The following is a 57,671-nucleotide window of genomic DNA, read 5'->3' as shown; positions in this document are numbered from 1 at the left end:
CCGATTTAGCCACCTCTGCTGCTACCGCTTGTAAATCAGCTTCTGTACGGGCAATTAAAGCCAGGTTTGCCCCTTCTGCCGCCAACGCCAATGCCACTGCTTTTCCAATTCCTTTGCCTGCACCTGTTACCAGGGCAATCTTTCCTTTTAACGATTCCATATTATGCTGTTTTTCTTTCACTAATCCACTATCCCCGCTGCAAAGCCGGTAATATCCAAACCATCATATACACCACTGCTCATAAACAACACACTGGCATTAGTATAGGTTTGCTGTTGCAGCCATTGCCACAACAAATCTTTATCTGTAAACACTTGTAGTCCTTCTTTAGCAAAGCCTGCTTTTACTATATCTGCGGGTAAGTCCGGCATCCGCTTCAACTCTAATGCATGCTTGCTGTAAAACACCACAGCATGATCAGCTTTATCCATGGCACCTTTATATTCCTGCATAAACTGTTCGTTTAAACTGCTATAGGTGTGCAGCTCTAACACAGCATATAAAGCACGGGTAGGATATTGTTGTTTTACGGCTTCAATAGTAGCTTTTACCTTGCTTGGGGCATGGGCAAAATCGCGGTATACATTCACCGTTTTGCCTGCTGCCATTAACTCTAAACGCTTGGCAGCCCCTTTAAAATTGCTGATGGCTTTTACAAAATCAGCAGCCTGCATGCCCAGTTCTTTACAAGCATACCAGGCAGCATTCAGGTTCATGAGGTTATGGTTGCCAAACACCTGCATATCACCTTCCACTCCTTCCAGCTGAATGCGTGTTTTACCATTTTCTATGGTATGTGCAGGCACGCCATAAGGCTGATAACGAATATCAGTACGGTGATGGCTGTTAACCAATTCTTTCAGCACCGGATCTGTTTCGTTATAAATTAAAATGCCATCTTTTTCTATTTTATCAATAAAAATGCGGAATTGCTCCAGGTAAATATCAAACGTAGGAAACACATTAATATGATCCCAGGCAATGCCTGTAAGTATAGCTACATGTGGGAACAGGAAATGAAACTTGGGTCGTTTTTCCAGCGCACTGGCAGGGTATTCATCTCCTTCGCACACAATAACAGGTGCGTCAGTAATGTTTACACTTTGTGCAAAGCCATCCAACTTAGCCCCTACCAGGTAATCAAAAGCCTGGTGTTGCTGTTGCAGCACGTGCATGATCATACTGGTTGTGGTAGTTTTTCCATGACTGCCCCCCACAATTACCCGTTTTTTCTGCTTGCTTTCCTGGTATATATATTCGGGAAAAGAATAGATTTTTAACCCCAGTTCACGTGCTTTTACCAGTTCGGGGTTGTCTGCCTTGGCATGCATACCCAAAATAACTGCATCTAAATCAGCAGTTATCATGTCTTCCTGCCACCCTATTTTAAGGGGCAACAATCCTGCTTTTTCCAAATTGGATTTTGCTGGTTCGAAGATCTCATCGTCTGTACCCGTTACCTGGTACCCTTTTTGTCTTAATGCTATGGCTAGTTGGTGCATTACGCTGCCACCGATAGATATGAAATGAACGCGCACTGGTGATATTATTTATGCGAAAAAAAATCGATGTCAGGCCATAAAAGTCGCGAAACCTGTATCTTTGGATGAAGGTAATACACAAACGAATTATTTACTCAATTGTTGAATAAAATGAAGAAAGTACTCCTTGCTATTGTATTGATTGGTTGCGTTGCAACTTTGATGACCTCCTGCTCTGGTTCACGCAAAGGAATGGGATGTCCAAGTCACAACCCTCGTTATTTCCGTTCTTAATACATCGCTGTATTGTATGAACTGGATTCAACTAACGACAACTGAACAACTGGATAGCATTAAAGAAAAATCAGGCCAGGTTCCCCAGGTTATTTTTAAACACAGTACCCGCTGCAGCATTAGCAGCATGGCGCTGGGAAGATTAGAAAGAGCAACGGTTCCTGAGCATGCAGATTTTTACTACCTCGACCTGATAGCCCACCGCGATATTTCTAATAAGATCGTGGAAATTTTTCAAGTTCACCATGAATCCCCCCAGGTACTGGTTATTAAAGATGGCCAATGTACCTACGACGAAAGTCATATGGGGATTACGATGGACGAAATTGCCGCACAGGTTAACTAGTATCAATCTTTATAACTTATTAATACTGAAAGGTCCGCCATAAAATACGGACCTTTTGGTATTTTTCATCCGTACCCGCAGCCCCCAACTCCTAGCTGGCTGATAATCAGCACATTCCCGTTTCACCTTCTCCATTTTCCGCGATTCGTAAGCTTCATTTTAGCTCCCTTTCCGGCATACAAGCCTTCAATTAATTATCTTTGCATAAATTTTATTTTATTATGAGCCGTAAAGGAAAGGTTTTGGTTGCTATGAGTGGCGGTATCGATAGTACCGTTACGGCTCTCATGCTACATCATGAGGGTTACGAAGTGGTGGGCATAACCATGAAAACATGGGATTATGCTACCAGTGGTGGTGGTCATAAGGAAACTGGCTGTTGCAATATTGATAGCTTTAACGACGCACGACAGGCAGCCGTACAACACGGTTTTCCACATTTTATATTAGATATAAGAGATGAGTTTGGCGATTTTGTTATCGAAAACTTTGTAGAAGAATACCTGGCCGGACGCACACCTAATCCATGCGTTATGTGTAACACACATATCAAGTGGAAAGCATTGCTAAAAAGAGCTAATGCGCTGGATTGTGAATTTATAGCCACCGGGCATTATGCCAATGTGCTTCAAGCCGAAAACGGCCGCTATACCCTTAGCAAAGGCCTGGATGAAACCAAAGATCAGAGCTATGTGCTGTGGGGACTGGACCAGGAGCTGTTAAGCCGTACTATTATGCCATTGGGTAAATATCGTAAAACAGAGATACGCCAGATGGCGCTGGATTATGGCTATCCCGAACTGGCTAAGAAAAGCGAAAGCTATGAAATATGCTTTGTGCCTGATAATGACTATAGAGGCTTTTTAAAACGCCGTGTAGACGGGCTGGAAGATAAAGTAGCCGGCGGCTGGTTTGTTGATAAAGAGGGTAAGCGTTTAGGGCAACATAAAGGGTATCCTTTTTACACCATTGGTCAGCGTAAAGGGTTGGATATTGCCTTGGGCCGTCCTGTATATGTAACCGCCATTAATCCTGATAACAACACTGTTGTATTAGGTGATGAAGAAGAACTGGAAAGAAGTGAAATGCAGGTAGGTCGTATTAACTGGATCAAGTATGAAGGCATTACCGATGGTATGGAAGCCATTACTAAAATACGCTATAAAGACAAGGGCGCTTTAAGCAACCTGTATACCAGTGACAATGGTTTGCGCATTCGCTTTTACGAAAACGTAAAAAGTATTGCACCAGGCCAGAGCGCTGTGTTTTATGAAGGAGATGAAGTAATAGGCGGTGGTATTATACAAGGTGGTATGGGCTCACCCTTTTTGCTGTAACACACCCTGCATAGCAATATATTCAGAAGGGCGTGTACCCACTATTTTACGAAAAGTATTACTAAATGTAGGCACACTGTTATAACCCACCATATAGGCGGTTTCATTAACAGTGTGCTTTTCTTCTAATAGCAGCTGCAAGGCTTTCATCATACGCTGCAAAGTAAAAAACTGCACAAAGGTCATATTCAGTTCCTGCACAAACACCCGCGCCAGCGTTCTTTCGCTATATCCAAACCGTTTAGCTATATCCGGGAACAAAATATCTTCATCCATATGCGCATACAGGTAGCGCACCACTTCCAGCAACCGCTCTGTTTTAGGATAAGGCAGGGAAAAAGGCAAGCTGTATTGACTTATTTCCGGCAGTATATACTTCAACGATAACACAAAATGGTAAGCCGCTTTTTGTTCTGCGGTAACCTGCCCATTCCATCTATCTGTAAAAAATAACATCTCCAGCAACAGGTCGTTCACCGGGTAAATGCCTATGTGACGGTAGAATTCATTTTCGCCTTTTTCAACCGGAAAATACAGGTTGCGCATCATCACATGTTCGGCATTGGCCCGGATGCTGTGGATCCTACCGGGCGGAATCCACATATAATGCCGGGCGGGTAAAAAATAATTTTGCTCGTCTGTTGTAACATGCACAATCCCACCTTCTGTATATAAGAACTGGCCTTTCAGGTGGTTATGACGGGCAACATGGTTCTCACCACTGTCCGTTTTGCCCATATAATCATGATTACAGTAAACGTTTAGCGGAAATGCGTCTACCGCCACCAGGTGACTATCGTGAAAACTACTGGATTGCATGGCAGAATTGAATAAATATTTGACTTACAAAGATAATTACGCCTTAGCGAAATGTGTGAACTTTGTCAATGGAAAGACGCACAAAACCAACGCATACCCCAGTTCCTCCCTTTCCACAACAACGGATGCCGCCATTATAAACTTATTTATGAAAACGATACAACAGCCGTTAAAACGGCTACTTTCCCTCATGGGCCTGCTACTGCTTTGGGTATACGGCAAGCCACAGGACACAACAGAACACCACACAAACACGGTCACTATTTCATTGAACCAGGCGGTAACCATGGCCCGTGCAGGCAATAAAAGCCTGCAACGCGCCGCTCAGCAGCAACATATGACCTATGACAGGATTGGCATAGAAAAAGACAACCAAACGCCTGAAAGAAGTGCAGGCATTGAAAGGATAGCGGAGCATTTCAATAACATATCCGAACGCATTAATGCCCAAATGAAATACTACCAGCTTTTTTATACAATAGGAACTTTACAGGCAACACCTGCCATGTCTTCCTTAAAACCAGAATAACAAACACATTTATGAAAAAGAATAACACATTATTTCATCATATACTCACCGTATTGGCCACACTGCTGGTAATAGCAGGTATAGGCACAGGCATTTACTTCTTTGTATTTTACCACAATCACGAACAAACGAATGATGCACAGGTAGATCAATATGTAACACCGGTCATGAGCCGGATTACAGGCTATGTACAGGAAGTAAAGTATGAAGAGAACCAGTTTGTACACAAAGGAGATACACTGGTAATAATAGATGATCGCGAATTTAAAACCCGCTTATCACTGGCACAGGCCGATCTGGAAGCTGCTGAACAAACCGTAGATGTGCTGCATAAAGGCGCACAGGCCATCAGCACCAACACCAGTATTAAAAAAGCACAGATAGATGCAGCGAAGGCTGAACTTTGGAAACATACCCAGGATTATAAAAGATATGAGAACTTATTAAAAGAAGAAGCGGTTACCGAACAACAGTACGAGCAGGTAAAAGCTTCGTATGAAGCAGCACAGGCCCATTATAATGAGCTAGTGAGCGGTTTGCAGGCTGCCAGCCTGGGAACAGAAGAAGCCACTTCGCGCGTAATACCTGCCGCCTCTTCTGTAAAAGCCAAACAGGCAGCGGTTGACAATGCTGCATTGTTTGTATCCTATACAGCAATAACAGCCCCTTATGATGGATATACCGGTCGTAAAACCATACAGCCCGGACAATTGGTAAAAGAAGGGCAAACGCTGGTATCAGTAGTAAGCCAGGAAAAATGGATTACAGCCAACTTTAAAGAAACACAGGTTCAAAAACTATCTATCGGTCAACCGGTAAGCATGAAGGCAGATGCTACGGGCGATGTTATCATTCATGGAAAAATTCAATCGTTATCTCCTGCTTCCGGCGCCCGTTTTTCATTACTGCCACCAGATAATGCCACAGGCAACTTCGTAAAGATTGAGCAACGGATTCCCGTGCGTATTGAATTAATTGATAATGATAGCATTACCCGCTTTTTACGGGCAGGGATGAATATTGTTGTAACCGCTAAAAAAGAATAACAGACTTTATCATTTATTATGCAAACCAATACCATTTTTAAAACATGGGCTCCTAACTGGCTGATAAAAGGTGTACTAATATACTGTATGCTGCCTTCGATGATGTTGCTGGGGTTGTATAATTCCAACGCCACTTATACAGCCAGCTACCTGGATATTGACCCGGAAGACATGCAATTTATCATAAGCCTTACCTATGGAACCTTGCTGGCAACGGTGCTGATTGAAGGGCGTTTTTTCAAATACTTCCCCACCCGTAATTACTTCCTTTTTATCAATGCCGCCAGTGCCTTAGTATTAATACTTTCGGCCTACACCAGCAATTACTATCAGTTTACTTTACTACGTATTGTGGAAGGGCTTTGTATGGCATTACCGGGTGTATCGTTACGCATGTTGCTGCTTTCGCGGTTTCCATCTAAAAGCGCAACCATTGTCGTATACAGCATATTCTACGGACTGCTGCTTTGCTCTTCCACTTTTACCATTCACCTGATGGTTTGGATGATGGACCATTACGATTGGCTGCACATGGCTTATGGTGCTGCGTTTTTCCAGGTAGTGGGTATGGGATTGATGCTGTTAGTATTTAACACCAACCGCTATGGCCGGAAGATTCCTCTATATCAGGTTGACTGGATTAGTTACCTGCTGGTGTTACCAGGTGTACTATGCGGCTCGTTTGTGCTGGTATATGGTGAAAAGAAATACTGGTTTGACTCTGCACAAATTGCCGTGTACGCTATTGTAGCCGTTGTGTTTATGGGCCTGTTTGTGTTAAGGCAATTGCGTATTAAACGCCCGGCATTCAATATGTCCGTGTTTTTAAACCGGCAGGTGACTACCGGCATGGTATTGTTTATATTCTTTTATATATGCCGGGCTACATTGAATATGTGTTATGCTACCATGGGCGAAGTATGGAAATGGGAACCAATGCACATGTACAGTACATTAATGTAGCAGGTTTGATTACAGGAATTATTATAGCTGGCATACTATTGAAGCAAGGGATATTGAACCACTACATCATTATAGCAGGCTTTTTATGTATGGCTGTATATCATTTCTGGTTTACCTTTTTGTTTGTACCCGATGCTTCGCTGAAACAAATAGCTATACCTTATTGCTCACAGGGTGTAGGCGTAGGACTGGTGTTTGTGCCGCTGGTGTTATATACCACATCTGCCATACCTTCTACTCTATCCTTATCAGCAGGTTTTGCCGGTGTATCAGGCCGCTTCTGGGGCACCAATATTGGGTTTTGTTTATTACAGAACGCCAAAGTGTTTCTGCAACGAAATCACTACAGCAAACTACAGCAATTTGTAACACCCGAAAGCACCGAAACACAAAGCAGGCTGGCATCATTAACAGCCAGTTTCACCGCCAAAGGCTATACACCCGAAGCCGCTGCACAGCTCGCTTACCAGCAAATCAATGCTTCGGTAAGCAGGCAAAGCATGCTACTATCCAATATGGAAATTTATACCGCTATTGGCTGGGCATTAGTTATAGTAGTGCTGTTGCTGGTGTTAAGCAAGCCGTTGCTATTCTCTTTTCATAAAATGAAAGAAAGCACCTTACAATTGTTACCTAAAACGTTGTGGTAATAAACTGCTATGATTTTACGAATAAAGCGGCATACATAGTATCCGCTCTTTCTGTAAAGCCCTGATATAAACCGGAAGCAACTACCTGCATGCCGGTTTGCTCCTGTATGTAGGCCAGCTGCTCTTCATTTTCTTTTTTAAACACCGAACAGGTAATGTACAGGAAGTAACCATTCCTAGCTACCGCTGTAGCTGAGGTAGCAATAATCTGCTTTTGCAGAATGGCATATTGCTGTATTTGTGCAGGGGTAAAAAAAGTCAATTGCTCGGGCGTTCTGCCCCAGGTACCGGAGCCACTGCAAGGAGCATCGCAAATAATCACATCAAACTTTCCGGCAAACATATCTGAGCGCGGAATACCTGCTTTACTGGTAAGATCTGCCACAAACGACTGATAATTTCTGATACCAGCTTCCACAAAGCGCTGTTTGAGGTTGTGAATAATGGAAGCTCTTACATCCGATACAGTTAAACGGATATCAGGTAGCATATCATAAGCCAGTATCGACTTGCCACCGCTTGCTGCACAGCAGTCCCACACCTGGTTTGTACCCGGTTTGTGTATATGTGTAAACAATGAACCTATTCTTTGTGAAGACAAATCCTGCACTACCACCTGCTGATTAATTTGCAGCAACTGATCGGCCTTACTTCCAGGCGCTAAGGCTATGCAGTTTTGTTCAGGCCTGGAATAGACAATATTGTTGTTTTCCAATACCTGTAATACTTGCTTCTCCTGTCTGGGACGGATACGCAAAAACACTAAAGGTTGTTGTAAATGGCTTTGTGTAAAAGCTGCAGTGTCCATATCCGGGCTACATTCATCCAGCCAGGGAAATATACTTCCTGGTTGAAAAGCAATACCTTCCTGCTGTATAAAGGCTATACGTTGGGCAACTTCTTTAGAATGTGCTGTTACCCAGTCTTCTGAAAATAGCCCTGTCCAACCTTCTAAAGTATCACTGCATAGGTATAGAGATATCCTTATTCTTTCTTCGGCAGATAAATGCTGTAAAGCATTGCCTGAGCGAAAATAGCAATAACAAAGGTGGGTAATATGCCGGCGGTCTTTAGAACCATATTTCTTATCGGCGGCAAAAAACTGTTTGAGATAATGCTGTAAAGGCATGGCACCGTTGTACCCCGTAAGAGCGGTTACAGCATATTGTATATAACGATGGGCATATTGCACGCGGCAAATATACCCATCAATATCTTTATTCAGGCAGTGAGCCTATTTAATATATGTGCATACAAAGCTTGCAGAACCATTATAAGCGCTACCTATACCTGTGCCGCTACGGGTAACAGTTCCGGTAACCGGCATATCGTTCACGTTATAGGTAGTATTGATATAGTCGTTTGTAAAAGTGCTGTTCTCCGTACGTTGCACATACTCTGAGTAATAGTTAGGAGAAGACAGGCTTGGTAACGGTACTACAAATGCTTCTACTCCCAGTTTCAGCATCGTTTTATGTGTGCTGTAGGTGTAAGTAAGTGTAGAAGAGGATACATAGGTACTGCTGCCATCCCATGCCGCAATTACCTGCTTGGTTAAGTTGCCGCTACCGTCATAAGTATAGGTTTCGCGGGAATACTTTTGCAACATTCCGGCAAGGCCCCAATAGGTTTCTTTTTGAGAAACATAGCCGTTTACATCATATGTGTATACAATACTATCATTTAACACGAAGCCAGAAGCGTATTGAAAGCTGGTAACATAAGCTAACTGCTCTGTTCCACTTTTATAAAACACCTTATGCACAATAGAATCGTAACCGGAAGCTGTAGGGAAATTAGATTCGGTAGCAGCAATTAATTTACCACTGGAATTCCTGTCAAAACGATACTTTAGGGATATATCTGTGCCATTCGCGACACCGCTTACAGCGTAACTGGTAATTTTCTTATTACTATCCCAGGTGATATTCGTAGTATTTGACTCTTTACTGCCACCAGAAAGGGTGAAATCCTGCTGCAGCTTTACCAGGTACAGAGGAGCGGGTGTTGTATCAACCGGGGGAATAGTAATAACGGTGTCGATCTCGTTTGTTTCATCGGCCGGCAATGGTCCTAGTTCTTTCTGACATGAAAAAAATGTTACTGCCAGCATTCCTAAACAACCCATTGCCAAACGTTTCATAAGTAACCTTTAAGGATATAAAAAAGTTGATATGCAGCAAACATATCAACTTTTCAAGTCTCCTTCCGCCCCTCATTCAAGGGGCGATATATGTATAATATTTTACTTACAGTTCCAGCAGGCTCTTCACCGGATCTTTTCCTATCAGCAACAGCTCAGGATTTTCCAGTAATTCTTTCACCCTTACCAGGAAGCTTACGCTTTCACGACCGTCGATAATACGGTGATCGTAGCTTAACGCAATGTACATCATCGGCCGAATCACCACCTGGCCGTTGATAGCCATGGGGCGTTCCTGAATTTTGTGCATGCCTAATATAGCGCTCTGTGGCAGGTTGATAATAGGCGTACTTAATAAGCTACCGAATACACCACCGTTGGTGATAGTAAAGGTACCGCCCTGTAATTCATCCATGGTAAGCTTGTTGTCACGTGCTTTACCGGCCAGTTCTATTACTTTTTTCTCAATATCGGCCATGCTCAGGCTTTCTACGTTGCGAATAACCGGTACGGTTAAGCCACGTGGAGTGCTTACAGCAATGCTGATATCGGCATAGTCATGATAAGTTAACTGATCGCCATCGATGTATCCGTTCACAGCAGGCCATTCGCTTAAAGCGATAGCGCATGCTTTAGAGAAGAAGCTCATAAAGCCCAGGTTTACACCATGTGCTTCTTTAAACTTGTCTTTGTATTGTTTACGCACATCCATGATCCTGGTCATGTCCACTTCGTTAAAAGTGGTAAGCATAGCAGTGGTGTTTTTGCTTTCTACCAGACGACGGCTGATAGTTTTGCGCAGGTTGCTCATTTTCTCTACGCGCTTGTTGCGTGAGCCCAGCTCCTGACCACCAAATGCTTTTTTACCCGGATTATTTAATGCTTCCAACACATCCTGTTTTACAATTTTACCACCATAACCAGATGGGGTAATGTTAGCAGGGTTTACTTTTTTATCGGCAATAATAGCAGAAGCTACTGGTGTAGCTTTGATATCACCAGCCACTGTGGCTGCAGGCGCTTGTGCAGGAGTTGCTTCGGCTTTAGCAGCAGGTTTTGCTTCTGCTGGCTTGCTTCCGCCAACAGGTACAGCTACATCTGTATTGATTTTGGCAATAACATCACCAATTTTAATAACATCGCCTTCATTACCTACGGGCTGTAACTGGCCTGCTTCTTCAGCATTCAGTTCAAAAGTGGCTTTTTCGCTTTCCAGTTCTGCAATTACTTCATCGCGTAAAACCAGATCACCTGCTTTCTTCACCCATTTTAATATAGTTACCTCGCTGATAGATTCACCAACGGTAGGAACTTTCATTTCAATAATACCTTTGCCTACTGCTTTAGCTTCTGCTACCGGAGCAGGGGCCGCGGCTGGAGTTGCTGCGGGTGCAGCAGCTGGCTTGTCGGCTGCTTTAGCTGCGCCACCGGCAGGCTTGGCAGCAGTTTCATCAATATTGGCAAGTACACCACCAATTTCAATGGTATCGCCTTCTTTGGCAACTGTTTTTAAAACACCTGCCTGTTCTGCATTTACTTCAAATGTTGCTTTTTCGCTTTCCAGTTCTGCTATTACTTCATCGCGCTCAACGTATTCGCCATCCTTTTTAGTCCACTTCAACAGCGTAACCTCACTAATGGATTCGCCTACTGTTGGTACTTTAATTTCGATCATAACATTCTATTATGTTAGTATATTCTTCTGCCGGTAAGATAATTAAATATTGAATGCAGTGTCTATTATATCTGCCTGTTCTACAGCGTGCACCTTAGCAAAACCAGTAGCAGTAGAAGCACTGGCGTTACGGCTGATGATACCATAGTTTACAGTTTTCAGATTCATTTGCAGGAAGGAAGCAGCGCCCATGTTCAATGGCTCTTCCTGTACCCAGTACCATACGGCTTTGCCATATTGCTGGTATAGAGCTTCCAGTTGTTTCACCGGCAGCGGGTAAATCTGTTCTAAGCGAACAACGGCTACATCTTCCCTATTCTCTTTCTGCTTTCTTTCTGCCAGTTCAAAGTAGATTTTACCGGAGCACAATAATACCTTCTTCACTTTGCCTTTATTAGCAACAGTAGCATCATCAATTACTTCTTTGAACCCACCTTGTGTAAACTCGCTGATATGGCTGTAGCTACCTGCATGACGCAGGTTTGCTTTTGGAGACATGTTGATCAATGGCTTACGGAAAGGCCATGCTAACTGACGACGCAATGCGTGGAAGAAGTTAGCAGCGGTAGTAATGTTGGTTACTATCATGTTCATTTCCGCACTCATTTGCAGGAAGCGCTCTAAACGTGCGCTGGAGTGGTCTGGTCCACCACCTTCGTAACCGTGTGGTAATAATAATACCACACCGCTCATAGTACCCCATTTTTGCTCGGCGCTGGCAATATACTGGTCAATGATCATTTGAGCACCATTGGCAAAATCGCCATACTGCGCTTCCCAAACTACTAAGGAGTTGGGGTTGGCCATACCAAATCCATATTCAAAACCTAACACACCGTATTCACTCAGCAAAGAGTTGAACACACGAAGCTTGCCTTGCTGCTCCTGGAAATGATTAAGCCTGTTGTATTGTTCGTTGGTGTTTTCATCAAACATTACTGCATGTCTGTGTGAGAAAGTGCCACGTTTAACGTCTTCACCGCTTAAACGTACATCTTTGTTAGACACCAGTATGCTGGAGTAAGCGAGTAATTCACCGGTTGCCCAGTCAATTTTCTGCTCCGCTTCAAACACTTTTACTTTATCCTGTAATAATTTCTCTACTTTTTTCAGTGGGGAGAAATTGTCAGGCTTCTTCATCAAGCCATTGAATAAGCGGGTTACTTCTTCCGCACTGATAGCTGTTTCAGGAGATTTGTCGAAGTCTGTTTCTGTGCTTCTACGCAGTTCTCTCCACCACTCTTCCGGTTTTTGGAAAGTGTATGGAATTGGTTTTTGTCTTACTTCGTCCAGACGCTCCTGTAAGTCGGCCCAGAATTTCTTTTCCATTTCCTTTGCCAGCTCCTGTGCATCAGGTTCGCCGTTTTGCAACAGGTACTGAATGTACACCTCACGTGGGTTCGGATGCTTTTCAATTAAAGCGTACAGATTAGGCTGTGTAAACTTAGGTTCGTCACCTTCGTTGTGGCCATGTCTTCTGTAACACAGGATGTCGATATATATATCAGAATTGAAACGCTGACGGTAGTCAGTAGCAATTTCCACTGCTTTTACCACTGCTTCTGCATCATCACCATTAATGTGTAATACAGGAGATTGGGTGATAGCTGCTACAGCAGTACAATAATCAGAGCTACGTGCATCATCAAAATCGGTAGTGAAACCAATCTGGTTATTGATAACGATATGGATGGTACCGCCTACGTGATAACCAGGCAGCTCGCTCATTTGTGCTGTTTCGTATACAATGCCCTGGCCAGCCAGTGCCGCATCACCATGTATTAATATAGGCAGAATTTTATCGTAGTCTGCGTTATACAACACATTGGCTTTAGAACGGGCAAATCCTAAAACGATAGGGTTTACCACTTCCAGGTGCGATGGGTTAGGACATAATTGTACGTTGATGCTTCCACCAGCAGGTGTAGTGTGGTTGCTGCTAAAGCCCAAGTGGTATTTAACATCGCCACTACCCATGGTTTTGTCGGCAGGTATTACGCCTTCAAATTCAGTGAAAATTTGCTCGTAAGTTTTGCCTAAGGTATTGGCCAGTACGTTCAAGCGACCGCGGTGCGCCATACCAATTACTACTTCTTTTACGTCGTTGGCTGCTGCCTTGTTGATAATAGCATCCAAAGCCGGAATTAAGCTTTCGCCACCTTCCAGGGAGAAGCGTTTCTGACCTATATATTTAGTGTGCAGGAACTTTTCAAAAATAACCCCCTCGTTCAGTTTGCCCAGAATGTGTTTTTTCTGATCCAGTGAAACAGGTTGCTGTAATCTGTCTTCTACTGCCTGGGCCAGCCATTCAATACGCTCCATATCATTGAGCGCACTGTATTCTACCCCTACAGTAGTAGCGTATATTTTAGTAAGCTTGTCTACAATGGCCTGCAGGGTAGCTTTACCCAGACCAATAAACTTGCCTGCTTCAAATGTTGTTTTTAAATCGGCATCCCCTAACCCAAAATAACTCAGTTCCAGGTTGGCCCTGCGGTCTTTACGTGGTCTGATGGGATTTGTTTTAGCTACCAGGTGGGCCTTCTTTCGATAAGCCTGTATTAACTGGTATACACTAAATTCCTTCGTAAGCTGCGTACTGTCTACCGCTACATTACCATTTACTCCTGGCTTTCCGTTTCCGTTTACATTGGATATTGCAAAGTCAAAACCTTCAAAAAACTTCTTGAGTTCAGGATCAACGTTAGTAGGATTCTGTACGTACTCCTGGTATAAACTCTCAATAAAGGCTGGATGTGAGCTTGTTATATATGAAAAGTCCTTCATGCCAAGCGGATGTTTTTGTAAATATTATCTGTTTTGAAAGAATTGTTTGCAAATATCGTTGTTCTGACGATTAGATAATTCAAAATCTATAAGTTAAAATTCAAAAGTCTAAAATGGTTAAGATTAAGCCAATAACTGTTAGTTTTTGGCAGATGCGTCTCCCCCTTAGATTAATGGGGATATTTTATCGTATTTTGCAGGCAGAAATAAAAGAATGTGGATTTCTTCCAATTTTTTCATTTCTGATTTTGATGTTTCAGATAAGCTGATTATCTTTGCAATCCTTTAAAAGAAAATTTCATTTCAATGGCAAACCATAAAGCTACAAAGAAAGATGTGCGCCAGGCTGAGAAACGCAGGGACAGAAACCGTTACTATGGCAAAACAACTCGTAATGCTATCCGCGGCTTGAAAGCTCTGAAAGAAGAAAAAGCTTATGATGAGCAACTTCCTTCTGTAGTTTCTATGATTGACAAACTGGCTAAACGCGGTGTTATTCATAAGAACAAAGCTTCCAACCTGAAAAGCAAACTGGCGAAGAAGATTGCTTTCAAAGCAACCGCAGCATAGTCCGGATCAGATTAGTATTATCTTATTCAGAATATCGCATTGTAACCAACTGGAAATTCCAGTTGGTTTTTTTCGTTATTATATGTTCCGTTAATTTATTATAGTACTTCTTCCTCTACCGGCACCTCTTTGGGAAAAGACAAGGTAAAGCGGTTTCTGCCTTCATGGATGCTGTAAATAATGGCTCCCCTGTGCAAATTCACAATACGTCTTACGATTAACAAGCCCAGCCCAAAGCCTTTTGCGCGAATAGCATTGCCGCCCCTGAAGAAAGGAATAAACAGGCGCTCCTGCTCGGACAGCGTTAATACTTCACCATCATTATCAACATGCAGGCACACTTCCTGTTCCTTCACCTCTATCAGCACATCCATGCTTTTATTGGTAGAATACAGGTAAGCATTTTTAATGAGGTTACGAACAGCCGATCTTAATAACGCCTCATTACACTTTACAGCCAGATCATCTTCGTTTTCGGGAATAGTGGCAAAGTTTACCGTAACATTAATATCCGGGAATACCTGGTGTGCCATGCTGATGGTATCGTATAAGATTTCATCCAGCCTTACCGCCTGCCAGCTGGCGGAATAATTAATACGTTCGTATTGGGATAGTAACAGTAAAGAATTAGCTAATTCTATCAAAGCATGCTGATCTTCTTTCAGTGACATCAGCACTTCTTTAGCCTGAGCAGCATTCAGTTCTCTGTTTAAAGCTGCTTCTGTTTGAGCCAGCATGTTGGCCAAAGGCGTTCGCAGTTCGTGTGAAGCATGATGAACAAAGCTTTTTTGCAGTTCAAACCCTTTTTCCAAACGTTCCAGCATGGCGTTAAAACTTTCGGCAATTTGCGCCAGCTCATCATATCCTTTTCCTACCTGAACACGCTCTCGCAGGTTATTGGCGGTAATACGATGCATTTGAGCCTTCATCTTATCCAGCGGCTTTATTACCTGTTTTACAAAAATGAAGGCGCACAGGGCGGTTAATAGAATTCCTCCAAATATTACAAAACCGATAATCAGCCGCAAACGGTCCATCTTTCTTAAACCGTAGCGATCTACTGCAGAAGTAATAATGTAGCTGTCGTGCCCATGTTCTTCTACATACATGCCAATAAACTCACGCTTGCCTTTGCTATAGAAGTAGCCATCTTTATTCCACCTTATTTTATCAAGCAGATTTTTATCTGCTTTGAATTGCAGGGTATCCGGGTAAACATATACCTGCTTGTAGGAAACATCCAATATTACTGTTTGCAGTTCTACCAGGTTAGCAGGCGAATTGCGGTCAATTTCACGTAATAGTTGCTTGTCCAGTGTGTCTACATGAAAAAACACCCGGTAATTCTGCAAGGCCTCCGCCCACAGTCGTTTATTGAAATCCTCCCTCCTGGTATCAGAATACAGGAAATAGATTACCAATACTGATGAAATAAGGATAATGGATACAAGTAAACTGAATAGAAGGGCAAATTTTACTTTCAGGTTCATGTTACGATAATGCAGTCTCTCTCACGTAATAACCAAACCCAGGCTTTGTATGAATTAGCTTCACCTCAAAAGGCTTGTCAATTTTGTTGCGCAGGAAGCTTATATATACCTCAATGGTATTGGTTCCGGTATCAAAGCTTAACTCCCACACCTTCTCCAGGATATCATGCTTGGAAATCACCTTGCCTTTATTGCGGGACAATAACACCAAAAGGGCAAACTCTTTGGCAGTAAGACTAATGCTTTTGCCGCTGCGGGTTACCATTTTGTTTTCCATGTCAATTTCCATGTCAGCCACCACAATCTTCTCTCCGCCTTCCGCAGCCGTATCGGAACGCTTCAGGAAAACCTTAATACGGGCAAACAATTCGTCAAAATGAAAAGGCTTTACAATGTAATCGTCCGCTCCCAGGTTAAAAGCGTCCATTTTATCAGACAACTCTCCCAGGGCCGTTAACATAATAATAGGTACGTTTTTATTATGTTCTCTGAACTCTTTACACAGCGCTAAACCGTTTTTGTATGGCAAGTTGATATCTAACAGCACCAGCGCATACGTGTGTTGTTTAAATAATTTTTCAGCAATCAATCCGTCATATGCTACGTCTGCCTGGTATCCCTGCCGAGCTAACTCGTCCTGGATCACCTGGCTCAACTTTGGCTCGTCTTCAGCCAGCAATATTCTGTATGTGTTTTCCATCACCTAAAACAATTGTAAGTGTTTGTTATCCAAAATAATGAAAAAAGTTATTTTCATGTACAAATCGGACAAGATTTTGTTTTTTAAAAGGCAGAATTACGGGTTGAGAGTCTCCATTTGGTGCTTTGCATATAATGTTTAATTTTGCCCATGCAAGAAAAGATCATCATTCTTGACTTCGGGTCCCAATATACACAGTTAATTGCCCGAAGAGTCAGAGAGCTTAATGTTTATTGTGAAATCCATCCGTTCAATCATCTTCCGGAATTCGATGACAGTGTAAAAGGAGTAATATTCTCCGGTAGTCCGTACTCCGTTCGTCAGGAAGACGCTCCCCAAATAGATCTGAGCCTGTTTCATGGCAAATTCCCGCTGTTAGGCGTTTGCTATGGTGCGCAGTATATTGCTCAGCACTCCGGTGGCGAAGTAGTTCCTTCTAAAATCCGTGAATACGGACGGGCCAACCTGCATTATATCGATCACAATAACCCACTGTTTAACAAAGTAGGTAACCTGTCACAGGTGTGGATGTCGCATGGCGACACTATTTCCAGCGTGCCGGCCAACTTTGAAATCATAGCCAGCACCGACTCTGTAAAAGTAGCGGCGTACCACATTACCGGTTCGCAAACCTATTGTATACAGTTTCACCCAGAGGTTACACATAGCACCGACGGTAAGCAATTGCTGGAAAACTTCCTCACTACTATTTGTGGCTGCAAGCAAGACTGGACGCCTGATGCATTCATTGATACTACCATTGCCGGCCTTCGCGAAAAACTGGGTAACGACCTGGTGGTATTAGGCTTATCCGGCGGTGTAGACTCATCAGTAGCTGCGGTGTTATTGCACCAGGCTATTGGCAAAAACCTGCATTGCATATTTGTAGATAATGGCTTACTGCGCAAAGATGAATTTGAGCAGGTGCTGGATTCTTACAAGCATATGGGCTTAAATGTCCGTGGTATTAAAGCCAGTGATCGCTTTTTAGGTGCGCTAGCCGGATTAACTGATCCTGAGCAAAAGCGCAAAGCCATTGGCCGCGTATTTATTGAAGTGTTTGACGATGCTGCACATGAGGTACAAAATGTAAAATGGCTGGGACAAGGCACTATTTACCCCGATGTAATTGAATCGGTATCGGTAAAAGGCCCATCTGCTACCATTAAATCGCACCATAACGTAGGTGGTTTACCTGATTTCATGAAACTGAAAGTGGTAGAGCCGCTGAACACCTTATTTAAAGATGAAGTTCGCCGCGTAGGCAAGGCTTTGGGCTTAGACGACACCCTGCTGGGCCGTCATCCTTTCCCTGGTCCAGGATTGGCTATCCGTATCCTGGGCGATATTACCCCGGAAAAAGTAGCTATTCTGCAGGAAGCCGACGCTATTTACATTAATAACTTAAAATCTTCTGGCTGGTACGATAAAGTATGGCAAGCCGGTGCTATCTTCCTTCCTGTTCACTCTGTGGGTGTAATGGGTGATGAGCGCACTTACGAAAACGTAGTTTGTTTACGTGCAGTAAGTTCCGTTGATGGTATGACTGCCGACTGGAGCCACCTGCCTTACGAATTGCTGGCTAAGATTTCTAACGAAATCATCAACAACGTAAAAGGAATTAACAGGGTCGTATATGACATCAGCTCAAAACCACCTGCTACCATTGAGTGGGAATAGGCATTAATTTTGACGGATGCGTAATGCAAATAAAAAAGTATGACCCTAAAAACTAAATCCATCATTATCCTGGCCGTGTTTTGTTGTTTATTCAACAGCATTTCCGCCCAGGATAATACTGTAGCTGTAAAGCCTAAAGCGCTTCGTGTAGCGGTTCTGGCACCTCTGTATATCGATTCGGCCTTCAATGGTTACTCTTATAAATTAGGCAATGCCAATTTGCCCAAGTTTATGACTCCGGGGTTGGATTTCTATAATGGTGTTATGATGGCTATCGATTCGCTGAACAAAGAACACGCCAACATAGAAGTTTGGATCTACGACACTAAAAAAGTAGGCCAGAACATCACCACTATTGTTAAAACACTCGATTATATGAACTTTTCGCTCATCATTGCTTCGCTAAACAACGCAGCAGAGCAAAAAGTGATTTCCGAGTTTTCGTTCAGCAAAAACATCCCTGTAATATCTGCCACCTATCCTAACGATGCCGGCCTTACTTCTAATCCCTTTTTCGTAATGGTAAATTCTACCTTAAAAACGCACGTAGAAGGTATTTACAAGTATGTACAGCACAACTATGTAATAGGTAAGATGATTTATGTTACCCGTAAAGGAGCTGTAGAAAGTAAGATCAAAGATTACTTTACTGCAATGGATTCTATACCTGATAAGCTAAAGTATAAAACAGTAGAACTGTCTGATAATTTCACACCAGAACAATTACTGGCTCATATGGACAGCACCCGTCAAAACATTGTTATCTGCGGCAGTGTAAACGAAACATTTGGTAGTCTGGTGGCACATACTTTAAACAATGCTACCAGTTATCGCAGTGTAGCGGTGGGCATGCCTACCTGGGATATTATCAACCCTACCAGTGTTAAAAACATTGAGGTGGTATATTCTACTCCTTACAATTTTTCACGTACCGACAGGGTGGGTGCTTCTATTACCAAGCAGTATAAAAACAAGCTACAGGGCCGCCCCAGCGATATGGTATTTAAAGGCTTTGAAAGCATGTATCACTTTTCCAAGCTGTTGTTAAAGGATAAAAATGATTTCATCAACAACCTGTCCGATTCCAGCTATAAAATAGCCAGCGATTTCCGTTTTGAAGCAGTGCGTTTAACCAGCACTTCGTTTGTTCCGGATTACCTGGAGAATAAAAAGCTGTACTTTATTAAGCTACAGGACGGAGCTGTAAAAAGCATTAATTAAGTATACTGTAGTTACAGGTGAAATGCCAGCCGGATTGTTTCTGGCTGGCATTTTGCATTGTGTTTGCTATATAGTAACTTATGAACTAATAAACACAACAGTGCTATCATCATGGGGCAGCTACTTTCTTTTACAGATAAAGGGCTTTATTGCCCGGCCGGCGATTTTTATATCGATCCCTGGCGCCCCGTGGCTAAAGCGGTTATCACCCATGCACACAGCGATCATGCCCGCTGGGGCCATCAGTATTACCTGTGCCATACCTATACCAAACCCATATTACAGGCGCGCTTAGGCAATAACCATTACGAAACCGTTGAATGGGACGAGCCTGTATTTATGAATGGGGTAAAAATATCCCTGCATCCCGCCGGGCATATTATCGGCTCGTCACAAATACGCCTGGAATATAAAGGAGAGGTTTGGGTAGTGAGCGGAGATTATAAAACCGAAGATGATGGCATTAGTGGTGCCTTTACTCCCATCCCCTGCCATGCGTTTATTACAGAGTCTACCTTTGGCCTGCCTATTTACAACTGGAAAAAACAGGCAGACATTTACAATGATATACGGCAATGGGTAACGCACAACCAACAGCAGTTTAACACCAGTGTGATTATTGGTTACAGCCTGGGCAAAGCACAACGTATTATTACCGCACTTGCCCCTTTGCAACAACCCATTTATGTGCATGGCGCTATCTGGAACATGCAGCAGGCTATAGCTTCGGCAGGTATCGTTTTACCGGAAGTAATTCGTGTAACACCTGAGACCAGTAAGGCCGAGTTAAAGAACAGTATTGTTATTGCTCCCTCCAGTGCAGAAGATAGCCCGTGGATGCGCCGCTTTTCGCCTTATCGCGTAGGTGTTTGCAGTGGCTGGATGCAGGTGCGTGGTAACGTGCGCCGGCATAATGCCGATGCGGGCTTTACATTAAGTGACCATGCCGACTGGAATGGTTTACTCAGCAGCATAGCAGCCACCGGTGCGGAAAAAGTATATGTAACACATGGCTTTCAAAGCACCCTCAGCCGTTACCTGAACGAAAAAGGCATCTGGAGTGCAGAAGTAAAAACGGAATATGGCGGCGAAGAAGAAAATGCAGAAGCAGATACCATCACCCCTGTAGCAGAATAAACTATGAAAGCATTTGCAGAACTGGTACATACTTTAGGCACCTCTACCGGCACCAACGAAAAGCTGGATGCATTGGCTAACTATTTTGTTACCGCTGATGATAAAGATAAAGTTTGGGTGATAGCCCTGTTCAGTGGCAGACGGCCTAAGCGTATTATCAGCTCGGGATTTTTGCAGCAGTGGTGTATGGAGCTAACAGACATACCGGCCTGGTTGTTTGAAGAAAGCTATCATACAGTAGGCGATTTAGCAGAAACAATCGCCTTGCTGTTACCTCCACCTTCTTTGTTATCAACAGAAGGCAGCTCACTCACCAATTACCTGCAACAACTGGTATTACTGGAAAAAGCGGATGAAGCCGCAAAGAAAGAATTTATCACCAGCTGCTGGCGTCAAATGCAGCGGGAAGAAATATTCGTGTTCAACAAATTACTAACAGGCGGCTTTAGAATAGGCGTATCGCAAAAGACCATGGTGAACGCCCTGGCTAAAAAGATCAACCTTTCTGCTTCTGTTATCGCACACCGTATCAGTGGTAACTGGAACCCTGCCACCACCAGTTTTGAACACCTGTTAAGTGAACAGGCTACTAATATAGATTTCTCTAAGCCCTATCCCTTCTATCTCGCACACCAGCTGGATAAAGCCCCGGAAGAACTGGGCACGCCACAGGAGTGGCAGGCGGAATGGAAATGGGATGGCATTCGCGGACAAATTATTAAGCGAAATAATGAACTGTTTGTATGGAGTCGCGGCGAGGAATTGATGACAGAGAAATTCCCGGAATACCATATACTGCAAACTTTGCTACCCGATGGCATTGTAATGGATGGCGAGATCATCCCTGCTGTCAATGGTACACCCCTACCCTTTGCCTTACTACAAACACGCATAGGACGCAAGAATGTAACAAAGAAAAATCTGGAAGAAACCCCTATCGCCTTCTTTGCTTACGACCTGCTGGAATATAATTATGAAGATTGCCGGGAGCAACCACTGGAAACGCGCAGGCAACATCTGGAACAGATTGTAAACACAATCCAGCACCCTTCTTTATTACTATCCGCCGTAATCCCTTTTGATAGCTGGCCACAGTTAACAGAAATACGCATGGAAGCCCGGCAACGCGTGGCAGAAGGCCTGATGTTAAAACGTAAATCTTCCGCCTACCAGGTAGGCCGGAAAGTGGGCGACTGGTGGAAATGGAAGATTGATCCGCTTACCATTGATGCCGTAATGATATATGCACAAAAGGGGCACGGACGCCGTAGTAACCTGTATACCGATTATACTTTTGCCGTAAGAGATGGCGATAAGCTGGTAAGCTTTACCAAAGCCTATTCGGGTTTAACAGATAAAGAATTTGCACAGGTAGATGCTTTTGTAAAGAACAATGCTATTGAAAAGTTCGGTCCCGTGCGTACGGTAAAGCCTGAACTGGTGTTTGAAATTGCCTTTGAAGGTATCGCCGCCAGCAACCGGCATAAGAGCGGCGTAGCGCTTCGCTTTCCGCGTATCAGCCGGTGGCGCACTGATAAAAAGCCGGAGGAGATTAATACCTTGGATGATTTGAAAAAGATGCTGGAATTGTATGGGAAGTAAATGATTAAATTTAAAACTAATGCCATACGTGCCAGAAACAAGCCGACCATTTGCTGCTAAATGAATTTGGCCTAGTTGCTCTTTTTATCTGTAGAAGTTAAGATTTGATCTGACAAATGGGATTAATTTTAAGTAACCACACTTTTAACCAATCCCAAAATGTCAGACCATGAAATCTGAAACTAAGTTAATCAAAACCAAGTTAGGACTCCTCAATTTAGCGGCTCATTTAGGCAATGTATCTCAAGCTTGCAAGGTAATGGGCTACAGTCGCGACAGCTTCTACAGAATTAAAGAGCTGTACGATACCGGAGGAGAAAATGCCCTTCACGAAATCAGCCGAAAGAAACCTATTATCAAGAATCGCGTTGAGCCAGCCATCGAAGAAGCAGTGGTTACTATGGCCTTCGAGAATCCTGCCTGGGGGCAGCAGCGGACCAGTAATGAACTGCGCAAGAAGGGTATTTTTATTTCAGGCGGTGGTGTTCGTAGTGTTTGGCAACGCCATGATCTGGAAGTATTTGATAAGCGCCTGAAAGCATTAGAAGCCCGTGTGGCTCAGGATGGTCTGATACTTACCGAAGCTCAGATGATAGCAATGGAGCGCAAAAAAGAAAAGCGGGAATCCCAGGGTGAAATAGAAACTATGCATCCAGGTTACCTCGGTTCCCAGGATACTTACTACGTGGGCACAATTAAGGGCGTGGGCAGGATCTATCAGCAAACCTTCATTGATACCTATAGTCGTGTGGCCTTTGCCAAGCTCTATGACGGCAAAACAGCCCTTACAGCAGCAGATACGCTGAATGATCGGGTATTGCCTTTCTTTGAATCACATCAGATCCCACTTCTTCGAATTCTTACAGACCGTGGCACTGAGTACAAAGGCAAACCAGAGCACCACGAATATGAACTATACCTGCAAATCGAGGGTATTGATCACACCAAAACCCAGGTGCGGCATCCACAGACGAACGGTATCTGTGAAAGGCTTCACAGGACTATGCAAGAAGAATTTTACGCGGTCACATTCCGGAAAAAACTGTACGACAGCATCGACGATCTGCAAAATGATCTGGATGCTTGGATGGAGTACTACAACAACGAAAGACCACATAGTGGCAGATATTGCTTTGGTAAAACTCCTATGCAGACATTTATCGAATCACTACCTTTAGCAAAACAAAAGCTGCTGAATGACCTATATTCAGCAGCTTAATATCTTTGTTTTAATCCTCGTTTGTCAGATCAAATACTATCTAATACATCTGAAGCAGGATCATAATCTATGCTACATTGTGCATAGATATCTGTAATTTTCTGGTAAAACCTCCGTTCGCTCGCTCTTATTTCACGTATACGCTCCAGTAACTCTTCAAAGTAGTCTTTTCCAAAACTTTTACCTTGCTTTAACCGCTCATCATCCAGCAAAAACCCCTTAATAACATATTCCCGGAGAGTTTTAGTGGCCCAAATGCGAAAATGAGTAGCTTCTTTGCTGTTTACACGGTAACCTACCGCTATAATACAATCCAGATGATAAAAGTCAATATCTCTGCTTACTTCTCTATTTCCTTCTTTTTGAACTATCCGGAATTTCCGGATAGTTGAATCTTCTTCTAGTTCATGGGAGGAAAAAATATTTTTCAGGTGTTCGTTAACGGTTCTTATATCCACATTAAACAGTTCAGCCATCTTTTTCTGAGAAAGCCAAAAGGTTTCCTGTTCATAAAACACTTCAATAGTAGCCCTTCCTTCTGGCACACTGTATAATAGGATTTCAATTTTCTCCATTATTGTCGTATTTAATACAAGCTGTCTCTACTAGCCTAACGGCTTTGTTGTAAAGTAAGTACAAAACCCAATTAGTCCTATTGATTTATCTTACTCCCTGATATACCATGCTTTTATTTGTTTCATGAATTCATCATGATCAATATATTCTTCCTGTTCATAATCTTTTTCCGCCTCTTGTAGCTCCTTATTATATTGATCTACATTATCAGTAACTACATCCTCATTTTTTGAGAAAACACTCAACATTCCCTTGATACTGTCAAGCTTTACATCGCCCATATTTTCATTTTATCCAAGTTAAAACTTTCCCTGATTTTATCTCACCCAATGTTTCAGCTATATTGCACAACATGGCTACATATTTGTAATATCAAAATATAGCAATAGTATTTTGAGCGCAACTAAAGGATATACGGTTATAACAGAATGGCTTACCAGCAAAGAATTTAAAGCCTTCGCTTTCCAGGAGGAAACCTGGCAGCATATTGTAAAAGGTAAGAGCGGACTGGTGAATGCGCCCACAGGGTTTGGTAAAACATTTTCTGTGTTCCTTGGGGCTGTTATACAATACATCAATGAATATCCTGACAGCTATCAGAAGCCACGTAAAAACGGGTTAAGGCTACTATGGGTGTCGCCATTGCGGGCATTGGCTAAAGATGTTGGCCGGGCTATGGAAGAAGCCTTATTGGAGTTAGGCATTCCCTGGCAGGTAGGTGTGCGTAATGGAGACACACATATGAGTGAGCGGCAGAAACAAAAAAGGAATATTCCCGAGGTACTGATTATCACTCCGGAAAGTCTACACCTGCTATTAGCACAAAAGGGATACCCAGATCTGTTTAAAACACTCCGGGTTATTGCTATTGACGAATGGCATGAACTATTAGGTAGCAAACGGGGCGTGCAGGTAGAGTTGGCGCTTTCCCGGATAGTAAACTCTCAACTCACCACCACCAACTTACCACTCTCTTTATGGGGCATCAGCGCTACCATTGGCAACCTGGAGCAGGCAAAGGATGTGCTGATGCGGCCTTTGCAGCAAAAGGGCGTTATTGTGCGCGCCAAACTGGATAAGCCTATTTATATAGAATCTATCCTACCGGATGAAATAGAAAAGTACCCCTGGGCAGGACATCTGGGTATTAAGCTGGCTGATAAGATTATTCCGATTATTGAACAGAGCAAGACCACGCTTATATTCATCAATACGCGGGGCATGAGTGAACGGTGGTATCAAACCTTGTTAACAATTGCTCCGCAACTGGCAGGAGCAATTGCTTTGCATCATGGCAGTATTGAACACCAGTTGCGCATATGGGTGGAAGAAGCTTTGCATGCAGAAACATTGAAGGCGGTGGTGTGTACGGCCAGCCTTGACCTTGGAGTGGATTTCAGACCTGTAGATACAGTGATACAGGTAGGTTCTCCTAAAGGGGTGGCGCGTTTTTTACAACGGGCCGGGCGTAGCGGACACAGGCCGGGAGAAGTAAGTAAAATTTACTTTTTACCCACACACTCGCTGGAGCTGGTAGAAGCTGCAGCGTTAAAGAAGGCTATTAAGCAGGAAATGGTAGAAAGCCGTGATCCGATGATCCTATGCTTTGATGTGCTGGTGCAATATCTGTGTACACTGGCTATTGGCGAAGGTTTTACGGCCGACCAGGCGTATAAGGAAGTGAAAAGCACCTGGTGTTATGCGGAGATGAATGATAACGAATGGCAGCAGGTGCTGGCGCATATCACTACCGGTGGCAGTGCCTTACAACAATATGATGATTATAAAAAAGTAGAGGTGATTGATGGTGTGTTTCGCATCACCGGCAGGCGCATGGCTATGCGCCACCGCATGCATATAGGCACTATTGTAAGCGATGCTATGTTGAAGGTGAAGTTTATGAGTGGTGGGTATATTGGCGTGATAGAAGAGTATTTTATCAGCCGACTGGAGCCGGGCGATAGCTTTACGCTGGCAGGACGTAACCTGCAACTGGTAGGCATTAAGGATATGACGGTGATCGTGAAAAAATCCAATGCCCCCAAAAGCATTGTGCCCGCGTGGAATGGTGGGCGCTTGCCCCTCTCTGCTAACCTGGGACTGGTGTTGCGCGAAACCTTTAACCTGGCGTTGAGTAAGAAAGCTGAGGAGCCGGAACTAACGGTTCTGCATCCTCTGTTTGAATTGCAGGAATACCTGTCGCATATTCCAAAGTCAAACGAGTTACTGATTGAGCATATAGAAACGAAAGACGGGCATCACCTGTTCGTATATCCTTTTGAAGGAAGACTGGTGCATGAGGCCATGGCTGCTTTACTGGCTTACCGCATTAGCCGGATACTACCCATCACCTTTTCTATAGCGATGAACGATTATGGGTTTGAGCTGTTGAGCGATCAACCTATACCTGTGGATGACTCCAATGTATATGAGCTATTCAGCACAGATAATCTCATTCATGACATACAACGTAGCGCCAATGCGGCTGAAATGGCAAAGCGTAAGTTTCGCGACGTAGCTGTTATTGGCGGATTGATATTCCAGGGCTACCCGGGTGAGCATAAGAAGGCCCGTCATTTACAATCATCCGCATCCCTACTGTTTAAAGTATTTGCGGAGTACGATCCGTATAATATTTTGTTAAGACAAGCTTACCAGGAGGTACTGGATCAACAGATGGAGGAAGCACGCCTGCGTGCGGCTTTGCAACGCATACAGCAAAGCAAAGTGGTAATTACCGTACCGCAACGGCTTACCCCATTCTGCTTTCCCATTAAGGTGGATAGTTTGCGGGAAGATATGTCGTCCGAGCAACTGGAAGACCGCGTTCGTCGTATGCAGCAACAACTGGAAAAGTAGGTATCTTTGCTCCCGCATGTTCACTCCTGTATCGCATACCATCCGCAACAACACACTCTGGCTATCCGCCGGGCGTTGCGTGTTTTGGCAGGAAGCCAATGCGTTGATCGTTTCCGATTTGCATTTTGGCAAAACAGGGCATTTCCGTTCGGCAGGTATAGCGGTACCGCAATCTGTTTTCCAGGAAGATTTACAACGCCTGTTTAGCTGTATACAGCATTACCAGCCTAAAGAGCTGATCATTACCGGTGACCTCTTCCACAGCCGCATGAATAAAGAAATGGATTTGTTTATGCGCTGGCGTAACGATTTGCCACAGGTAGATTTTAAACTGGTGAAGGGTAACCATGATATATTGGGTGATGCCTGGTATGCACAGGCAGGCATTATTACATACGATCATCAGTATATACAAGACGAGTTTTGTTTTACACACGATCCGGAATCACACTGTTCTGCTCCGGGTTATTATGTATTCTCCGGACATATACACCCGGGCATTCGTATTAATGGCATGGGTAAACAGTCGTTACAATTTCCGTGTTATTATTTCGGCTCGTCTTATGCGGTGTTGCCTGCATTCAGCCGCTTTACCGGGCTGGCGGGCATTCAGCCTACTTCCAGCGATAGCGTATTTGCTATTGTAAACCAATCAGTCATTGCTATTACTACTTAAACACGGGTATTGTATTCATGGTAAAAATTGCATTCGATCCCTGTTATATACAGCCATTGCCGGAAGGGCATCGTTTTCCTATGCAGAAATACGAGCTGATTCCCGAACAGTTACTGCACGAAGGATACATCACTGAAAACAATTTGTTTTCACCGAAAGAATGTTCGCGGGAAGTGGTGTTGTGGACGCACGATGCCCATTATTTTGATAAACTGGTACAGCAAACACTAACTGCTTCGGAGCAGCGAAAGATAGGCTTTCCGCAATCTCCTTCCCTTACCCACCGGGAGCTGGTGATTGCGCAGGGCACTATTGATTGTTGTTATCACGCAATGGAGCAGGGTGTGGCTTTAAATGTCGCGGGTGGCACACACCATGCGTTTGCAGACCGTGGTGAAGGGTTTTGCCTGTTGAATGATATGGCAGTAGCAGCTAATTACCTGTTGCAAAAGAAGCTGGCTTCCCGCATTCTTATTATCGATCTGGACGTGCATCAGGGCAACGGCACAGCCAGTATTTTCCAACATGAAGAGCGGGTGTTTACTTTTAGTATGCATGGTGCGCATAACTATCCATTTCATAAAGAACAGTCTAACCTGGATGTTCCGTTAACGGATGGTACAGACACACTTACCTACCTGCAGTTACTGCATCAGCACCTGCCCCGTTTACTGGAGGAGGTGCAGCCAGATTTTGCTTTTTATTTATCCGGCGTGGATATACTCAACACGGATAAGTTTGGCAAACTAAAGGTTACGCCAGAAGGATGCCGGGAAAGGGATAGCTATGTGTTTCAGTTATTGAAACAGAAAGGCATTCCCGTTACCGTAGCTATGGGCGGTGGTTATTCTCCCGATGTAAGAACAATAGTTACAGCACATTGCCATACGTTTAAGCTGGCAATGGACCTGTACTAGTTTGTTAACTTATATTAGTCTGTTACCAGTTAACCTACCTTCTTCTTCAGGCTGCTCACCTGCTCCTGCAGATTGTTTACCAATCCGGCCAGCTGGTTCACATCCCACAGTTGTTGAGTGTTGGCTTTGGTAATCACCATCTGCGCTTTCCACACTTCCAGCACGTCTTCGGTGTTCACGTTATACGGTTCGTAAATAGGATTATCACTTACCAGGGTGAGCTTGTTTTTCAACTTATTATTACGCATAATACGTTTGTAAACAATGCCTTCGCTTTTGGAGATCACGATATAAGTGTTGCTGGATTTTACATCCTCAATTTCGCTCACTTTCTCGCCTACTATTACACTGCCGCTGGGGGTAGGTAACATACTGTCTCCGATAATTTCAAAAGCACGGTATTGACCGGGAGCCAGCATAGGTAAGGTAAAGGTGTTTAACTCGTCAACGAATTCAGGATCGGCATATCCTGCTAAATAACCTGCTGCGGCTTTAACAGGCACAAAATGAATTTGCTGCACTTCGCCGGACATTTTCATCTGCCTGCGTTTGTCCAGGTAGCTATTACCTCCACTGCTGGTGGTTTTTCCGCCCGATCCCGATGCGGTCAAGTCTTCCAGTAACAATTCGTCCAGGCTTAATTTAAACAGTCCGCAAATCACCTCCAGCACTTCCAGGCGTGGTTCCGCCCTTTCTTCTTCATAAGCGCCTACTAATGATCTCTTTATATTCAGTTTATTCGCAAATTCTTCCTGCGTCCAGCCGCGCAATTTGCGCAGATAACGCAGATTTTTTCCCGCGTGACTCATGGCTTGATAATTTATGAAGGCAAAATACTAACTAATTTAGTTTTAGCCAAATTTGTTTGCATTTTTCTAAAAAATGCTAAATCCGCTATCCCATTGATATAGAATCGTTGTTCCATTCGCACCTGCCACTATTTTTTATCTTTTCCTTTCACTAAAAGCCTGTTAAGCTGTTGTTACGGCTGCGTTTACGTTACACAATAGGCTGGAAAGTGTGTATATTGCAATATATTATGGCAAAAGCTAAGAAAGTAGCATCTAACACGAAGAAAGAACCCGTTATACTGATTACGAATGATGATGGTATTACCGCTCCCGGCATTAAAGCGCTGGTAGAATCGGTAAAGGGGCTGGGTAAAATAGTAGTGGTGGCTCCCGATAAGCCACAAAGCGGCATGGGACATGCCATTACCATAGGACATCCGTTAAGATTGCAACAGATGAATAATCTGTTTGAAGGGGTAGAAGCCTGGTCGTGCAGCGGCACACCGGTAGATTGTGTGAAGCTGGCAGTAGATAAAATATTGAAAGGCAAACCAGATATATGTCTTAGCGGCATTAACCATGGCGCTAATCATTCCATCAATGTTATTTATTCAGGCACTATGTCTGCGGCGCTGGAAGCAGCTATTGAAAGCATTCCCAGCATCGGATTCAGCCTGTTGGATTATAGTGTAGAAGCAGACTTCACTGGTGCACAGCACTATGCGCGTTTGCTGGTAACACAGGTATTGGGTAAAAAGATAGATAAGCACCTGTGCTTAAACGTGAACGTACCTCCTGTATCTAAAGACTTATTGAAAGGATTAAAAGTATGTCGCCAGGCTTACGCCAAGTACGAAGAAGAGTTTGCAGAGAGAAAAGATCCGCATAACAAAACCTACTACTGGTTAACAGGTGAATTTGTAAACTTCGACAAGGGTAAAGACACAGATGTGTGGGCATTGAAAAACAACTACGTAAGTGTTGTGCCCGTACAATTTGATCTCACTTATTATAAATTAAAGGACAAACTGGAACAATCCTTAATTACCAAATAAATGCTAAGAAAAGACAACCTTAAATTGGGTATCGTCCTGGGTATAATTGCGCCTGTTTTTGGAATGGCGCTTTATTATTTATGGAAGTTTTATCCCGCCGCTACTATCGCTGATTTTTTCAGACTGTTAGGCTCTCAAAAAACATTAATCACGGGCATTGTAAGCGTATCGTTGCTTGCTAACGCTGTGCTGTTCACTATTTACATCAATACCAGGCGTGACGACACAGCCAAGGGCATTTTCGCATCTACCTGTGTGTACGCAGTAGGTTCACTGATATTAAAATATTTCCTGTAAGCGGCTGTTGCCCTGCAATAGCCCGGTAACAGGCACCTGCATAAACAAATGAAGTATTACATTATTGCTGGCGAGGCTAGTGGTGATCTGCACGGCAGTAACCTGGTGAAAGAGATATTACAACTACAACCAGCTACCAAAGTACGTGGCTGGGGTGGCGATTTAATGCAGGCTGCTGGTGTTACTTTGGTAAAACATTACCGCGAACTGGCTTTTATGGGCTTTGTGGAGGTGATCATGAACCTTCGCACCATATTACGCAACCTGTCTTTTTGCAAAGAAGACATACTGCAATACAAGCCTGATGTTATCGTTCTGGTAGACTATCCCGGATTTAACCTGCGCATTGCCGAATGGGCCAAAGAGCAGGGCATTAAGGTTATTTATTACATCTCTCCGCAGGTATGGGCCTGGAAAGAAAACCGTGTGAAGAAAATGAAAACCTGCATTGACAAAATGCTGGTGATCCTTCCTTTTGAAAAAGATTACTTCCGCGATAAATGGAACTGGGAAGTAGAATATGTGGGTCACCCACTGGTAAAGGTGATTGATAATGTTACCGACTCTTCCGCTGTGCCTACTTCTCCCCTGCCTACTATTGCATTATTACCCGGTAGCAGAAAGCAGGAGATACTTAAGAAGCTGCCCATTATGCTGGAAGTAACCAAACGCTTTCCCAACCACCGTTTTGTAGTAGCGATGGCCCCAGGCCAGGAAGACAGCTTTTACAGCAGCCTGTTACAGCCTTACAGCAACGTTACTGCCGTGCGTAATCAAACGTATGCACTGCTAAAACAATCCGTAGCGGCATTGGTAACCAGCGGTACCGCAACGTTAGAAACAGCCTTATTTAAAGTGCCAGAGATTGTTTGTTACAAGGGCAGCAATATCAGTTACCAGATAGCAAAGCGATTGATTAAAGTGAAATACATATCATTGGTAAACCTGATCATGGATAAGATGGTAGTGAAGGAGTTGATACAGCACGACCTTACTCCTGGCAACCTTACGGAAGAGCTAACAAAATTATTGAACGATCCACTGCGCAAAGAGCAATTAAAGCAAGATTATGGCCAGTTGCATGAACTATTGTCTGCTGGTGGTAATGCTTCGGCTAATGCAGCGAAGAGCATTGTGGAGTTTATGGGATAGCAAAAAACAGCTCTACATACTATTTTTTCTACCTCATTTTACAAATCAAATATTTGCCCGGCGGATTAAATTCAGACTTACCGCCCATCCTATAAAAAAGAAAAGCCTGCTATACTTTAACATAGCAGGCTTTTTTTTACGTCTATCATTGAACACATCACCCTCAGTGAATAAAATGAACAAGACTTATTACTTCAATGCTTTTATTTTTAAATGCGTAAGCCATTTATTCATCATTAACTTTTTCTAATTATAAAATGTTATTGGAGAAATATGAGTACAAAGCAGAGGATTCAACGCTGCTACAATATTCTTTTGAGAGCACAGGACCTAATGGTAATATTAAAAAGTACATTATATATACTTATTTCAAGGCTAATGATAAACACCATTTCAATTTGGGATTCGGAGATTGGGATGAAGAACAACAAACTCTATCAGACTTGACCGTTAGTAATAATTCAGACAGAGAAAAAATACTGTTTACAGTCGCTGACACCATTTTTCAGGTAACGGATCAATATCCCAATCATAAAATCTACATTGAAGGCAGCACGTTATCACGCACAAGACTATACCAGATGAGTATAGCTTTTCATTTAAATGAAATAAATAATCTGTTTGTTATTGAGGGGCAATTGAACAATTATAATTGGGAAACCTTTAACAAGGGACAGAACTATAGGGCTTTTTTGGTTACACGTAAATAAAACAGTACATTTATATTAAGAACTGAGGAATTATGGGTGCATCTATATCTAAACATAATGGTTCTAAAAAGAACAATACTGGCAAAGTTAACAATGACATAAAAAAAATGCCTGATCTTAACAAAGACCCGCTCATTGTTAAGAAAGTTGAACGAGCTATTAAAAATCTGACACAACATCCACCTTCTTATAAAAATGCTTAAACATAAAAAAGCCTGCTTCACAGCAGGCTTTTTACATTTAGTTCAATAGCAACTCATTAAAATACCGTTCAATATTCGTGTAGCCCTCTGCGTTCTTTTTATTCGCATCTGTGGGGTCTTTTTCGTTTAGCTTCATTACACGCTCCCATTTATCAGGAATACCGTCTTTATCTGTGTCAGCTAAAGCAGCAGCCGTTTTCAACGGCACTAATCCACCCGCAGCGGAGTCGGTGCGGAAGATTTCTCCTGTTGTTCCCAGCGACTTTAGATATGAGATAATACGGGTATCAACGCCATCGCGACGCAAAGATGCACCGGCTTGTTTGCATACTTCTGTATAAGCACTGGAAGCATCCTGCACTTTTACTTTAATGGGGGCTTTATGGGTGGGTTGTGGTAGTAGTGTTGCAGTGGCAGATACAAAATCTGTGTCTATTACCAGGCGGCCATCCAGTTTGCCATTTTTGTTGAGATCAGCAAAATTACCGGTGTGGTATACGTGATCGGTGCCGGAGAACATGCCAATAAACTTATCGGTGCTTTGTGGGCCGGCGATGAAGTAGTTATTGATCACGTCCTGGTAATGATTTTCGGCGGAGTGTCCACCAACGAGGCCATTCACCCCCCAGTTGTATACTACGTTGTTGATGTACTCTATGCCGGCTTTTGCTTTGGGGTTTCGGCTTTGGTTATCTATCCACAGGCAATGATGCACGGTAACGTTGGTAGGGCCTTCGAATAAAGCACCGAAACGTTGCGGGTCAATGCTCTCGCCTATCAGGCAATGCTGAAAGGTAACGCGGGAACTATTTTTCAAATGCAGGTTATCCCAGCGTCCCCATTGAATAGATACGTGATCGAAGATGATATCTTCCAGGTCATCGGCCACCACTGTGCAGGCCCCACGTGGCATGCTGCTGCTTCCCCGGAAGCGCAGATAACGAACAATGGTGTTAGAGGCAAAAGAAACACCATTGCCATATATTACAATGCCATCGCCCGGGGCAGTTTGTCCTGCAATGGTAAGGCGGGGGGATGCCTTTATTTTATCATTAATAGTGATGATGCCGCAGGTGTCAAATACAATTGTCCTGTCGGGCTTGCTTACCGCATCGCGGAACGTTCCATAGCCGCTATCCTGCAAATTGGTAACATGATACACTTCACCTCCCCTGCCACCGCTTGCTGCGGCGCCAAAGCCGGATGCACCGGGGAAGGCGGGTAATTGAGCCCATGCTTTTGTACACAATAATACTGCTGTTATAACTACTGCTTTTATTTCCATTTGAAAGGTAAGTACCAGTTTTCTTTATTTAATAGTTTAGTGCGAACGGCGGCGGCCTGCGGGTTATTGTCCTTTAACAGCTTGGCGTATACTTTATCTGCAAGGAATGCAGGATCATCTCTTCTTAATGCAATACGCACCAGGTCGGGCCAGCGGCGGCCTTCATAGGCCAATTCCAGCGCAGCTTCGTTAATAATACTGCTTTCGATAGCAAGCGTGCTGTCTCCCGTTACTTCTGTCGATTTCAACATGGCACGGCCACGTACACCACGGTTTCTATACCAGTCGCCATAATAGGTAGGTGTAGAAAGTGTACGACCATCAAAATAATAAGGAGCAGCTGATGCGGTTTGTCCGCCAAAGGTAAGGTTGATCCCCTGGTTTAATAAAGCATAGGCAACCGTGTGCTGGTTATCCCTGTTGGCCGCTTCTGCAAAATCCAGGTGCAGTGAAGCAGCACGGTACAAAAACCATTTTCCGTTTTTCTGCAACAGGCTAATGGGAGTGAAAGAAGTTTCATCCAGGTAGTTGTACAAATACTTCATAATTACGGGTTGGCCATCCAGGTTTTGCCAGGTAAACACTTTACCTCTTGCATCGTAAGGTAATTCATTTTTCTGCACCTGGCTGTTCCATTTATCAATGGCAGCCTGCGAAGGCTTTAACAGGTAACTACCTCCACGATTGGAGAACAGGTTGATGAAAGGATTGGTGGGCGCGAAATCGGAGCTAAAAGGCAGAAACCATACCCATTCCCAGTTAAACATATCATCCTGGCTACGGGCAAAAATACTGCGCCAGCCCTGGGAATTATTGTTGATCAGCTGGGTTTCATCCCATTCCCGGTAACGCACATAGCCTACCGATAAATCTTTATGATTTACTATATCCGCATAGCGCAGGCGGTATTTATCAAACTCTCCCGTGCCTCCTGATTCCAATACGGTTTTAAAAGCAGCGGCAGCTGTAGTGTAATCCGTTCCTTTACCACGCCATAAATACAACTCTCCTTTTACCACTTGTTTATTGATAAAGAATTTGTTGGTTACATAACCATCTACTGTAGTAGTCAGGCTGGTTCCGGAAGGATAATCGTTGAGTGTAGGCAAAGCATTTACCGAAGCTATTAAGCTATCCAGCAATTGCGCAAAAGGAATGCGGGGCATTTGCTCAATACCTGCCAGATCATTGACGTTAGATAAAGGGCTGGTGATGTAAGGAATGTTACCAAAGTGAATACCCACCTGCAAATACACCCAGGCACGCAGGGCCGCTACATCCGAGTAGCGGGCGCTGTACTGGTCTTCTTTCAGCTTTTTGTCTTTACGCATAATATCCAGGTTGTACAAGATATCATTGCAGTTAACAATCACTTCGTAAAACGGACGTGGGCTGGTGTATGGGTTATCCGAACTGATCTGCCCATGTTCATTTAACTGATTCAGGTATTGACTGGCATTTATGGTAGTACTCATTAAATCGGCACGCAGTTCGTTCAACACCACATAACGTTCGGCCAGGCCCATAAGCTTACCGTACAACCCCATTACAGCAGCATCGGCATCGTACACATCATTGTACATTTCCTTTTCGTCCAGCACGTCTTTAGGCTCTGTTTCTACCAGCTTTTTACAACCGGCCAGTAAAGCTGGCAGCAACAACGCTAACAGTATATACTTAGATAATTTCATATACTTCGTTTCAGTATTCAATTTGTTTATAATCCTAACCTCACACCCATTTGAAAAGTCTTATACAATGGCGTAAGCGTTACATCTACGCCCTGCCCGTATACGCTGCTGGTGGCATCAAATTCAGGATCGTAGCCCAGGTATTTTGTAAGCGTAAACAGGTTGGTGGCAGAAGCATATACCGTCATATTCTTTACAAAACCAGATGGCAGCGGCACGTTATAAGCGATGTTTACGTTCCTTAAACGGAAGTAGGAACCGTCTTCTATCCAACGATCGCTAAAGCGGCTGTTACCCATAGCATCGCCCCAGGTAGCTTTAGGCATATTGGTTTGCTGCCCGTTGTTGCGCCACCTGTTGTTTACTGAACTGAGCTGGTTCGCATAGCCTGACATAGATTCCAGCTGGCGGCGGGTGTAGTTATAAATATCATTACCCTGACTAAAGGTGAACAAGGCGTCGAGCGACCATTGTTTCCATACTACGCGGGAAGTAATACCACCGGTATATTTTGGGTTAGGGTTGCCAATTACCTGCCTGTCGCCGGCATCAATATTTTTATCATCAGTAGTTGTGTTTGCAAAGCGAACATCCCCTCCGGCAAAAGCTTTGTAACTACCATCCGACATTTTATTCATCAAACCTTCTGAAGCTGCCTGCGCATCAGAGCTGTATACACCTGCTGTTTTATAACCATAAAAGAGATTGGGCGCCCCGCCTGCACGGGTAATATAAGCACCATCTGCATAAGCGGTTTCAATGGCATCTACAGGCAGTTGAGTAACCTTGCTGGTATAATGCGAAAGGGTAAAACCCATATCCCATTTCAGCGATTTGTTATTAATAATACGTGCATTCATAGCCAGTTCCCAACCATTGGTTTTCATAGCACCGCTGTTGGTAACAATGTAATCCATGCCACTTACTGTGGTGGCTGGTTCGTACACGATCATCTTATTGGTTTTGCTGGTGTATACATCTGCACTCATGCTTACACGTTCGTTCAGTATAGCAATGTCTACACCGGCGTTCAGACGGGTAACCGCTTCCCATTGCAGGTTAGGGTTACCGGTGTTACCTCTTACCAGGCCAGATACACCTAACAGGTTTTGAGATACATAATATTTGCGGGCAGTAAAATTGCCAATATCATCATTACCGGTTTTACCAGCCGAGGCACGTAGTTTCAACATATCCAGCCAGGTAGTGCCTGCCATAAAGTTTTCGGAAGAAAGCAACCAGGCCGCAGACAATGAAGGCATTACCGGCGTGCCGGTATTGCTACCAAAGCGGGAAGATGCATCGGCAGCTACGTTCAGCGACAGAAAGTATTTGCCCGACAGGTTGTAATCAACATTCGCATACCCGTTGACCCATTTCCAGTCGCCTATACTTCCCCCAATGCGACGCAACGAATTAAGACCGTATCCGATGCCGGTTAACTTATCGGTTGCGGCGTTATAGCCCAGGCCATAATCCTGCTCGGCTTCGCCTTTCAGGTAACGCACACCCAATCTTGCACTCAGGGTGTGTTTACGTTGAAACACATTGGAATACGTCAGGCGTGTATCGTTAAACAAACTGAACATTCTTATCACCTGTGCGCCTGACCTGTTTTTAGCCACCGCATTTTCGAGTGTATCACTTACTACCCCTTTTTGTGGCACAAAAAATGTTTCCCGGCTTTTATCCATGGTAACACCTATTGCAGTACTCAATGCTATTTGCCTTGTTAGCTGGTAATTAAAATTGATGCTGCCACTAAAACGATAGCTTTTGTTTTGCGCACTCATGCTTTGTATCAATGCTGTAGGGTTGCTTACATGAAACACATCTGCATCGGCCAGATTGGGCGATTCTGCACCACTTGCTGCTACTTCGTGAATAGGTAAAAACGGCGACTTTACCAATGCCGTCAATAACGGATTGGTATGTGCATCTATACCCATGTTCTTGAGTTGCTGCTCGTAGTAAGTAAAGCCCAGGTTAGCAGTAGCTGTCAGCTTTTTGCTAAGGTTAAAATCACCGTTAAAACGCATGTTATAACGGCTAAGGCCTGTGCTTTTTATTACACCATTATTTTTTAAGAACCCAACCGATAAGCCATACCGCGCAATATTATCACCGCCGGTTATTTTCATGTACAAATTTTGTACAGCACTGTTATGCAATACCTGTTTTTGCCAGTTGGTTTGATAATGATTGGGATAATAATCAGGACTGGTTTTATCATCATTCATATAAGGCAATGCCTGAATCTGATTACCGGTAAGGCCCTGTGATTGCAGCATCTCTGATAAGTAAATCCTGTAATCTGCGGCATTCATTACCGGCATGGTAGCAGGTGCCACGTTTACACCTCCATATAAAGCCACATCTATTTTAGTGGCTTCCTGCCGGGCCCTGGCGGTGGTAATCAATATTACACCGTTGGCTCCTTTAGTACCATATACAGATGCTCCGTCTTTTAATACGGTAATATTATCTATATCACGCAGGTCTATTAACGATAAAGGATTGTTGTAGTAACCATTTACCAACGAAGAACCATAATTGTCAATATCGAATATAATTCCGTCCACCACAATTAAAGGCTGGTTGGTGGCATACAGGGAAGTAAAACCACGCAAGAACAGGTTTGCGCCCATGCCTGGTGTGCCGGACCGGCGAATGGCGTTTAAACCTGCCACTTTACCCTGCAAATACGAATCCGGTGTTTCGGGCGCTGCACCCCAGGTATCATTCGCAGTAATGCTGGTGGCAGCACCTGCTACGGCCGAGCGTGAGGTACGTGTAAAAGGGATAGTGATATCACTGTAAAAAGAGGTATAGTCCGTTTCATATAATGCAGCAGTAACCTGGCTTTTCCCTTTCAATGCAATTTCTTTCGCCTGGTAGCCTTCACTTTCCACATGTATCGATACATCGTAAGAAGGCACCTGTATGGTAAAATTGCCCACACTGTCTGTAATAGCAGCGGTGAGTTCTTTATAACTGATTCTTACACCGCGTAAGGGGTTTCCTGTAGTAGCATCTGTAATACGCCCTTTTACTGCTTTATCCTTTTGTGCATGCAGGCTAAGGCAGCACAAAAGTAAAAGCGTAACCAGGGCAGACTGTTTCAATAGCATAATCAATAATTTAGTCGCGTTATTCTAATACAGGAACCAGTTTTATATAATCCAGACTTAAATAGTTAGGGGTAGAAGCGGCAGCTGTTAAATACATATGTACCGTGGCTGGTGTAACTACATTACCGCTCAACCTGTTCAGGATATAAATAGGAAAGTCGTAACTGCCCTTTGTATACTCGCCCAGGTAAGTTTCTGTGTAAGTGTAGGGATTCACCGCTGTATAAGGTAGTGAAGTGGCATTGGCACTGGAATCCATTGCCAGCCGCTGTTGAAACGCAGTGGTAGTGCCGTAGGTATAATCATCATTATCTGTACGGTAGGTATAATCGCTTAACGCCACCCAATACACCTTGTATTTGGCCGTGTACACTTCATTGGTAATGTATTCTACATAGAACGAAGCACCAGGGCTTTGAATATACATATCGTTAAATGACTTACCGGTGTTTGGATTGTTGCGTATGCGATAAAAGGTTTTGGATATTACATCTCCTTTAAATGCAAAAGGATTTTCGCCCTGCACAATACATTCCGGTATCTTATCTTTCATGGGACTGGCGCTGGCGCTTAACACATATACAATTCCATTGCTTACTTTATGCGTGGCAACGATATTGGCTTTTGAAACGGGCACACGCACATTGAATTTAGAAAGCAATGTATCAGGCAGCTTATCTATACTGTACAGCCCCTTTATGGCCAGATCTTTCACAACATTCCAGGCAGCATTCCCTTCTGTAATAACAGCATCTGTGCTTTTGAAAAAAGGCTTCTGACGCGTTTTTTCTGTAGCGTATGCATTATCATCCAGTACCAGGTAAGTATACAGGCTATCTTCATTATCCAGGTTGTATACCTTATCGGTAAAAGTATTTACCGTTACAATGCCAGTGCCGGGTTTGTATACAATTTCCCCTGTAATAGGGTTAATACTGTCTACTTCCGCTTTGGTGGGGTCTTGCTTCTGGTAAGTTAACCGCGCTATGTAAGCATTTTGCGCATACACATCCTGCAAACTATCTATCAGTTGCCAGGCGTTAGGTAATGGCGGCACCACTTTATCAATAATCTGTAGCACCCCATTCTTTACATAAATATCTCCCTCAGTAATGTTAGCATCATCAAAGTGTTGCTGGTAAAAAAACACGCGCTTTCCATTCAGCATATAGGCTCTTACCGAGTCATTGGCCATGCGGGTAAAATACAGCTGGCCGGCAATATGGTTTAACAGCACCTTGCGCAAACTGTCGGTATTGTTCACTACTGCTGCATCCAGGTTCTTTAATACAGCATCTACCGGGGCAAAAACTGTAAAGTTTTTAGAAGCGGTTAATTCTTTATCCAGCCCTGTTTTCACCAGGTAGGTTTTAAAAAGACTAAGATTGCTGCGACTGCTTATCTGTTCCATTAAATCCTGGTTCAACGCCTGTTCTTTTACTTCCGTGTGGTCGCTCCACTTTTTACAGGCAATGAAGCCTGTAAAAAGGAGCAGCCACCAATAATATTTTCCGTATCGCATACTGTTCAATTAATAGTGAATTAAGGGGTGGTAACAAGGGTACCGTCTGTTTTAAACCTTGGATATATCTGGTTCGCACCTACCGGAATAAAGTGTACCATATCCATATCGTTGGTACCGTTGCTGCCTGCGGCTACAGAAAGCTTTAGTTTATGCCTTCCGGTTACTTTTACATCAACAATACCCACCATGCGTCCTACTGCAAAACCAGCAGCTGGCACCATGTAACATTTCCAGCCAAGTGCTTCCTGCTCTGCATCTTTAGCAGCATCTACCGTAGAGTTCTTCACATGGAATTGAACCAGGGCGCTGGTTAACGGCACAGAGTCGAAGCTTACCTGGCAGGTAACGTTTTTATCACCACCCGATGCTTCCTGACGGTAACAGAACCATACTTTATATTTTCCTTTTACCAGTAACGGTGTAGTAAATTCAATCCAAGATCCGCTGCTGCTGGTGCCGAGTTGTATTTGCAGATAATCGCCCAGGAAACCGCTTTTACCATTCTGATAGGTAAGGCTACCTTTTTCCCATTTAACATCTGCTATATCACTTCCATACTCGAATACATAATTGGCTTTGCGGTAGTATGCCGCCAGACGGGTTAACTCAGGAAACTGAGCTAAATCCCAGTATACGGGGAAGGGACTGCGCAACTTCATAGGCAGGTGTGCAGTGGCACGATGCAATACGCCGTTAGTGGCTGAAACGTCACTGCTGGCCTGATCAATCAATACTCCCTGCTCATGCTCACCATTAAACTCATCATCATTCAGCAATACCTGTTGATTCACCACTTTATCGGTGATCACTTCCAATGGAGCCAGTGTTTCGTGCGAGCCAGCCATCACAATATCTGCCAGGTATTTGATATCAGGTAATATGTGGTAAGCCACAAACAGATGCAAACTATCCACCGCATTTTTAGGATCGCCGGTGTTGCAATACCTGGCTTTTAACGCCGCATAGCTGCTGTAGCCAGAATCTGCCAGGGCCTGGTTGTTTTCTGCAATCAAAGTATACCATTTGCGCACATCCCCCTGCTGTACCACATTCAGCGTATCGTAATAACCTGTTTCTTTTACTGCCTGCAGGAATATAGAGAAAGAAGCGTCTTGCTCCAGCAACTGGGCCACGCTGTATTGTGCCGGTGTTAACACGCCATCAATTACCTGTATCACCCCGTTACCTGTTGTAATGTTAGGCTGTGTGATATAAGCCTGACGGTTTACAATGTAAGAAGAAGAGCCCTCTTTATTAGCCACTCCCGTTATCAGGTATTGACCATACATAGTGGCAGCCGGTAACTTACCATCGGTAAAATTGCTGGTGTTCACTACTTCTTCCAGTAAATGCAATTTCAACAAACCTTTCAGTTCGTCTGCATCCATCTGATCAATGCTGCCCTTTCCTTTCTGTTGCAGCCAGGTTTTAACGGCAGCGTTGGTGGGCGCAAATAAGGTATAAGTGCCATAAGCATTTAAAAAGTCGCTATAGCCCACTTTGTCGATAATGTTTACCAGGCTGGAAAACTGATCAGGAAATTGCTTCAGGTAAGCCAGTATGTTTACATCAGTGGTAGTAGATTCTACCAGGTCTGTTTTCTTACAGCTTTGTACTGAAATTATTACCAGCATCGTAATGGCAATCACTGCCAGTGTAATCATCTTTTTCATAACAAGCAATGTTTTACTATTTATAGAATGGGTTCTGCACCAGGCTTTTATTGGTTTGCAGTTCATATTGATATATGGGAAAATAATGGCTGTTGTAATCTCTTATTTTGGCTTTGGCCGAGTTCATCATATTCAACGGAACCGTTACCGATACCAGGTCCAGCAATACATCCAGGTGTGCGTAGTTATTGCGTTTGGCAAAACGCAGCAGGTTATACCAGCGTTTACCCTCATACATCTGTTCCCTGGCCTGCTCTTCCAGCACAAAGCGGGCTACACCATCAAAATCAACAGCAGAAGGCGCATTGTCTGTTGACGGTAAAGCATTGGCACGCTGGCGAATCGTGTACACCAGGTTTAACGCTTCTGTACAGGCCGTTTCCGTTTTCAACTGCGCCAATGCTTCGGCTTTCAACAGCAAAATATCTGCATAGCGGTATACAAACCAATGTGCATACGCCTCGTCTGTAGCTCTTACATCCTTGTCATTTTTACCAACATACTTCCAGATGAGATTATCGGCAGCTCTTACCGATGCGCCATCACCACGTATGTCTTTGTTGAAACTTTCTGTGGAATACACCTGATCCATTACCACGGTAGAAGCCACAAATCGTTTTACATTATAAAACATGTACAGGAAGTTATTAATCTTCTGTTTATTGAACTGGAACTCAAACAGGCTTTCGTTGGAGTTGCCACTGTAGTAAAGTGTGTTGTACCAGGCAGTGCTACCACTGATCAATCCAAATTTTTTAGCGTTTATCACTTTGTTGCAGGCGGTAATGGCATCATTGTATTGTTCCATCCACAGGTACACATCTGCCTGTATAGCATTGATGGTATAGCGGGTAATACGCCCTTTATCGCTGGCCTGTGCGCCATAGGTTAACAGGGCTTTGCTCTCCGCGTCATTCAAATCAGCTAAAATCTGTTGCAACACTTCCTGCTGTGTACTTTTGGGCAACGTAACAATTTCATCATCGCTGGTGGTGGGCTCCAGCTTCAAAGGCACATCGCCAAAGCTTCTTACCAGGTAAAAGTAGAGTAAAGCACGTAAGGATTTAGCTTCGGCCAGGTAACCGTTTAATACATCCTGTGTTAAGGTTTTATCCAGGTTCATTACCTCAGGGGCATTCCTTAATATGGTGTTACAATAATTAATGGTTCTGTACAACGGCTTCCAATCGGTGATGGTGTTGGCAGGCGAAGTGTTCATATTCATTACTTCGTAGTCTTCTGCCTTGGTGCCGGTGGAAGGCGCCAGCATATCGGCCCGCAATTCACCCCACAGAAAAAGAATTTCGGATAAGTCGCGGGAATCACTACCGGCAGGATCGCCCAGTAAAGAGGCATAGGCCCCTATTACAGCAGCATGCACATCTTCTTTTGTTTTCCAGTAGTCTTCATTTACAATACCGTCCGAAGGTTTCAGGTCAAACCATTTCTTACACGAGGTAGTGCCGGTAAGCAACAGTATCAGTATAATGGCAAAGTATCGTTTGTTATATAACATAGCACAGCTATTTAAACAATCAGCGTAATTAAAAAGAAGCCGTTAAGCCCAATGTTATCGTTTTCACCGGCGGCGTCATAGAGTTGTCAGTAGCTACCCTGAATGGGTCACTGCCACGTAAACTCACTTCGGGGTCCTGTCCGGTGTATTTAGTCCATGTAAACAGGTTTTCTACGGTCAGGTAGCTACTCAGGCTTTTAATGTGTAGCTTATCCGTCAGCCTTTTCTCCAGCGTATAGCGCAGGGTTACTGTTCTAAAGCGCAGGAACGAACCATTCTCTACATACCTGTCGCTACCCAGCCAGTTATAACCTGTCTGGAATAAAGCACGTGGCACATTGGTAACATCACCCTCTTTGCGCCAGCGTTGCAGCACCGTAGTGCTTTGGTTATCGTAGCTATACATGCTGGTGCTTTTCATTTCTGTTGCATTTACAATATTGTATTTGTAACGGAAGCTGAAAAAGCTGGACAGTCTAAGATTGCCATATCCTACATTCAAACCAAAGCCACCTGTAAACATGGGGTTACTGTTGCCCAGGTAAACAATATCGCGGTAATCGATAGTGCCATCGTGGTTAACGTCTTCATACTTCGCATCGCCGGGCTGAAACACATAATCTGTAGCAGGATAGTTAAAACGCATATAAACAGGCTGACCGGATGGCGTAGTAATAGCACCACCTTTTTCATTGTGGGCAACGGTTTCACTCAGGTCTTTATACACCCCTTTATACCGGAATCCATAAAAAGACCCAAAAGGGTTGTTCACCTGCATATAGGTTTTATATTGTCCATTGGTGCTGATATTGCCTTTTTCAATGGGATAGTATTCTGATATTTCACGTATCATGTTTTCGTTGCGCGAAATATTGAAATTGAATTCCACCAGCCATTTCTTATTCTTATAAGGCACGGTGTTAATGGATAATTCCCATCCCTGGTTGTCCATGGTGCCTACGTTCATATCTACCTTGCTATAGCCGTTGATACCAGCTGTTTGCAGGTTATAGAAAAACAGGTCCCTGGTTCTGTTGCGATATACTTCCACATCCACTATCACCCTGTTTTTAAGCATAGCCAGGTTAACACCCAGGTTCTGCCCTATCACGGTTTCCCATTTCAGATTGTTCAGCTTCATGTTGGCAGAGTAGATGCCCGATTCATCCAGGTAGTTCCAGTCAAAATTGCTGTACTTATTGTAGTAGGTATAATCGTTTTTAGGCGCATTACCGCTTTGGCCGTAGCTCAAACGTAAACTCAATTCATCCAGCCATTTGTTGGTGTGCTGCATAAACGGCTCGCCCGAAATGCGCCAGCGGGTAGAGAGCGAAGGAAACAGGCCATAGCGGTTATTAGGTGCTAATCGTGAATTGGCATCGCCCCTTATACCTACGTTGAACATATACCTGTCTTTATAACCATATTGCGCGTTGATCAAAGCGCCTGCTGTGCGGGTTTGTTTGGTGGTAGCCGACAGGTTGGAGTTGGCGCCATTTACACGGGATGGTACAGAGGGGTCCTGCAAATCGGAAGAAGGCGTGTTGGAGGTTTGCGCCTGATAGCTGATACTTTTGTTATCATACGTCATCAGGTTGGCCAACGCTACCAGTGAATGATCGTCATTTTTAAACTTAGGCGTATATACTACTGCGGTTTTGGTTTGCACGTTAAAACCATCGTTATCCCCATCGTAGGCCTGGTTTACCACAGCTTCTGTCCAGGGACGGCCGGTAGCAATCTGTGGTAAAAATTGTTTATTCTTTGTGCCACTGATATCAAACTGCACATCCATAGTAGCCATCCACACTCCCGGTTTCAGGTTATACTGAATATTAAACTTGGGTATCACACGCTGGGTAATAATCCGGTTTTCGGCTGAGTTGGCCATGGCTACCGGGTTGTAGGTGTTGGGATATTGACCCTGTATATTCACAGCAGGTGAAAAATAGTTAGGTGTAAGATTGCCATATTCATCATACTCATAAATACCCATGTTAGGCATTTTGGTATAGGCTATAGAACGGATATTATCCTGCCCATCTTTCGAGTTTACAAAGTTGCGGCTGTTGTTGGTATAGGCAAAGGAAAGATCGGTTCTGAAACGCAACCTGTCCGATACGTTATAATCAAGGTTGATACGGGTAGAAATTCTTTTCATATCCGTTCCTTTGGTAACACCCACCTGTGAAAAATAGCCCAGCGATGCATAATACCTGGCTTTATCGCCCCCGCCTGTCATGGAAATGTTGTGATCCTGTATAGTACCCAGCCTGGAAATAGCTTTGATCCAATCTGTATTGTTACTGTAGTTTTTATACCAGTAAGGATCGTTGGGATCGTATTTAAACTCGTTTACGGTTTGCGTATTCAAGGGCACCCCGTTGCGGTTCATATAGGCTTCCTGTACCAGGGTGGCATATTGATAGCCATTGAGCATAGGAATAGCCTGTGGTTTGGCCGACAACGAACCTTTGAATGTGTAACTTAATACAGGCTTGCCTTTAGCACCACGCTTGGTATTGATCACCAGCACACCATTGGCGGCACGGGAACCCCATACGGCAGTGGCGGCCGCATCTTTTAAAATAGTAATGTCTTTGATATCAGACGGGGCAATGTTTAATAAAGACGCATAGCCCTGATCATCCGCCGTACCAAAGTTAAAATCGGTAGGTATCTGTGTTTCGTAAGGCATACCATCCACTACAATCAAAGGATCGTTAGAAGAGTTGATGGAAGAGGTGCCACGGATACGTATTTGCATGCCTGCACCGGGATCGCCGGAATTGGCAGCAATATCCACACCGGAAACACGGCCCTGTAATGCCTGGTCTATAGAAGCCGCCTGCATTTCCTCCATGTCCTTGGCATTGATTTTAGCAGCAGCAACGGTCATGTTCCTGTCCGACACGGGCAGCATACCGTTATCAATTTTCTTCTGTGCCACCACTATCACTTCCTCCATGCTTTTGCTTCCTGGTTGCAGGCTTACGTTAAATGTTCTGCGGCTGTTGATGGCCATGCCTTCTACATCCTGGAAGCCAATGATAGAAAAGGCCAGCTTATTTTTTACATTGGAAATGCGAATAGCAAAGTTTCCATCCACGTCGGTGCTAACACCCCGGATAATACGCTTATCTGCATCTACCTCTGTTACAGATACACCGTGTATGCCTTTGCCTTCTTTATCGGTTACTTTACCGGTTACGGTAATTCCCTGTTGTGCGTCCTGGGCATGGGCTGTTATGCCACAACAACAAAGCAGCAACAAGCAATATATTATGTAGTGTAATCGAATGTTCATACTTGCTGTTTTGGTTTATTGGGCATTATAGTTCAGAAAATTGTCTATCAGGTGAATCACACAACGATTGGATAATTGGTTGCTGTTATCCAGCTCCAGGTTGGATACACTGCCCCGGTTGTCGGTTATTTGCATGGCACCAGGCGAATTATACACGGTTATTTGCAGCGAAGTACCTACTGCATTTTTATACACAGTACCAAATTTGCCGCTTACATCGCCATCCGGTATCACCGTGTGGTTTTCCAGTATATGATATTGTATAAAGTTTTGCACCAATTGCTTATCAGCTGCTGAGGTAGGTGCAAAGTTGGGCACTTTGTTGGGTGCTGTGCCTGTACCTGGCAGCAAGCCGGCATTCACCGCTTTTACAATAGCCGCTTTATCTGGTATAAACACAGTATAAAAACCACCTGTCAACCCGGTGACCTGGTTGGTGGCAGCGGTATATATTTGTGAATTCTGCAGGTATTGCCAGAAATAATTGAAAGGCGAATTGACATCAGTTCCTATACGCCGGATGTGATATCCTATGTTGTTTTCGGAATAAGGCAATAGGGAGTTGAGATAATACACTCTGCCATTCATGGCCGTTTTACTACTGTCTACATGCGCCACCGCACCGGTTTCTACCAATGCAGCCGTTTGAATATTGTAATTATTATAAATGATATACTCCCCTTCAATGCCATTATCACCCGATTTTACAATGCCCTTACCAGCCAGGCTTTCCAGTTGGCTGCGATAAGGTTCCATAAATACACAGGTGCTTACAATACGCGCCAGTTTATCATATACCCCGTTGGTAGTAGTTCCTGCCAGGGTGCGGTATTCCCACTGACTTTTGGCCGTATTATAATAATAACCCGCTGTATGAAAAGCGGTATCGGGTATCAGCAATAAAGTGGCCTGCGTGTTGGCCTGCGTAAGTTTTACTTTCTGACCCGACACATCCAGTAAGCGGGTCATCATCTGGTAAGCAGGGTTTAAATACATTTTCCCATATACCGTTCTAAACACATTGGCTTCCTGTACTTTATTGGTGCCGTAAACAATACCGTTACTTAAAAACTGTTTATCTGTAACATCTGCATTGGCATCAAAGCGCGCTTCCTCTCCTGCCCCGTTGCGTGTAGTTCCAAACTGGGTAGGCCACACCACTGTAGAAAACATATGTGCATTTAAGAAGTCGGCTATTACCTGCACCGGCACGGCATCCAACGAGGGATAATATTCGCAAAGCACTTCTTTTACATACTTATCTACTGCGGCGTTGTCAGGTACAAACAAAGTCCAGCAATCTTTCTGGCCGTCATTGTCTTCTGCCTTTAAATGATTTTCGTTGTTAGGTGAAAAAGACAACAGGTAGTTATATACTTTAACATATACCTGATCGTTGTTACCTTTTAATATATTATACCGTTTAGTGGCATCGGCATTATAGGCAAACTGTACCATATTGTTCAGTTTCAACCTGTTTAATATGGCCCAGAAGCTGCTGTACTCCGGCTTATTTTTTACATATTCATCTATGCTGGGTTGCGGTGTAAGCACTTTGTCCACCTCATGTATTACACCGTTTTCGGCTGCAAGATCTGGCCTTACTACTTTAGCTGCACCAACGTTAAAACCAGTGTACTGCGTTTGAGGGTAGAAGTAATTGTAATCGGTTGCAGTTAACTGATGCGTATTAAAATAGTCATCTATAAAGTAAGAAATATATTTATTATTATAATCAGTTGACATATAACCACCCGCTACACTACCAGCCAAACTGTTGCGGTTATTAGCAATAGCGGTGATGGTTTGTCCATTGGCATCATGATCGGTATAAAAACCGGAGTAATAAGCAGTACGACGGCGGAAAGCAGAAGAAGGTATCCATCCTGCACTACCACTGGCGGTAGACTGGTAATCGTCCAGCCTGGCTTTTGTGTAGGAGTTATACACCAGTAAATACTGCACTATCATACGGGCAGTATCATCAGCTATATCATCAGCCGATGACTTGTGTATCTGTTGCAGATACGTAGTAAACGCTTCGTCATTAGGTGCAAACAATGTCCAGTAACCTCCATTGGCAAGTGTTTCTTTGTACCCTCCTTTGTCTATCAGGGTAAGCAGGCTTTTAAACTTACCCGCTGCTTGCAGCTGTTGGTAAATAGGGGGTTCCAGGGTTGCGGGTCTTTCGTAATGTTCGTCCCATTCTTTTTTACGGCAGCCTGCTAATGCGCACACGGCAGCCGTTACAAGCAATACGCTGGTAATGGTTCTGTTCATAATAGTAAACAGTAAATAAGTAAGTAGAAAAATGATATGTCAGCTTAACGCATGGGCATACGGCAGCAGCAGCTGTTTTTGCAGCAGTTATATGTGTTGCCTACCTGTGGGTATGCATGCGTTAGGGGTAAAACACAATACCCCGCATCGGTCGCGGCAACAATTCATTCAATAAAATACAAGTGGATAAGGAACAGGGCGTACTACCCTTCCAACGGACAGTTTCTATCTTTTTCATATAGCACTGCAATTAGCTTCTTAGTTATAAAATGGCAATCGTTAATTATCAGGCACTTGAAAATGGGGGCAAGTAGTACCTGATGAAATCGAAGATATCATAGATAAAGAACACAACTGTCCTGCTGTGTCCTGCTCAAAGGGGAACATTTGTAGCAAAATCAGGGAGCAGCGAAAGTTAACTACAACAGGATAAAGCTTCTATTCACCAGCGTTACAAGCAGGACAGTTACGGTAACACACGCCAGGTTAACAGGCGGCCAACAAAAGAGAATGAATCAGATTCTTATAGCAGTAAAGTAAATACATGCAGTTATAGGTATGATCCTTATAACTGTAAAATTCGTTACCAGTGCTATTGAACTTGTGCCCACTACTTCCCCATGGAGTGAGGAAGTCATGAGGATGATCCCCATAGCTGTAAAACTCATCGCCACTACTATGGGGATGATCGCCACTACTTCCTCGTGGAGTGAGGAAGTCATGGGGAAGATCCCTATAGCTGTAAAATTCGTCACTACTACTATGGGGATGATCGCCACTACTTCCCCATGGAGTGAGGAAGTCATAAGGATGATCCCCATAGCTGTAAAACTCATCGCCACTACTATGGGGATGATCGCTACTACTTCCCCGTGGAGTGAGGAAGTCATGGGGAAGATCCCTATAGCTGTAAAATTCGTCACCAGTGACCCGTCCTAAAAAAACTTGACAGTAGAGAGCAGTTAATAATAAGTAGTTGTTGCAAGATAAAATTTAATTCTAACATCAGTTTACAGGGGTCTCAGTGATCCTATCCTGATCTGTCAGGATGAGCGCATAAACCTGCTGTCAAAAACAGGATTCTCAAAATCCTGTTTTTTGTTACGTTCCAGCCAGCTCATCCGGGCTTCCTTAACAGGCTTGCGCTTAGTCCTGTTTATGATAAACTTAATCCTGTTTGGCGTTACAGAGCTTCCCTAATCCTACGTTGCTTACTTCTAAGTCCTGATTCTTAATAATATGCTTACTGTAAGTCCGCCAGTTCCTTTTGATTATTCCGGTTAGTTCATGTGCCTGGTCCGGCGTCAGATAACTTAAACTATCATGGGGGCTGCGGCTGTTGTATAAGTTTACGGCAGCCTGTACAGCTTTGGTGGCCTGAACTAGATCTTCAAACTCTTTATTAAGACTATATTCATGCTTTAGAATACCGTTAACCCGCTCTGCTATTGCATTCTGATAGGGATCTCCTTTATGACTCATACTAATATTGATCTGATAGTTTTGCAACTGTCCAACATAATCAGAACAGCAGTATTGTACACCGCGATCAGAATGGTGTATGAGCATGTTCCGCCCAGGCTGCTGTTCATTTAAAGCCATGTTTAGCGCTTCTATGCTTCCACGCGCTGCCAGATTAGGCCACAGGCGGTAGCCAACTATTTTACGACTAAAAGCATCAGTTACAAGACTCAGGTAGCAGAAGCCTTCTGATACTCGCAGATAGGTAATATCACTAACCCAAAGTTGATTTTTACCTGTTAATATCAAGTGCTGTATTAAGTTATCATATTTACGGTAAGGATGGTTGCTATCGGTGGTAATAGCACGCCGTCTGCGATGACGGATAAGCAGGTCATAGCGTTCCAGCATATCAAATAGAGCATCACGGCCCATTTTAATTCCATGCGCCTGTAGCTGAGGTTCCAACAGATAGTAGAGCTTACGGGTACCCAAGCGAGGTTGTTCCTCCCGTATTTCTTTCACCATTTTTACTACAATAGAATCTGTCATTTCCTGCTCAGCCTGGGTGCGTGTAGCATAATACCAGGCTTGACGGGTCTTGCCAAACACTGTACAAAACTGACCTACCCCAATATGAGGGTGCAGTTCTGTAAGCAGGTTCACTGTTTGGCACCAGGCTTTTTTCGGATGGGAATTTTGAGATCATTTTCCGCTACATCAATGAGCGTTTCGAGGGCAATATTCTTGATCTCAGCGTGTTCAAGCTGCTTTTGAAGCAGTTTTACCTGCTTCTCTAATTCTTCCAGCTTCTTTTTTTCCGCTTCAGTCATTGCAGGTAAAGTTACTACCTCAGGAGGATATTGCTTACAAATCAAACGAATCTGTGTGTCGCTTATACTCAATTCAACCGTTGCCTGAGCTACGCTAACGCGTCCATAATGAATCTCACGCGCCAGCCAGCGCCGAAAACTTACTTCGTAATGATTGATACGGGGATCATCACTCAGCTTCACCCCAATTACGTTTTTAAAACTCTTGATCTGACTGTTTTTAGCCATCTTCTTTTCAGATTTAGGCTCTTAACTGTCAAGCTATTTCAGGACGAGACACAGTGCTATTGAACTTGTGCCCACTACTTCCCTATTGCGTGGGGGTGCCATGGGGAAGGTTTTTATAGTTAAAATACACACTTTTTGTTAATAAAACACCCTTGAACCACAGGCAATGCGCTCTGGTCAGGGCAATAAAAAAGGAGCAGCTTACGCTACTCCTTCTCCTTATATCTTATTGATCTTATTTAAACAATGGAATAAAAACATACTTCACCAGGATGATAATTATGCATATCAGAAACATAAATATAGAGATCCTGTTCATGCCGTGCATGGCCTTTGTATAAGTATTGGTAGGTACATTAGGATCTTTTTTCTTAATGTATAAATACTCTGCTATTTGTCTCCAGAAACCCATAATACCTATCATTTATTAATTTACTCGGCTGCCAGCTTGTTGGAAGTAGTGGTGTATTGCACCAGGTAATAACCGCCAAACAATACAGCAGAGAAAAATACGGTTGAATACAAACTGTTAGGATAGAATGGCAGTGCATCCTGGAAACATAATATTAAGCCATCCCATGTTTTAGGACGGTTAAAACCTCTGGTTCCGCTGTTTGAAGCCCATAACAGGAAGTTTGACAGGAAAAAGTATACTGTAGGAGCAGCCAGTGAGGTACAAAAAATGCTCACCACTTTGTTTACAACACCTCTTTCGCTTACTAAAAAACCGAGGGTGGTTAATGCTGCAAACAGTAAATAGTTCTGTAACTGACCTTCGTAAAAGCCCGGAAAGTTTGATTTTCCCATCAGGTACATTATCTGAAATAATACATCGCCTAAAAACAAGGGGATCAACGGCAGTGCAAATGCCCACTTTTTGTTATTTCTGAATATAGCACCTCCAAATATGGCCATAGCAAACTGCGGCGTAAAACCACTGGTATGGTTAAACATCCGGCAAAGGATAAATACTACCATCAACAGGCAAAAGGCAATCAATACAGATTTAGAATTCTTCATTGCGCAACAAGTATTACTAATAATACGACAAAAATACAGTTTTTAGTTTAAACGGGGTACAAAAGCCCTGTAAGCCAGTACCGGCTCAAGTGCCTGTAACTCATAGGCTTCCGCTGCCAGAATGGCTACAGCGCCCCCCTTTCCTATGGTAACAATACCGCGCCCGGCTAAGCGCAGGGTGCCTTCTATTACCACGATGATTTCCAGCGATGTGCTGATATGACGTAGCGACTGGCCGGCTGGCAGCTGAATTTTACTGATGCCGAAGTCAGGTACGGGACAATTGTATACTCTTTCCCCTTTACCTGTGTCATCGCCCTGCATAATTACCGGGGTAATGCCTTCAAAGGTGGTATGTTTTAATAATTCAGGCACATCTACGTGCTTGGGGGTTAACCCGCCACGCAGTACATTATCGCTGTTGGCCATCAGCTCAACATTCTGTCCTTCCAGGTAAGCGTGCGGTACGCCTGCTCCCTGAAACACAGCACCACCTGGCTGCACTTCTACAATGTTGAAGAAGTAGATGGAGAATACACCACGGTCAATATCACCAATAAACTCCTGTCCTTCATATAATTTGGCTACCCACCAACCTGGCTGGTGTTTGGTAAGCTGTCCAGCTTTGAACTTCTGTCTTTCAGCCAGTACCAGCGGTAACAGCATTAAATTCACCTGTTGCTGTGGCAGCTCCATTACGTGCTGATACAGTGCTTTATACCCTTCTTTTTCAAATAAAGGAGCCAGGGAAGAAAAGGCAGGTACACTGTTAAGTACTTTTTTCAGCGCTTCGGGTTGTAAAAAACCGTGCAGCAGCCAAAACTCACTCAGGGCCACCATTACTTCGGGCTTATGGTTCCTGTCTTTATAGTTGCGGTTGGCGGCGTTAATAGGAATACCTGCTGCTTCCTCGGCATCAAACCCTTTCTCCGCTTCTATTTTGGAGGGATGCACCTGAATACTCAGCATTTCCTTTACGTCCAGTATTTTAAACAGGTAAGGCAATTCGCCAAAACGGTTCCAGGTTTCTTTACCTAAAGCCACTTCGGGTAACTGCTTTATCAGGTAGTTCAACTCAATTACATCGCTGTTGGCACGCAACAGGGAAGGTGCAGAGGGGTGGGCGCCCATCCAATACTCCGCATAGGGTAAAGGAGGGTTGCTGTTTTGCATTTGTAACCAATGAGGGATATAGTCATATCCTCCCCACGCATAATGCTGCACTTTGCCTTTCAGTTCGTAAATTCTATCTTGTAACATATTAACACCATAAGGGTTTAACCCGCGAAAGATACTACAATGTCTGATAATAACACAACCGGCAATAAGGGGGAAGCGTTGGCAGCCGGCTGGCTGCAGCAGCAAGGGTATGCCATACTGGAACAGAACTGGCGGCACAAACGCTGCGAGGTAGACATTATAGCCACCCGGCAAAACCGGTTACATTTTGTAGAAGTAAAAACGCGCACATCCACTATTTTCGGGCTTCCCGAAGAAAGTATCAACCGTACCAAAATGAACTGTTTAAAGCAGGCTGCCCTGGCTTACCAGGCACAAAACAATACTTGGGTGCTGCTACAGTTTGATGTGCTGTCTATTAACCTGCACGCCGGAAAACCGGATGAATATTTTTTAATTGAAGATGTATTTTTCTAGTCGGGATAGGTAAATATCCACTCCCCTTTCTTCTTTACCACCTGCTGTTGCATACGCTCTACCATGCGGTATGTTGCGGGACAATACTCCACATTTTGCTGGTGAACGTGCAGGTAATCTTTCATTTTACGCTTGGTTAAATGCGGAAAACCGGCACAGTCATCGGGCCTTACTTCGTAAATGTGGCATTTGTTGGTGGCAAGGTTTAAGAATTGACAAGGTTGCTTTTTATTCGACCATTCCCCTTCTTTTTCATCGTAATCCAGCCATTGCTCTTTAAAAGCCGATGGGGTCATTTTTAAATGCGTAGCTATACGCTTTATATCCTGCTGCGTAAACGTGGGGCTCATAGTTTTGCAGCAGTTAGCGCACGATAAGCAATCTGTGTGCTGCCACACTTCTCCCTCTAACGCAACAGCCATTTTATCTAAAAAACGCGGTGGCTCTTTTTCCAGCTTGCCTAAAAACCTCCGCATCGCCACTTTATTCTCACTCACTTTTTGTTTGAAAGCAGGAAAATCTACCGGTTTTGCCATGTAACATCCAGGTTAGTTGAACAGATTCAATACGGATTAACAATATGAATGTACCATAAAATTGTTTTCTTTACCTGTAATAATAGGCATCCTCTATGTGGCAGGCGTATAAAAAAGGGTTTAAAGCTTATTTGCAGCTGGAACGTTCACTGAGCGATAACTCGGTAGAAGCTTACCTGCGCGATATAGAAAAGCTGACGGAATACCTGCTGGCCACCGGCAATCAAAAGGCCCCATCGGATGTTACCCTGAAAGATTTACAGCAGTTTGTGCAATGGGTGAATGAACTTGGTATGACACCCAGTTCGCAGGCCCGCATTATTTCGGGCATTCGCGGGTTTTATAAATATTGCCTGATAGAAAACATTACTGCTATAGATCCTACCCCATTGCTGGAAGCCCCTAAGCTAAAACGCAGCCTGCCTGATGTATTAAGCTTTGAAGAGATTGAGCAGCTGATAGGGGCACTGGATATGAGTAAGCCGGATAGCGCACGCAACAAAGCCATATTGGAAACAATGTACAGTTGTGGCCTGCGGGTAAGTGAAGTGATCAACCTTAAAATCAGTTGCCTGTACCTGGATGTGGGCTTTATCCGGGTGATTGGTAAAGGGGATAAAGAAAGACTGGTGCCTATTGGCAGTGATGCCATCAAATATATTAAGCTGTATAAAGATAATGTGAGAGTGCACCAGCAGCCGCAAAAAGGACAGGATGATATCCTGTTCTTAAACAGGTTTGGTAAAAGCTTGTCACGCGTGATGATCTTTTACATTATCAAGGACCTTGCATTAGCAGCTCAAATAACCAAAAACATTTCACCCCATACTTTTCGTCATTCCTTTGCCACTCACCTGGTAGAAGGTGGGGCCGACTTGCGGGCTGTACAGGAAATGCTGGGCCATGAAAGTATTACCACTACAGAAATATATACGCACCTCGACCGGGATTACCTGCGCGCTACCTTACACCAGTTCCATCCGGCCTTTCAATAAAAAAAGGAGGCTGTAAACACAGCGCTCCTTTTGACAATCCAAGGGGGATATAATATGTTGATTAAGACCCCAACAAAACTTTCAGTCTCTTCTGTAAATCTTCACCGCGTAAATCTTTGGCTATTACCTTTCCTTCTTTATCTAACAGAAAGTTAGTGGGCACTGATTTAATACCAAACTCTAATGCAGCTGCATTTTTCCAACCTTGCAAATCGCTCAGGTGTGTCCAGTTTAAATGATCGGCATGAATAGCCTTCAACCAGGCTTCTTTGCTTCCATCTAAGGATACACCAACTATTTCCAATCCTGCTTCGTGCCAGGTGTTATAAGCTGCCACTAAGTTCGGGTTTTCTTTACGGCAGGGACCGCACCAACTAGCCCAGAAATCAACCAGCACATATTTGCCTTTAAAATCAGACAAAGACACAGGCCTTCCAGCCGTATCAACCATGGTTAATTGCGGCTTTGAACCTATAGCGGTTTTCCTGGTTAATAGCAATGCCTCCTGTAATTTCTTGCCGTAATAAGATGCCCTTGCTACCGTGTCCATGATAGCATACATATCTGCAGCTTTATCAAAAGCATTGTAACCCGCATAATGGGTAAGGGCTGCAAAAGCACTTACTGCAGAGGATGTATGTGACTGCACAAATGTAGTATGCACCTGATCATCTTCTTGTTCCAGCTGTTTACGGGAAGCATCGAGCAACGCTTTGGAAGCCGAATCCGGCTTGCCTTTAAATACTTTGTTTAACGAATCGGACAAACGGTAATAAACACCTGCCTTTACCTTCACGACGTTAAATGCTTCGCAATAGGCTTTCCAGTCTTCATTTACCGCACCTGCTTTTACTACAGCACTGCTCAATGAATCTTTTTTTGCGTTAAATGTTACCGGGGTATTTTCCAGGAAGAAAGCGCCCTGGCTGTAGGTTTTGCCTTGTTTGATAAAAGCAAAAACAGGATAAGGCACAGTGCCGGCAAACCGGAACTGCCCGTTTTGTACCCGTGCAGAATCGGTTATTTTTTCTTCACCCACTTCTTTTACCAGGTATACCCAGCCTGTATCCAGCCCGGCAATAGTGCCTGCGATGGCATACCCTTTCACTTTTGCTTTTACTGCTTTTTTAGCAGTTTGGGCTGCTGCGGTGGTTACCGCAGCAGCTGCAAAAGCTGTACATATATAAAAGGCCAGTTTCTTCATACTCGTTTATCTTGATTAGTATTAGTAATCGTTGTTTTGCGTAAGATTGGTATTCAGCGAGCGCTGGTTATCCGGAATAGGGAACAACAGATGCCCTGGTTTAGATACCAATGCAGGCCTGCTGGCGCCCAGCTCACTGATAGCCCTGTTGGTACGCTTTAAATCAAACCAACGGTGGCCTTGCTCACCAAACAATTCCAGTTTACGTTGTAACATTACCTCATCCATCAGTTGATCTGCTGTTAAACTTTCACTTAACAATGCCAGGCCTGCTCTTACACGAACACTGTCTAAATCACTGGTAGCACCAGAAGTATTCCCCTGTTTTAACCTGGCTTCAGCACGAATCAGGTATTGCTCTGGCAAACGCATCATTACAGTAGCTTCATCCCCGGCTGTAGTGC

The 57,671-nt window shown here is 43.7% G+C and carries 51 protein-coding genes (2 of these 51 cut by a window edge); 23 read left to right on the top strand and 28 right to left on the bottom strand.

All coding sequences use genetic code 11. The features are described 5' to 3' along the window. On the bottom strand, window positions 1–160 hold the 5' end (the start) of the coding sequence (locus tag FLA_RS02860) for a 3-ketoacyl-ACP reductase (protein ID WP_076382086.1). Its footprint begins 557 nt before the window's first position; the window shows 160 of its 717 coding nt (coding positions 1–160); the start codon lies at window positions 158–160; the stop codon falls past the left edge of the window. Between the two features lie 20 nt (window positions 161–180). Then, a complete protein-coding gene (locus FLA_RS02855; RefSeq protein WP_076382057.1) occupies window positions 181–1,539 on the bottom strand; it encodes a UDP-N-acetylmuramate--L-alanine ligase in 1,359 nt (452 codons plus the stop codon). A gap of 253 nt (window positions 1,540–1,792) precedes the next feature. On the opposite strand from FLA_RS02855, the gene ytxJ reads away from it, so the two are divergent. Further along, entirely contained in the window at window positions 1,793–2,122 is a 330-nt protein-coding gene (gene ytxJ, locus FLA_RS02850; RefSeq protein WP_076382058.1) for a bacillithiol system redox-active protein YtxJ, read from the top strand. A gap of 221 nt (window positions 2,123–2,343) precedes the next feature. Beyond that, window positions 2,344–3,459, top strand: a complete 1,116-nt coding sequence (mnmA, locus tag FLA_RS02845; protein ID WP_076382087.1) for a tRNA 2-thiouridine(34) synthase MnmA — start codon at window positions 2,344–2,346, stop codon at window positions 3,457–3,459. Here mnmA and FLA_RS02840 read toward each other — a convergent pair. Continuing rightward, window positions 3,442–4,278 (bottom strand): AraC family transcriptional regulator, encoded by an 837-nt coding sequence (locus tag FLA_RS02840; protein WP_076382059.1) that lies wholly within the window; start codon window positions 4,276–4,278, stop codon window positions 3,442–3,444. The genes mnmA and FLA_RS02840 overlap by 18 nt on opposite strands. Window positions 4,279–4,426: 148 nt before the next feature. On the opposite strand from FLA_RS02840, the gene FLA_RS02835 reads away from it, so the two are divergent. Genes FLA_RS02835 through FLA_RS31630 form a run of 4 tightly spaced genes read left to right on the top strand, consistent with a single transcriptional unit; the run spans window position 4,427 to window position 7,466 of the window. Then, complete coding sequence (locus FLA_RS02835) at window positions 4,427–4,807, top strand: hypothetical protein (protein WP_144264161.1); 381 nt, start codon at window positions 4,427–4,429, stop codon at window positions 4,805–4,807. A gap of 11 nt (window positions 4,808–4,818) precedes the next feature. Then, complete coding sequence (locus FLA_RS02830; protein ID WP_076382061.1) at window positions 4,819–5,853, top strand: HlyD family secretion protein; 1,035 nt, start codon at window positions 4,819–4,821, stop codon at window positions 5,851–5,853. Window positions 5,854–5,871: 18 nt separating this feature from the next. Beyond that, entirely contained in the window at window positions 5,872–6,816 is a 945-nt protein-coding gene (locus tag FLA_RS31635; RefSeq protein WP_076382062.1) for a hypothetical protein, read from the top strand. After that, on the top strand, window positions 6,774–7,466 hold the full coding sequence (locus FLA_RS31630) for an efflux MFS transporter permease (RefSeq protein WP_076382063.1): 693 nt from the start codon (window positions 6,774–6,776) through the stop codon (window positions 7,464–7,466). Before FLA_RS31635 ends, FLA_RS31630 begins: the two co-directional genes overlap by 43 nt. 7 nt (window positions 7,467–7,473) lie before the next feature. On the opposite strand, the gene FLA_RS02820 is transcribed toward FLA_RS31630, so the two are convergent. The 4 genes from FLA_RS02820 to FLA_RS02805 all read right to left on the bottom strand — a co-directional run bounded on the left by FLA_RS02820 (window position 7,474) and on the right by FLA_RS02805 (window position 14,071). After that, window positions 7,474–8,658, bottom strand: a complete 1,185-nt coding sequence (locus FLA_RS02820) for an RsmB/NOP family class I SAM-dependent RNA methyltransferase (protein ID WP_076382064.1) — start codon at window positions 8,656–8,658, stop codon at window positions 7,474–7,476. Between the two features lie 42 nt (window positions 8,659–8,700). Next, complete coding sequence (locus FLA_RS02815) at window positions 8,701–9,609, bottom strand: hypothetical protein (protein WP_076382065.1); 909 nt, start codon at window positions 9,607–9,609, stop codon at window positions 8,701–8,703. Window positions 9,610–9,715: 106 nt separating this feature from the next. Next, window positions 9,716–11,284: a 2-oxoglutarate dehydrogenase complex dihydrolipoyllysine-residue succinyltransferase gene (gene odhB / locus FLA_RS02810; protein ID WP_076382066.1), complete on the bottom strand. Its 1,569-nt coding sequence runs from the start codon at window positions 11,282–11,284 to the stop codon at window positions 9,716–9,718. 42 nt (window positions 11,285–11,326) lie between these two features. Next, on the bottom strand, window positions 11,327–14,071 hold the full coding sequence (locus tag FLA_RS02805) for a 2-oxoglutarate dehydrogenase E1 component (protein WP_076382067.1): 2,745 nt from the start codon (window positions 14,069–14,071) through the stop codon (window positions 11,327–11,329). Window positions 14,072–14,377: 306 nt separating this feature from the next. Between FLA_RS02805 and rpsT the strand changes: the two genes are divergently transcribed. Beyond that, the gene (rpsT, locus tag FLA_RS02800) at window positions 14,378–14,641 is read left to right on the top strand and encodes a 30S ribosomal protein S20 (protein WP_076382068.1); all 264 of its coding nucleotides are present in this window, start codon (window positions 14,378–14,380) and stop codon (window positions 14,639–14,641) included. A 98-nt stretch (window positions 14,642–14,739) separates the two neighbouring features. Here rpsT and FLA_RS02795 read toward each other — a convergent pair whose 3' ends face one another. Together FLA_RS02795 and FLA_RS02790 are read right to left on the bottom strand one after the other, a co-directional pair. Next, window positions 14,740–16,131 (bottom strand): ATP-binding protein, encoded by a 1,392-nt coding sequence (locus tag FLA_RS02795; RefSeq protein ID WP_076382069.1) that lies wholly within the window; start codon window positions 16,129–16,131, stop codon window positions 14,740–14,742. 1 nt (window position 16,132) lies between these two features. Then, entirely contained in the window at window positions 16,133–16,831 is a 699-nt protein-coding gene (locus tag FLA_RS02790; RefSeq protein ID WP_076382070.1) for a response regulator transcription factor, read from the bottom strand. A 150-nt stretch (window positions 16,832–16,981) separates the two neighbouring features. On the opposite strand from FLA_RS02790, the gene guaA reads away from it, so the two are divergent. The 5 genes from guaA (at window position 16,982) to FLA_RS02765 (ending at window position 23,690) form a co-directional block, all read left to right on the top strand. Then, window positions 16,982–18,511, top strand: a complete 1,530-nt coding sequence (guaA, locus tag FLA_RS02785; protein WP_076382071.1) for a glutamine-hydrolyzing GMP synthase — start codon at window positions 16,982–16,984, stop codon at window positions 18,509–18,511. A gap of 39 nt (window positions 18,512–18,550) precedes the next feature. Further along, window positions 18,551–19,732, top strand: a complete 1,182-nt coding sequence (locus tag FLA_RS02780) for a type 1 periplasmic-binding domain-containing protein (RefSeq protein WP_076382072.1) — start codon at window positions 18,551–18,553, stop codon at window positions 19,730–19,732. A 111-nt stretch (window positions 19,733–19,843) separates the two neighbouring features. Continuing rightward, the gene (locus FLA_RS02775; RefSeq protein WP_076382073.1) at window positions 19,844–20,869 is read left to right on the top strand and encodes a ligase-associated DNA damage response exonuclease; all 1,026 of its coding nucleotides are present in this window, start codon (window positions 19,844–19,846) and stop codon (window positions 20,867–20,869) included. A gap of 3 nt (window positions 20,870–20,872) precedes the next feature. Beyond that, a complete protein-coding gene (locus FLA_RS02770; protein WP_076382074.1) occupies window positions 20,873–22,471 on the top strand; it encodes an ATP-dependent DNA ligase in 1,599 nt (532 codons plus the stop codon). Between the two features lie 169 nt (window positions 22,472–22,640). Continuing rightward, window positions 22,641–23,690, top strand: a complete 1,050-nt coding sequence (locus FLA_RS02765) for an IS481 family transposase (RefSeq protein WP_076383033.1) — start codon at window positions 22,641–22,643, stop codon at window positions 23,688–23,690. A 29-nt stretch (window positions 23,691–23,719) separates the two neighbouring features. Here the strand turns inward: FLA_RS02765 and FLA_RS02760 are convergent, their stop codons facing one another. Together FLA_RS02760 and FLA_RS02755 are read right to left on the bottom strand one after the other, a co-directional pair. Beyond that, the gene (locus FLA_RS02760) at window positions 23,720–24,265 is read right to left on the bottom strand and encodes a virulence RhuM family protein (RefSeq protein ID WP_084206584.1); all 546 of its coding nucleotides are present in this window, start codon (window positions 24,263–24,265) and stop codon (window positions 23,720–23,722) included. 90 nt (window positions 24,266–24,355) lie between these two features. Continuing rightward, a complete protein-coding gene (locus tag FLA_RS02755) occupies window positions 24,356–24,547 on the bottom strand; it encodes a hypothetical protein (protein ID WP_076383017.1) in 192 nt (63 codons plus the stop codon). Between the two features lie 109 nt (window positions 24,548–24,656). On the opposite strand from FLA_RS02755, the gene FLA_RS02750 reads away from it, so the two are divergent. The 3 genes from FLA_RS02750 to FLA_RS02740 are packed head-to-tail and all read left to right on the top strand — an operon-like array spanning window position 24,657 to window position 28,718. After that, complete coding sequence (locus FLA_RS02750; RefSeq protein ID WP_076383015.1) at window positions 24,657–27,125, top strand: ligase-associated DNA damage response DEXH box helicase; 2,469 nt, start codon at window positions 24,657–24,659, stop codon at window positions 27,123–27,125. Window positions 27,126–27,141: 16 nt separating this feature from the next. Next, window positions 27,142–27,801 (top strand): ligase-associated DNA damage response endonuclease PdeM, encoded by a 660-nt coding sequence (gene pdeM, locus FLA_RS02745; RefSeq protein WP_076383013.1) that lies wholly within the window; start codon window positions 27,142–27,144, stop codon window positions 27,799–27,801. 17 nt (window positions 27,802–27,818) lie between these two features. Further along, window positions 27,819–28,718 (top strand): histone deacetylase family protein, encoded by a 900-nt coding sequence (locus FLA_RS02740; protein ID WP_076383011.1) that lies wholly within the window; start codon window positions 27,819–27,821, stop codon window positions 28,716–28,718. Between the two features lie 29 nt (window positions 28,719–28,747). On the opposite strand, the gene FLA_RS02735 is transcribed toward FLA_RS02740, so the two are convergent. Continuing rightward, window positions 28,748–29,527 carry a helix-turn-helix domain-containing protein gene (locus FLA_RS02735; RefSeq protein ID WP_076383009.1) on the bottom strand — a complete coding sequence of 260 codons (780 nt, stop codon included), beginning with the start codon at window positions 29,525–29,527 and terminating at the stop codon, window positions 28,748–28,750. A 230-nt stretch (window positions 29,528–29,757) separates the two neighbouring features. Between FLA_RS02735 and surE the strand changes: the two genes are divergently transcribed. The 5 genes from surE to FLA_RS31335 all read left to right on the top strand — a co-directional run bounded on the left by surE (window position 29,758) and on the right by FLA_RS31335 (window position 32,926). Then, on the top strand, window positions 29,758–30,564 hold the full coding sequence (gene surE, locus FLA_RS02730; protein WP_076383007.1) for a 5'/3'-nucleotidase SurE: 807 nt from the start codon (window positions 29,758–29,760) through the stop codon (window positions 30,562–30,564). Beyond that, a complete protein-coding gene (locus FLA_RS02725; protein WP_076383005.1) occupies window positions 30,565–30,861 on the top strand; it encodes a hypothetical protein in 297 nt (98 codons plus the stop codon). 48 nt (window positions 30,862–30,909) lie between these two features. Beyond that, window positions 30,910–32,013, top strand: coding sequence for a lipid-A-disaccharide synthase (gene lpxB / locus FLA_RS02720; RefSeq protein WP_076383003.1), 1,104 nt, complete (start codon window positions 30,910–30,912; stop codon window positions 32,011–32,013). A 257-nt stretch (window positions 32,014–32,270) separates the two neighbouring features. Next, window positions 32,271–32,723: a DUF6934 family protein gene (locus FLA_RS02715; RefSeq protein WP_076383001.1), complete on the top strand. Its 453-nt coding sequence runs from the start codon at window positions 32,271–32,273 to the stop codon at window positions 32,721–32,723. 32 nt (window positions 32,724–32,755) lie between these two features. After that, window positions 32,756–32,926: a hypothetical protein gene (locus tag FLA_RS31335; protein WP_159445210.1), complete on the top strand. Its 171-nt coding sequence runs from the start codon at window positions 32,756–32,758 to the stop codon at window positions 32,924–32,926. A 37-nt stretch (window positions 32,927–32,963) separates the two neighbouring features. Here the strand turns inward: FLA_RS31335 and FLA_RS02710 are convergent, their stop codons facing one another. Genes FLA_RS02710 through FLA_RS02675 form a run of 8 tightly spaced genes read right to left on the bottom strand, consistent with a single transcriptional unit; the run spans window position 32,964 to window position 49,334 of the window. After that, window positions 32,964–34,211: a right-handed parallel beta-helix repeat-containing protein gene (locus tag FLA_RS02710; protein ID WP_076382999.1), complete on the bottom strand. Its 1,248-nt coding sequence runs from the start codon at window positions 34,209–34,211 to the stop codon at window positions 32,964–32,966. Next, window positions 34,202–35,902 carry a RagB/SusD family nutrient uptake outer membrane protein gene (locus FLA_RS02705; RefSeq protein ID WP_076382997.1) on the bottom strand — a complete coding sequence of 567 codons (1,701 nt, stop codon included), beginning with the start codon at window positions 35,900–35,902 and terminating at the stop codon, window positions 34,202–34,204. Before FLA_RS02705 ends, FLA_RS02710 begins: the two co-directional genes overlap by 10 nt. A 26-nt stretch (window positions 35,903–35,928) precedes the next feature. Continuing rightward, window positions 35,929–39,033 carry a SusC/RagA family TonB-linked outer membrane protein gene (locus FLA_RS02700; protein WP_076382995.1) on the bottom strand — a complete coding sequence of 1,035 codons (3,105 nt, stop codon included), beginning with the start codon at window positions 39,031–39,033 and terminating at the stop codon, window positions 35,929–35,931. 19 nt (window positions 39,034–39,052) lie between these two features. Further along, window positions 39,053–40,555 (bottom strand): fasciclin domain-containing protein, encoded by a 1,503-nt coding sequence (locus tag FLA_RS02695; RefSeq protein WP_076382993.1) that lies wholly within the window; start codon window positions 40,553–40,555, stop codon window positions 39,053–39,055. 20 nt (window positions 40,556–40,575) lie between these two features. Beyond that, window positions 40,576–42,231 (bottom strand): fasciclin domain-containing protein, encoded by a 1,656-nt coding sequence (locus FLA_RS02690; RefSeq protein ID WP_076382991.1) that lies wholly within the window; start codon window positions 42,229–42,231, stop codon window positions 40,576–40,578. A 16-nt stretch (window positions 42,232–42,247) separates the two neighbouring features. Further along, window positions 42,248–43,747 (bottom strand): RagB/SusD family nutrient uptake outer membrane protein, encoded by a 1,500-nt coding sequence (locus FLA_RS02685; protein WP_076382988.1) that lies wholly within the window; start codon window positions 43,745–43,747, stop codon window positions 42,248–42,250. 28 nt (window positions 43,748–43,775) lie between these two features. Further along, the gene (locus tag FLA_RS02680; protein ID WP_076382986.1) at window positions 43,776–47,054 is read right to left on the bottom strand and encodes a SusC/RagA family TonB-linked outer membrane protein; all 3,279 of its coding nucleotides are present in this window, start codon (window positions 47,052–47,054) and stop codon (window positions 43,776–43,778) included. Window positions 47,055–47,069: 15 nt separating this feature from the next. Continuing rightward, window positions 47,070–49,334 (bottom strand): fasciclin domain-containing protein, encoded by a 2,265-nt coding sequence (locus FLA_RS02675; RefSeq protein ID WP_076382984.1) that lies wholly within the window; start codon window positions 49,332–49,334, stop codon window positions 47,070–47,072. Between the two features lie 558 nt (window positions 49,335–49,892). On the opposite strand from FLA_RS02675, the gene FLA_RS02670 reads away from it, so the two are divergent. Then, the gene (locus FLA_RS02670) at window positions 49,893–50,273 is read left to right on the top strand and encodes a hypothetical protein (RefSeq protein ID WP_076382982.1); all 381 of its coding nucleotides are present in this window, start codon (window positions 49,893–49,895) and stop codon (window positions 50,271–50,273) included. 228 nt (window positions 50,274–50,501) lie between these two features. On the opposite strand, the gene FLA_RS02665 is transcribed toward FLA_RS02670, so the two are convergent. The 5 genes from FLA_RS02665 to manA all read right to left on the bottom strand — a co-directional run bounded on the left by FLA_RS02665 (window position 50,502) and on the right by manA (window position 54,136). Beyond that, window positions 50,502–51,461 carry an IS3 family transposase gene (locus FLA_RS02665; protein ID WP_096510685.1) on the bottom strand — a complete coding sequence of 320 codons (960 nt, stop codon included), beginning with the start codon at window positions 51,459–51,461 and terminating at the stop codon, window positions 50,502–50,504. Next, window positions 51,458–51,856 (bottom strand): hypothetical protein, encoded by a 399-nt coding sequence (locus tag FLA_RS02660; protein WP_076383029.1) that lies wholly within the window; start codon window positions 51,854–51,856, stop codon window positions 51,458–51,460. Before FLA_RS02660 ends, FLA_RS02665 begins: the two co-directional genes overlap by 4 nt. A 235-nt stretch (window positions 51,857–52,091) precedes the next feature. Beyond that, on the bottom strand, window positions 52,092–52,268 hold the full coding sequence (locus FLA_RS31980) for a DUF6728 family protein (RefSeq protein WP_317043538.1): 177 nt from the start codon (window positions 52,266–52,268) through the stop codon (window positions 52,092–52,094). Window positions 52,269–52,288: 20 nt separating this feature from the next. After that, the gene (locus tag FLA_RS02650) at window positions 52,289–52,876 is read right to left on the bottom strand and encodes a DUF6580 family putative transport protein (protein ID WP_096510683.1); all 588 of its coding nucleotides are present in this window, start codon (window positions 52,874–52,876) and stop codon (window positions 52,289–52,291) included. A gap of 42 nt (window positions 52,877–52,918) precedes the next feature. Further along, entirely contained in the window at window positions 52,919–54,136 is a 1,218-nt protein-coding gene (gene manA, locus FLA_RS02645) for a mannose-6-phosphate isomerase, class I (RefSeq protein ID WP_076381847.1), read from the bottom strand. 39 nt (window positions 54,137–54,175) lie between these two features. Between manA and FLA_RS02640 the strand changes: the two genes are divergently transcribed. Then, window positions 54,176–54,532, top strand: coding sequence for a YraN family protein (locus FLA_RS02640; protein WP_076381846.1), 357 nt, complete (start codon window positions 54,176–54,178; stop codon window positions 54,530–54,532). Here FLA_RS02640 and FLA_RS02635 read toward each other — a convergent pair. Next, window positions 54,529–55,068 carry a YkgJ family cysteine cluster protein gene (locus FLA_RS02635; RefSeq protein ID WP_076381845.1) on the bottom strand — a complete coding sequence of 180 codons (540 nt, stop codon included), beginning with the start codon at window positions 55,066–55,068 and terminating at the stop codon, window positions 54,529–54,531. The two genes, FLA_RS02640 and FLA_RS02635, sit on opposite strands and share 4 nt — an antisense overlap. Window positions 55,069–55,163: 95 nt before the next feature. Here FLA_RS02635 and xerD point away from each other — a divergent pair, with 95 nt between their 5' ends. Beyond that, the gene (xerD, locus tag FLA_RS02630) at window positions 55,164–56,063 is read left to right on the top strand and encodes a site-specific tyrosine recombinase XerD (protein ID WP_076381844.1); all 900 of its coding nucleotides are present in this window, start codon (window positions 55,164–55,166) and stop codon (window positions 56,061–56,063) included. Window positions 56,064–56,124: 61 nt separating this feature from the next. On the opposite strand, the gene FLA_RS02625 is transcribed toward xerD, so the two are convergent. Next, entirely contained in the window at window positions 56,125–57,267 is a 1,143-nt protein-coding gene (locus tag FLA_RS02625) for a TlpA disulfide reductase family protein (protein ID WP_076381843.1), read from the bottom strand. A 21-nt stretch (window positions 57,268–57,288) separates the two neighbouring features. Beyond that, window positions 57,289–57,671 carry the 3' end of a RagB/SusD family nutrient uptake outer membrane protein gene (locus FLA_RS02620; protein ID WP_084206478.1) on the bottom strand. 1,027 nt of this gene lie beyond the right edge of the window, so only the last 383 of its 1,410 coding nucleotides appear in the window; its start codon lies off the right edge, out of view; the stop codon is at window positions 57,289–57,291.

This window comes from Filimonas lacunae, from assembly GCF_002355595.1.
Taxonomy (GTDB): Bacteria; Bacteroidota; Bacteroidia; order Chitinophagales; family Chitinophagaceae; genus Filimonas; species Filimonas lacunae.
The sequence above is the reverse complement of the archived record's forward strand: the minus strand, read 5'-3'. Positions and strand labels throughout refer to the sequence as shown.

Excerpts from the sequence above, each read along its gene's own strand:
- FLA_RS02840 (WP_076382059.1), bottom strand. The coding sequence starts at position 4,278 with ATGCAATCCAGTAGTTTTCACGATAGTCACCTGGTGGCGGTAGACGCA.
- mnmA (WP_076382087.1), top strand. The coding sequence starts at position 2,344 with ATGAGCCGTAAAGGAAAGGTTTTGGTTGCTATGAGTGGCGGTATCGAT.
- FLA_RS31630 (WP_076382063.1), top strand. The coding sequence starts at position 6,774 with ATGGAAATGGGAACCAATGCACATGTACAGTACATTAATGTAGCAGGT.
- FLA_RS02805 (WP_076382067.1), bottom strand. The coding sequence starts at position 14,071 with ATGAAGGACTTTTCATATATAACAAGCTCACATCCAGCCTTTATTGAG.
- FLA_RS31635 (WP_076382062.1), top strand. The coding sequence starts at position 5,872 with ATGCAAACCAATACCATTTTTAAAACATGGGCTCCTAACTGGCTGATA.
- FLA_RS02795 (WP_076382069.1), bottom strand. The coding sequence starts at position 16,131 with ATGAACCTGAAAGTAAAATTTGCCCTTCTATTCAGTTTACTTGTATCC.
- FLA_RS02710 (WP_076382999.1), bottom strand. The coding sequence starts at position 34,211 with ATGGAAATAAAAGCAGTAGTTATAACAGCAGTATTATTGTGTACAAAA.
- xerD (WP_076381844.1), top strand. The coding sequence starts at position 55,164 with ATGTGGCAGGCGTATAAAAAAGGGTTTAAAGCTTATTTGCAGCTGGAA.
- ytxJ (WP_076382058.1), top strand. The coding sequence starts at position 1,793 with ATGAACTGGATTCAACTAACGACAACTGAACAACTGGATAGCATTAAA.
- FLA_RS02770 (WP_076382074.1), top strand. The coding sequence starts at position 20,873 with ATGAAAGCATTTGCAGAACTGGTACATACTTTAGGCACCTCTACCGGC.
- FLA_RS02715 (WP_076383001.1), top strand. The coding sequence starts at position 32,271 with ATGTTATTGGAGAAATATGAGTACAAAGCAGAGGATTCAACGCTGCTA.
- FLA_RS02660 (WP_076383029.1), bottom strand. The coding sequence starts at position 51,856 with ATGGCTAAAAACAGTCAGATCAAGAGTTTTAAAAACGTAATTGGGGTG.
- FLA_RS02755 (WP_076383017.1), bottom strand. The coding sequence starts at position 24,547 with ATGGGCGATGTAAAGCTTGACAGTATCAAGGGAATGTTGAGTGTTTTC.
- lpxB (WP_076383003.1), top strand. The coding sequence starts at position 30,910 with ATGAAGTATTACATTATTGCTGGCGAGGCTAGTGGTGATCTGCACGGC.
- rpsT (WP_076382068.1), top strand. The coding sequence starts at position 14,378 with ATGGCAAACCATAAAGCTACAAAGAAAGATGTGCGCCAGGCTGAGAAA.
- FLA_RS02790 (WP_076382070.1), bottom strand. The coding sequence starts at position 16,831 with ATGGAAAACACATACAGAATATTGCTGGCTGAAGACGAGCCAAAGTTG.
- FLA_RS02680 (WP_076382986.1), bottom strand. The coding sequence starts at position 47,054 with ATGAACATTCGATTACACTACATAATATATTGCTTGTTGCTGCTTTGT.
- FLA_RS02705 (WP_076382997.1), bottom strand. The coding sequence starts at position 35,902 with ATGAAATTATCTAAGTATATACTGTTAGCGTTGTTGCTGCCAGCTTTA.
- manA (WP_076381847.1), bottom strand. The coding sequence starts at position 54,136 with ATGTTACAAGATAGAATTTACGAACTGAAAGGCAAAGTGCAGCATTAT.
- FLA_RS02735 (WP_076383009.1), bottom strand. The coding sequence starts at position 29,527 with ATGAGTCACGCGGGAAAAAATCTGCGTTATCTGCGCAAATTGCGCGGC.
- FLA_RS02685 (WP_076382988.1), bottom strand. The coding sequence starts at position 43,747 with ATGTTATATAACAAACGATACTTTGCCATTATACTGATACTGTTGCTT.
- pdeM (WP_076383013.1), top strand. The coding sequence starts at position 27,142 with ATGTTCACTCCTGTATCGCATACCATCCGCAACAACACACTCTGGCTA.
- FLA_RS02740 (WP_076383011.1), top strand. The coding sequence starts at position 27,819 with ATGGTAAAAATTGCATTCGATCCCTGTTATATACAGCCATTGCCGGAA.
- surE (WP_076383007.1), top strand. The coding sequence starts at position 29,758 with ATGGCAAAAGCTAAGAAAGTAGCATCTAACACGAAGAAAGAACCCGTT.
- FLA_RS02625 (WP_076381843.1), bottom strand. The coding sequence starts at position 57,267 with ATGAAGAAACTGGCCTTTTATATATGTACAGCTTTTGCAGCTGCTGCG.
- FLA_RS02830 (WP_076382061.1), top strand. The coding sequence starts at position 4,819 with ATGAAAAAGAATAACACATTATTTCATCATATACTCACCGTATTGGCC.
- FLA_RS02670 (WP_076382982.1), top strand. The coding sequence starts at position 49,893 with ATGATCCTTATAACTGTAAAATTCGTTACCAGTGCTATTGAACTTGTG.
- guaA (WP_076382071.1), top strand. The coding sequence starts at position 16,982 with ATGCAAGAAAAGATCATCATTCTTGACTTCGGGTCCCAATATACACAG.
- odhB (WP_076382066.1), bottom strand. The coding sequence starts at position 11,284 with ATGATCGAAATTAAAGTACCAACAGTAGGCGAATCCATTAGTGAGGTT.
- FLA_RS02765 (WP_076383033.1), top strand. The coding sequence starts at position 22,641 with ATGAAATCTGAAACTAAGTTAATCAAAACCAAGTTAGGACTCCTCAAT.
- FLA_RS02650 (WP_096510683.1), bottom strand. The coding sequence starts at position 52,876 with ATGAAGAATTCTAAATCTGTATTGATTGCCTTTTGCCTGTTGATGGTA.
- FLA_RS02835 (WP_144264161.1), top strand. The coding sequence starts at position 4,427 with ATGAAAACGATACAACAGCCGTTAAAACGGCTACTTTCCCTCATGGGC.
- FLA_RS02635 (WP_076381845.1), bottom strand. The coding sequence starts at position 55,068 with ATGGCAAAACCGGTAGATTTTCCTGCTTTCAAACAAAAAGTGAGTGAG.
- FLA_RS02675 (WP_076382984.1), bottom strand. The coding sequence starts at position 49,334 with ATGAACAGAACCATTACCAGCGTATTGCTTGTAACGGCTGCCGTGTGC.
- FLA_RS02815 (WP_076382065.1), bottom strand. The coding sequence starts at position 9,609 with ATGAAACGTTTGGCAATGGGTTGTTTAGGAATGCTGGCAGTAACATTT.
- FLA_RS02760 (WP_084206584.1), bottom strand. The coding sequence starts at position 24,265 with ATGGAGAAAATTGAAATCCTATTATACAGTGTGCCAGAAGGAAGGGCT.
- FLA_RS31335 (WP_159445210.1), top strand. The coding sequence starts at position 32,756 with ATGGGTGCATCTATATCTAAACATAATGGTTCTAAAAAGAACAATACT.
- FLA_RS02780 (WP_076382072.1), top strand. The coding sequence starts at position 18,551 with ATGACCCTAAAAACTAAATCCATCATTATCCTGGCCGTGTTTTGTTGT.
- FLA_RS02775 (WP_076382073.1), top strand. The coding sequence starts at position 19,844 with ATGGGGCAGCTACTTTCTTTTACAGATAAAGGGCTTTATTGCCCGGCC.
- FLA_RS31980 (WP_317043538.1), bottom strand. The coding sequence starts at position 52,268 with ATGGGTTTCTGGAGACAAATAGCAGAGTATTTATACATTAAGAAAAAA.
- FLA_RS02725 (WP_076383005.1), top strand. The coding sequence starts at position 30,565 with ATGCTAAGAAAAGACAACCTTAAATTGGGTATCGTCCTGGGTATAATT.
- FLA_RS02690 (WP_076382991.1), bottom strand. The coding sequence starts at position 42,231 with ATGAAAAAGATGATTACACTGGCAGTGATTGCCATTACGATGCTGGTA.
- FLA_RS02695 (WP_076382993.1), bottom strand. The coding sequence starts at position 40,555 with ATGCGATACGGAAAATATTATTGGTGGCTGCTCCTTTTTACAGGCTTC.
- FLA_RS02700 (WP_076382995.1), bottom strand. The coding sequence starts at position 39,033 with ATGCTATTGAAACAGTCTGCCCTGGTTACGCTTTTACTTTTGTGCTGC.
- FLA_RS02640 (WP_076381846.1), top strand. The coding sequence starts at position 54,176 with ATGTCTGATAATAACACAACCGGCAATAAGGGGGAAGCGTTGGCAGCC.